Source organism: Janthinobacterium sp. FW305-129, assembly GCF_020858115.1.
Classification (GTDB): domain Bacteria; phylum Pseudomonadota; class Gammaproteobacteria; order Burkholderiales; family Burkholderiaceae_D; genus Janthinobacterium.
On sequence record NZ_JACYMM010000019.1, the window covers coordinates 1 to 57,671 of the forward strand.

The following is a 57,671-nucleotide window of genomic DNA, read 5'->3' on the forward strand; positions in this document are numbered from 1 at the left end:
TCTACCAGTTCCAGCAGCTCTGCGTCGTCGACCAGGTCGCACTTGTTCAGGAACACGATGATGTATGGAACGCCAACCTGGCGGGCCAGCAGGATGTGTTCGCGGGTCTGTGGCATTGGGCCGTCAGCTGCGGAGCACACCAGGATCGCGCCGTCCATCTGCGCAGCACCGGTAATCATGTTCTTGATGTAATCGGCGTGGCCTGGGCAGTCAACGTGTGCGTAGTGACGGGTTTCCGTTTCGTACTCAACGTGGGCGGTGTTAATCGTGATGCCGCGCGCTTTTTCTTCTGGAGCCGCATCGATCTGGTCGTATGCTTTGGCTTCGCCGCCGAATTTCTTCGACAGAACCGTTGCGATTGCAGCGGTCAGCGTGGTTTTACCGTGGTCGACGTGGCCGATGGTGCCGACGTTGACGTGCGGCTTGGTCCGTTCGAATTTACCTTTTGCCATTTTATTCTTCCTTAGAACAATGATTTAAATGTAGGGACCGGCATTCTCGTGAAAGCCGGCCCGGAACTTCTATTACTTAGCTTTCGAGCTTACGATTGCTTCAGTCACATGCTTAGGTGCTTCAGCATAGTGCTTGAATTCCATCGTGTAAGTCGCACGACCTTGGGTCGACGAACGCAACGACGTAGCGTAGCCGAACATTTCCGACAGAGGTACTTCGGCCTTGATGATCTTGCCGCCACCGCCAGCAATTTCATCCATGCCTTGCACCATGCCGCGACGCGACGACAGATCGCCCATCACCGTACCGGCGTAGTCTTCCGGCGTTTCCACTTCCACGGCCATCATCGGCTCCAGGATGACTGGCGATGCTTTGCGGCAGCCATCTTTGAATGCCATCGAAGCGGCCATGCGGAATGCATTTTCGTTCGAGTCAACATCATGGTACGAACCGAAGAACAGCGTGACTTTCACGTCAACGACTGGGTAGCCAGCCATCACGCCCGAAGTCAGCGTGTCGCGCACACCTTTTTCAACTGCAGGGATGTATTCGCGAGGAACGGTACCGCCCTTGATCGCGTCAACGAATTCGAAGCCCTTGCCCGGTTCTTGCGGCTCGATCTTCAGAACCACGTGACCGTATTGACCACGACCACCCGATTGCTTGACGAATTTGCCTTCCGACTCTTCGCACACTTTACGGATCGTTTCGCGGTAAGCCACTTGTGGCTTGCCGACGGTGGCTTCAACGTTGAATTCGCGCTTCATGCGGTCAACGATAATGTCCAGATGCAACTCGCCCATACCGGCGATGATGGTCTGGCCCGATTCTTCATCGGTACGCACGCGGAACGACGGATCTTCTGCTGCCAGACGGTTCAGCGCCAGGCCCATTTTTTCCTGGTCGGCCTTGGTTTTTGGCTCAACCGCTTGCGAAATCACCGGCTCAGGGAAGACCATGCGCTCCAGAACCACGCTTGCCTTGTCGTCGCAAAGCGTATCGCCCGTGGTGGTGTCTTTCAGACCCACAACGGCGGCGATGTCGCCAGCGCGCATTTCCTTGATTTCTTCGCGTTCGTTCGCCTGCATCTGCACGATACGGCCGATACGCTCTTTCTTCTGCTTCACGGAGTTCAATACCGAGTCGCCCGAATTCAGGGTACCCGAGTAGCAACGGATGAAGCACAACTGACCGACGAACGGATCGGTTGCGATCTTGAATGCCAGCGCCGAGAATTTCTCGTTGTCGTCAGCTGCGCGTTCGACCGGCTGCTCGTCCTCGTCCAGACCTGGGACAGGTGGAATGTCGATTGGCGATGGCAGGTACTCGATGACCGCGTCCAACATGGCTTGTACACCCTTGTTTTTAAAGGCGGTACCGCACAACATTGGAACGATTTCGCTGGCGATGGTACGCTGACGCAGGGCAGCCTTGATCTCTTCTTCCGAGAGGTCGCCTTCTTCCAGGTACTTGTTCATCAGGTCTTCCGACGCTTCAGCAGCGGCTTCAACCATGTTCTCGCGCCACTTGGCAGCTTCAGCGGCCAGGTTCGCAGGAATTTCGCCGTATTCAAACTTCATACCTTGCGAAGCGTCGTCCCAGATAACGGCTTTCATCTTGACCAGATCGATAACACCGGTAAAGAGGTCTTCAGCGCCGATAGGCATCTGAATAGGTACTGGGTTGGCTTTCAGGCGCGAACGCATCTGATCGTAGACCTTGAAGAAGTTGGCGCCGGTACGGTCCATCTTGTTCACGAAGGCCAGACGTGGCACTTTGTATTTGTTAGCCTGACGCCATACCGTTTCCGATTGTGGCTGCACGCCGCCGACTGCACAGTAAACCATGCAGGCGCCATCCAACACGCGCATCGAACGTTCCACTTCAATGGTGAAGTCAACGTGGCCTGGGGTGTCGATGATGTTGATGTGGTGAGCTGGAAAGTTGTTAGCCATGCCTTTCCAGAAGCACGTAACAGCAGCCGAGGTAATCGTGATACCGCGCTCTTGCTCTTGTGCCATCCAGTCGGTGGTGGCAGCGCCATCATGGACTTCGCCCAGCTTGTGGTTCACGCCTGTGTAGAACAGGACGCGCTCGGTCGTGGTCGTCTTACCTGCATCGATGTGAGCGGAGATACCGATATTACGATAGCGCTCAATGGGGGTCTTGCGGGCCATAATTAATCCTAAATGAATGGACAAAACCGAGCAGCATTTTTTTGCAAAAATGAGCCCGGCCTCGAACAACAGATGCTTGACAGCCGCCTTGCGGTAGCTGGCTTTATATTAGAAGCGGAAATGCGAGAACGCTTTGTTCGCTTCAGCCATACGATGGACTTCGTCGCGTTTTTTCATCGCGCCGCCGCGGCTTTCAGCCGCTTCCATCAGCTCACCGCCGAGGCGTTGTGGCATCGATTTTTCGCTGCGCTTGTTAGCAGCTTCACGCAACCAACGCATGGACAGAGCCATACGACGGACTGGGCGAACTTCGACCGGCACCTGGTAGTTTGCACCACCGACGCGACGGGATTTCACCTCAACCAGCGGCTTGGCGTTGTTGATTGCGGTAGCAAAAACTTCGAGTGGATCTTTACCCGATTTTGCTGCGATGTGCTCGAAAGCACCGTAGATGATGTTTTCTGCAACCGATTTCTTACCGGACAGCATCAGCACGTTTACAAATTTAGCGACATCAGTGTTGCCGAATTTTGGATCTGGCAAAATTTCGCGCTTGGGTACTTCACGACGACGTGGCATATCAATTCCTTTCAATCTTCAGTTGAGCGCGCGTTCTTCGCACACTCGCGGACGACCATCATAGCCTTCCACTTACTCGACCAGATGCGGTCGACTACATTCACTTAGCTAGTTGCCACTGAGCGAAACTTGGGTTTGCTGCGTACAACTTATTACTTCTTGCCTGCTTTAGCGCGCTTGGTACCGTACTTCGAACGCGATTGCTTACGGTCTTTAACGCCTTGGGTATCCAGGGCACCGCGAACCATGTGGTAACGCACACCCGGCAAATCCTTGACGCGGCCGCCGCGCAACAGCACAACACTATGCTCTTGCAGGTTATGGCCTTCACCGCCAATGTACGAAATGACTTCGAAACCATTGGTCAGGCGAACTTTAGCGACTTTACGCAGAGCCGAGTTAGGCTTCTTTGGAGTCGTGGTGTAAACACGTGTGCAGACGCCACGTTTTTGCGGGCTGTTTTCCAGCGCCGGCGATTTGCTCTTCACGGTCAAAGCGACGCGTGGATTGCGAATCAATTGATTGATGGTTGGCATCGTTATAAATCCAACAAAAAACTACGATTAATAACCCGGGCAAGATGCCCGGCGACTAAAACCTCGTCCCGCTTTCATCTCCTGCGCACCGGAGGCGCCCGCAGCCACTCGATAAGGAGCGGCCATGAAATGCCAAGCAATACGTAAACGATGAGCAGAATAAAATCGAGAACTCGCTAGTTTAGACCTTGTGTTACAGGGGGTCAATCAGTTTACCGCTTTTTGCTATAAAAAAAGGCAAAAAAACGGCACTTTTGTGGCATTTTGACTAATCTTTAGCCGCTCCGCGCGGATGCCGCCGCCGCATGGCGCTTAATGATTTGACACTCTTTCCCTGCGACCAAGTAGCGGACGCACGCATTCTTGTATGACCGCAAGACAACAAAAGGATTGATAATAGCGGACATTTTTCGCTGCCCTTCCCTATGCGCTCCTTGCTTCGCCCCGCCAATCTGTTCCTGCTCCTGACGTATGCCTTGCTGACGGCCGTGCCCTTCATCCCCGCACTGCTGGGACGCGCGCTCGAGCATCCCTGGCAAATGCTCACCTTCGAGCTGCTGGCCTGGCTGGCCGTCTGGAGCGTATTCAAGCGCCCCGCCTACTTCCACTGGCTGCTGGTGCCCGCCTTCCTCGCCCTGCCGACGGAAATCTACCTGTTCATCTTCTATGGCCAGGGCATTTCCACGCACCACCTGGGCATCATCTTCGAAACCAGCCCCAAGGAAGCGATGGAATTCCTCGGGCAAAAGGTATGGCTGATGGGCGCCGTCATGCTCGGTGTGATCGCCTGGTGCGCCCTGAGTTGGTATGCGGCCACGCGCACGCGCGACCTCGACTGGCGCGGCAAGACGCGCCCGGCCGCCTTCGTGCTGCTGATCCTGCTGGGCGGCTTCTGGTGGTATGGCTACGAATTCGGCTTCGAGGCCAAGGCCGTGCACAGCGCCCCGGTATCGGCCAAGGCCAGCGGCAAGGCGGGCGCCTCCGGCTTCGGCGACGCCAGTTCGGCCGACGACGACACGGCCGAAGAAGACGAGGAAAGCAGCAAGCCGGAGAACGCCAGCATCGCCGGTGCCGACGAGACGGGCCTGAACTGGCCCAGCCTGCCCCACTGGGCGCGCCTGCCCTACGCCTTCGATACCATCAGCAATTCCTGGCCCTTCGGCCTGGCCGCGCGCGGCTTCGATTTCTACAAGGAACGTCGGTACCTGGCCGAGCTGGGACAGAAAAGCAGCAGCTTCCGTTTCGGCGCGCACCAGCAACAGCCCGATCCCCATCCGGAAGTGGTGGTGATGGTGATCGGCGAATCGTCGCGCTACGACCGCTGGAGCCTGAACGGCTACGAACGCGACACCAATCCCCTGCTGAAACAGGAAAGCAACCTGGTGCCGCTGGCCGACGTCATCACGGCCGTTTCCGCCACGCGCCTGTCCGTGCCCGTCATCATCTCGCGCAAGCCGGCCACGCAAAGCCTCAAGGATGGCTTCTCGGAAAAATCCTTCCTCACGGCCTACAAGGAAGCGGGCTTCAAGACCTACTGGCTGTCGAACCAGATTTCGTTCGGCCAGTTCGACACGCCCGTGTCCGTATTTGCCAAGGAAGCGGACGTGGTGCAATTCCTGAACCTGGGCGGCTTTACCAACAACTCGAACTTCGACCAGATCCTGTTCGACCCGTTCAGGAACGCGCTGGCCGACCCGGCGCCGAAAAAGCTCATCGTGCTGCACACACTGGGCAGCCACTGGAACTACAGCCAGCGCTATCCGAAGGCGTTCGACAAGTGGCAGCCATCGTTGTTCGGCGTCGACAAGCCCGTCTACACGGACACGGCCATCAAACCGCAGCTGAACAACAGCTACGACAGCTCCATCCTGTACACGGACTGGTTCCTGTCGAACGTGATCGGCATGCTGAAGGACGATGGCCAGCGCACGGCCCTGCGCAGCTCGCTCGTCTACGTGGCCGACCACGGCCAGACCCTGTACGACGGCACCTGCCGCCTGGCCTTCCACGGCCACAACACGCAGTTCGAATTCCACGTGCCCGCCTTCGTCTGGTATTCAGCGCAATTCCAGCAGCACTATCCGGACAAGGTGACGCAGCTGCAGCGCCATCAGAAGGCGCGCCTGTCGACGGAAAACATGTTCCACACCCTGCTTGACCTGGGCGACATCCGCTTTGCCGGCGAACAACCCGAATGGAGCATCGCCAGCCCCCGCTTCAAGCAGCACAAGCGCTACGTCGACAGCTACGGCTGGACCAACTACGACAACGCCATCATCCGCGGCGATTGCCGCGAAGTAATCGACAAGAGCACGCCGGAAAAACAGGAAAAATAAGGGCGCCCTCAGGCTCGTTCCAGCACGCCGCTACAATCGGCCGGTTGCGCCATGTGCGTGCTGAGCCAGTCGAAGACGCGCCCGGCCTTGTCCGCGATGCCGGCGTCAAAACCGCGCTGCGCCAGTAGGGCGATGCCGTTGGTGGCTTGCAACACGCCGGGCGCCAGCAGCAACGCGCCCCGGTCATCGCGGCGCACGCACCACGGCGCCAGGCAGTCTTCCAGCAAGGGTCCCAGCACCAGGTTATGCGACGAGACGATCACCAGGTGGCGCGCGGCCAGCGTATGCAGCACGGCGGCAGCCGCCGCCACGGATTCGAGGTGGTTCGTGCCGCGGAAAATCTCGTCGATCAGGAACAGCGCCGGCGCCCCCTCCTCGGCCAACGCCAGCAATTCGCGCGCGCGGCGCAATTCGGCGATGTACAGACTTTCGCCGCCATCGAGCGAGTCCTCGTTCTGCATGCTCGCATACACGGCCAGGCGCGGCACATCGGCGCTGTGCGCATGGCAAAAGCCAAAGGCCCGCGCGCAGACCAGGTTCAAGCCTATGCAACGCAGCAAGGTGCTCTTGCCGATACCGTTCTGTCCGGAGATGAAGCCCCCCTTGCCCTGCACGCCGAACGACAGCGGCGCGGCGTTCGCCAGCAGTGGATGCCGCATGCCCTGCAAGGCCAGGGAGCGCGGCGCCGCGGTGCCCGCCCAGCAAAACACGGGAAGCGCGCGCAGGTGCCGCGCCAGCGCCAGGTCCGCTTCCAGCTGCGCCACCTGGGTGAAGCTGTCGCGCAGAAAGGGCAGCTGCTGCGCCACCAACTGGCGCGTGCGGAAATAGCGCTTGATGTTTTTCAGCAGGAGCCAGTCGCCATATTCGACCAGTACCGTATCGATGAAGGGCACGTAGTGCAGCAGCGAGCGCTCGATGGCGCGCGTCAGCCTGGCCGCCTGCGCGCCGCCGGCGGCCCATGGCAAGGCTGCCGGTCCATCAAGCCGCGCCAGCGCGGCACGGGTTTTCAGCAGGAGGCGCAAGGTATCGAGCGTGCGCTCCCATTGCTTGGCGCTTTCGTAAAAACGCACCTGTACGGCCATCAGCGCGACACAGGCGGCCAGCACGCCAAACAGCGCCGGCCAGCCCACCAGCCAGGCGGCGGCGATGGCCAGCAACAGGGCCAGCGGCACCAGCCATAGCCAGGCGCTCCACCATGGCGCCGGTGCCAGCGCCGCGCCGAACAGGGTCTCGCTCACCTCTGTATCGGCCTGGCGCAAGGGCAGGCAGGCGCGCTCCAGGCTGGCCACTTGTGCCGGGTCGTCCAGCAATCGCCGGACGCGCGCGACAGAGGCGGGATCGGCCTGGCCGCCGCTCAGACGCCGGTGCAGCTCCTGCTGGCCGAAGATGCTGGTCTCGCGCGCCAGCTGCGCCGCATACTGGTCAAGCAGCAGCTCGTCCCAGGTCTGGCCATCGAGCGATGGCGCCTCACCCGTCAGCCGCTGCAGCATCGCCACGTCGCTGCGCGCGAAAGGATAATCGAGCGCCGGCTCGAAGGCGCTGGCAGGGAAAAGTTGCTGGAGGAACGGATGCATGGCGCCTGCGGAGGAGTCGATGAAGGGAATGCCACAGCAGATGCAGGCGATTGCCAATTTATCAAGTGCCGCCTGTGCCCGCGGACATGCCGGACGGCACGGACACAACGGACAACCGGACGCCCGAATTTTTTCCCTTTCAAATCAATGACTTAATCATTGGCATGGATCGTGCATTGGAAAAGTCATCCTTCACGAGACATGACCATGATCCGCGATACCTCCTCTCAAGACGCCGTACTGTCCGCCCCGCCGGGCCAGCGCCACAAGCAACGCGCCCTGCTGCTGGCCGGCGCCGTCATCGTCATCGGCGCCGCCGTCGCGGTCGTTGCCGGCTGGCGCAACAGCGAGCATTCCGTCAACGCCAGCCGCCTGCGCATCGCCGACGTCACGCGCGGCACCCTGATCCGCGACGCGGCCGTCACGGGCCGCGTGGTCGCCTCGATCAGCCCCACCCTATATTCGACCACGGTGGCCACCGTCACGCTGAAAGCAAAGGCGGGCGACACGGTGAAAAAGGGCGACATCCTGGCCGTGCTGGAGTCGCCTGATCTGTCCGACGCCCTCAAGCGCGAGCAGTCGAGCGTGCAGCAGCTGGAGGCGGAAGTGGCGCGCCAGCAGATCCTGGCCAAGAAGCAGAAACTGCTGGCGCGCCGTGAAGCCGACACGGCCGAGATCGAGCGCCTGTCCGCGCAGCGCACGCTCGAACGCTATGAAAGTGTGGCGCAGGTGGGCATCATCGCCAAGATCGATTACCAGAAGGCGAAGGATGCCTTGAATTCCGCCGATATCCGCAGCAAGCACGCGTCGCAGGCGGCGGGCCTGGAAAGCGAAGACGTGACCCTGGCGCTGAAGACCAAGGTCAACGAACTGGAACGCCAGCGCCTCGTCCGCGACAACGCCCAGCGCAGGGTCGACGAGCTGACCGTGCGCGCGCCCGTCAACGGCTTCATCGGCACCCTGTCGGTGGCCAACCGCAGCGTGGTGCAAGCCAATACCGCGCTGATGACCCTGGTCGACCTGTCGCAGCTGGAAGTCGAGCTTGAAGTGCCGGAAACCTATGTGGCCGACATGGGCCTGGGCATGCGCGCCGAGATCGAAACGGGCGTCGTCCGGGCGACCGGCAGGCTGTCGGCGCTGTCGCCCGAAGTGGTGAAGAACCAAGTGCTGGCCCGCGTGCGTTTCGACGGCGCGCAGCCGGCCGGCCTGCGCCAGAACCAGCGCGTGGCGGCGCGCCTGCTGATCGATGAAAAACCGGGTGTACTGATGCTGGCGCGCGGCTCCTTCGTCGAAGCCGAAGGCGGCCGTTTCGCCTACGTCGTACGCGATGGCGTGGCGATGCGCACGCCGATCAAACTGGGCGCAACCAGCGTAGCGGTCGTGGAAATCCTCGACGGCTTGAAGCTGGGCGACAAGGTGGTCGTCGCCGGCACGGAAAACTTCGAGAACGCGGCCCGCGTCTCGCTCAACTGAATCTCACTCATCTCACCCCACAAGAGGCCCCGCCATGCTGCGCATGCACAACCTGAGCAAAGTCTACCGCACCCACATGATCGAAACCCACGCGCTGCGCGGCTTCGACATCCACGTACAACAAGGTGAATTCGTCACCGTCACAGGGCCGTCCGGCTCGGGCAAGACGAGCTTTCTGAACATCGCCGGCCTGCTCGAGGAATTCACCGACGGCGAATACATCCTCGACGGCGTCAACGTCAGGGGCATGGACGACAATGCCCGCTCGCGCCTGCGCAATGAAAAGCTGGGCTTCATCTTCCAGGGTTTTAATCTGATCCCCGACCTGTCGCTGTTCGACAATGTCGACGTGCCGCTGCGCTACCGGGGTTTCAACCGCGCCGAACGCAAGGAGCGCATTGAGGAGGCGCTGGCCAAGGTGGGCCTGGCCTCCCGCATGAAACACTATCCGGCTGAATTGTCGGGCGGCCAGCAGCAGCGCGTGGCGATCGCACGCGCGCTGGCAGGATCCCCCAAGCTGCTGCTGGCCGATGAACCGACGGGCAACCTGGACACGCAGATGGCGCGCGGCGTGATGGAACTGCTGGAAGAAATCAATGCGCAGGGCACCACCATCCTGATGGTCACGCACGATCCGGAACTGGCGCTGCGCAGCCAGCGCAATGTGCACATCATCGACGGCCAGGTGTCGGACCTGGTGCAGCACCGCGCCTCGCTGTCGGCCAGGCCGCAGCACGCCGTGACCGCGTAAGGAGAGACCATGTTCCGCTACTATTTCACGCTGGGCCTGCGCAGCCTGCGCCGCAACCGCGCCCTGACCGCGCTGATGGTACTGACCCTGGCCGTCGGCGTGGCCGCCAGCGTGTCCACCGTCACCATCCTGCACGCCATGTCGGGCGATCCGCTGCCGCACAAGAGCGACCGCCTGTTCGTGCCGATAATCGACATCCTGCCCTTGAAAGGCTATGTCCCCGGTGATAAGCCCAACTTTTCGCAGTCGCAGATAAGCTATATCGACGCGCGCAATTTCATGCGCAGCAAAATCGGCGTGCGCCGCACCGTCATGTACGGCGTGGCCGGCCCGGTCGAACCATTGCGTAAGGATATCGGCGTCTTCAATGCGCAGGGTATGGCGCCCACGCGCGACTTCTTTGCCATGTTCGAGCCGCCGTTCCTGTACGGCCAGCCATGGAGCGAAGCCGACGACGCCAGCGGCGCCGACGTGATCGTGCTGAGCCGCGCGCTGTCCGAAAAGCTGGTCGGCAGCACCAATCCGGTCGGCCAGCGCGTGACGGTGCTTGGCCGGCCCTACATGGTGACGGGCGTGCTGGCCACCTGGGATGTGGTGCCACGCGCCCATCACATCATCGGCAGCAAGGGCGCATTCGGCCCGGAGGATGAATTCTTCATCCCGTTTGCCAGCGCCATCCGCCACGAAACCGAGCACGATGGCGGCATGAGCTGCAACGGCGACAATAACGCACCCGGCTACCAGGGCAGGCTCGCTTCGGGCTGCACCTGGCTGCAGTTCTGGTTCGAAATGGCCAGCAGCGGCGAGCGTGGCCAGTTGCAGCAGTACCTGGATGCCTATGCGGGCGAGCAGCGCAAGCTGGGACGCATGAAACGCAACGCCCCGAACCGCCTGTACGACCTGAACGAATGGATGAGCTTTTTGCAGGTAGTCGACAACGACAACAAGCTGGCGGCCTGGCTGGCGTTCGGCTTTTTGCTGCTGTGCCTGGTCAATACCATCGGTCTCTTGCTGGCAAAATTCTCAGTGCGTGCCAGTGAGGTGGGTATCCGCCGCGCGCTGGGTGCCACCCGGCGCGACATCTTCAGCCAGTTCCTGATCGAGACCACGGTGATCGGTCTGGCCGGCGGCGTGCTGGGCTTGCTGTTGGCGTTTGGCGCGCTGGCCGTGGTCAGCAAGCAATCGGAAGACCTGGGCACCGTCGCGCACATGGACATACCGATGCTGCTGCTGACGTTTTCGATGTCGGTGCTGGCCGCCCTGCTCGCCGGTCTGCTGCCCACCTGGCGCGCCTGCCAGGTGACGCCGGCGATCCAGCTCAAATCCCAATGAAACCCTTTTCCCCAACATGAGGTCCAGCATGGAAATCCGTCCCATCCTGTCGGCGCTGATGCGCAGCAAAACCGGCGCCATCCTGGTGGCGGTGCAGGTCGCGATCAGCCTGGCCATCCTGGCCAACGCCCTGTATATCGTCAACGTACGCCAGGCCGTCGCCGCGCGGCCCAGCGGCGTGGCAGCTGAAAGCGACGTTTTTTACGTCAATATCCAGAACCTCAACCGAGGCAGCCATGAGCGCCAGCTGGCCGAACAGAAGCGCCAGGCGGCTCTTCTGCGCGCAATGCCGGGCGTGATGTCGGTGGCGCAAACGTCTCAGGCGGTGCTGTCACGCTCCGGTCACATCACCAGCATGTCGGCCAAGCGCAGCCAGGCCTCGGCCAGCGCCGAAGTGTCCACCTATGTCAGTCCCGATTCGCTGATCAGAACGTATGGCTTGCAATTGGTCGAAGGGCGCGATTTTCGGCCCGACGAGGTGCCCGAGATCAACGAAGACGTCGATGAAAGTTCTCCCAAGGTGCTGATACTGACGCGGGCGGCGGCGCAAAAGATCTGGCCCGGCGAGGCCAGCTTTGTTGGCAAGACGCTGTACCAGGGCACCGGCTCGGACGACCCGGAACTGCGCGTGGTGGGCGTCGTCGAGCGGCTGCAGACCCAGGGAGCGCAAACCAAGCCGCGCGGCGAATACTCGGCCCTGCTGCCGGCGCGCCTGACGGGCGGGCGCGGCCTGCTGATGTACGCCGTGCGGGCAGAACCTGGCCAGCGTGACCGCCTGATGCAGGAGGCGGAACAGGCCATCCGCACTTCCAGCACGGACCGGCTGCTGGTAACCACCGACACCCTGGAACAGCATCGCAAGGCACGCTACCGGGCCGACCAGGGCCTGTCCTGGATGCTGATCAGCGTCTCGACCCTGCTGCTGCTGGTGACGGCCAGCGGCATCGTCGGCATTGCCAGCCTGTGGGTGACGCAGCGCAGGAAGCAGATCGGCGTGCGGCGCGCGCTGGGCGCCCGCCGCATCGACATCCTGCGCTATTTTTTGACGGAGAATTTCATGATCACCAGCGTCGGCGTGGCGTGCGGCGTGCTGCTGGCACTGGGCTTGAACCAGCTGCTGGTAAGCCAGCTGGAAATGGCGCGCCTGCCGCCCGCGTATCTGCTGGCCGGTGCGCTCGTGTTCTGGCTGCTGGGCGTGGGCGCCGTGTACGGCCCGGCATGGCGCGCGGCCAGTATTTCGCCCGCCACTGCCACCCGCAGTACCTGAGCCGGCACCTGAGTGATATGCTGCGCGCATGCCTACCGTACTGATTATTGACGACAATGCCGCCGTGGCCATCGCGCTCGACGTGCTGTTCTCCCTGCACGAAATCGACGCCGTGCGCGCCGCCTCGCCCGAGGAGGGCCTGCGCCTGCTCGAGCGCCACGCCATCGACCTGGTGGTGCAGGACATGAACTTCACGGCCGACACCACCTCGGGCGAGGAAGGCGGCGCGCTGTTCCATGCCATCCGCGCGCGCTACCCGGACCTGCCCGTGATCCTGCTGACGGCATGGACCCAGCTCGACGCGGCGGTCGACCTGATCAAGTCCGGCGCGGCCGACTACCTGGCCAAGCCATGGGATGACCGGCGCCTGATCGCTTCCGTGCAGAACCTGCTGGAACTGGGGCAGGCCAACCGCGCGCTACGCCAGCGCGTGGTGGCAGAGCAGCGCCAGCGCCACGTCCTGGAACACGATTTCGACTTGCGCGGCATGGTGTGGCAAGACCCGGCCACGGAACGAGTCGTGCACCTGGCGTGCCAGGTGGCGCGGGCCGACGTGCCCGTGCTCATTTCGGGGCCGAACGGCAGCGGCAAGGAGCGCATCGCCGCCATCGTGCAAGCCAATTCCCAGGTTGCCGGCGGTCCCTTCGTGGTGCTCAATTGCGGCGCCGTTCCCGTGGAGCTGATCGAAGCGGAACTGTTCGGCGCCGAGGCGGGCGCCTACACCGGCATCACCCGCGCGCGCGACGGCAAGTTCGACGCGGCCGACGGCGGCACCTTGTTCCTCGACGAGATCGGCAACCTGCCGCTGGCCGGACAAATGAAACTGCTGCGCGTGCTGGAAACGGGACGCTTCGAGCGCCTCGGTTCGAACCGCGAGCGGCAAGTGAAAGTGCGCGTCATCAGCGCCAGCAACGCCGACCTGCCCGCGATGATCAAGGCCGGCACGTTTCGCGAAGACCTGTTCTACCGCCTGAACGTGATCGAACTGCGCCTGCCGCCGCTGGCCCAGCGCCCGGCCGACATCCTGGTGCTGGCGCGCCACTTCCTGGGCAGCGAAAACACGCTGGACGCCCAGGCCCAGGCTACCTTGCTGGCGCACGGCTGGCCAGGCAATGTGCGCGAACTGAAAAACGTCATGCAGCGCGCCAGCCTGCTGGCGGCAGGTAAGGTGATCCGCGCGGAGGAACTCGGCTTGCCGCTGGCGACGGCGCCGCGCACGCTACAGGATGGCGCCGGCACGGAACCGGACCGCGACAGCGTCACCGCCGCCCTGGCGCGCGCGCACGGCGTGGTGGCGCAGGCGGCGCAGGAACTGGGGCTGTCGCGCCAGGCACTGTACCGGCGCATGGAGCGCCTGGGCATTGCGCGCGGCTGATGGCCTACCGTCGCATGCGCCTCTCCCTGCTCACGCGCTGGACGGCGCTGATCGTCACCTTGCTGGTGCTGGGCATCATCATCGCCCTGCTGCTCGCGCATTTTTTGCCAGGCCAGCCGCTGCTGGTGCTGGCGGCTACGCTGCTGTGCGTGCTGCCGGTGGCCGTCATTACCATCCGCGCGCAACTGCAGGCGATGCTGTCGCTGTTTCGCGCCTTGAGCGGCACGGTGGCCAGCTACCAGGACGGCGACTTCGGCTTCAGCTTGCGCTGGCCGCAGAACGATGAACTGGCCGACCTGGTGGCGGCCCACAATGCGCTCGGCGACGTGCTGCGCAAGCAGCGCCTGGACCTGGTGCAGCGCGAACTGCTGCTCGACACCATGGTGCAGAACACGCCGGTGGCCATGCTGCTGGTGGCCGAAGGCAGCGCCATCGTCTACGCCAATCTGGCCGCGCGCCAGCTGCTGCACCACGGCCGCCGGCTCGAGGGACACCACCTGGCCGACATCGTGCGCGAGGCGGCACCGGCCCTGGCCGAAGCGCTCGCGCGCCGCAACGACGGTTTGTTTACCAGCGGCGAAGGGGAACAGGAAGAGGTGTATCACCTGGCGCGGCGCAGCTTCAGCCTGAACGGGCGCAAGCACGAGCTGCTGCTGCTGCGCCAGCTGACGCTGGAGCTGCGGCGCCAGGAAGTGCAGACCTGGAAAAAAGTCATCCGCGTCATCAGTCATGAGCTCAACAACTCGCTGGCGCCACTGGCCTCGCTGGCCCATTCCGGCGCCGAGCTGGTGCGCCGCGGCCAGACGGAACGCCTGCCGCAAATCCTCGCCACCATCGAAGAGCGCACGCGCCATCTGGAAACTTTCATCCTCGGCTATGCGCGCTTTGCCAAGCTGCCCGCGCCGCGCCTGGCGCCATGCGAATGGCAGCCCTTCCTCGCCAGCCTGGCCTCGCAAGCGGCCTTCACGCTCGACGGCCCGCCGCCCGCGCAGGCGGCCGTGTTCGATGCGGCGCAAATGCAGCAGGCGCTGCTGAACCTGCTCAAGAATGCGCTGGAATCAGGCTCGCGGGAGGAACATATCGGCCTGCACCTCAGCCAGGCACAAGGGCAGTTGCGCATCGAAGTGCGCGACCGAGGTCCGGGCATGAGCGGCGCCGTGCTGGAAAACGCGCTGGTGCCGTTTTATTCCACCAAGCGCAGCGGCACGGGACTGGGCCTGGCCCTGGCGCGCGAAATCGCCGAAGCGCATGGCGGACGCATCACCCTGGCCAACCGCGAGGGTGGCGGCCTGGCGGTGACACTGATTCTTCCCTTGCTGGACAGAAATTAGTTACTGGCGCAACGATTTTTCCATCACATACTGCGCAATTATTTTTCGGTATTATATTGATAATTAGAGTTTTTAATATTGCAACATCACGAGCACTATGCCCGTGTGTTAGGAATAAGCTATTTAAGTTTGCACAATGATATAAAAATAGCTCATTGACAATGAAATATCCTGGCGATAATTTATCTGAGCGGTACGGTTTTTTTGAAACATTAATCGTTTTTTCGCGGGGATAAACATGAAACTGAAATCACTCATCGCAGTAGCACTCTTGAGCGCGGCTTCCATCGGCGTAGCGCAGGCAACAGCGTACAACGTGGACCTGACCAACACCACCGGCAACCTGTGGACGGGCGGCTTCAACGCCACGCCCAATCCGCTCGGCGACTTTACCGATACCTTCACCTTCACACCCGATGCGACTTTCGGCTCGACCGCGCAAGCCTTCCTGGCCAACCTGTCGGTCACGGGCAGCGACGCTTCCGCCATCAACTTCAGCGGAGCCAACCTGAACGGCATCGCCCTGACGGGCTTTGGCGGCCCCACCGTCTTTGGCTATGCCCAGGGCGAAATACTGGCGCAAACCAGTCTGCTGTTCAACGGTCCCATGGTTCTCACTGTCATGGGCAGCAGCAATGGCGGCAGCTATGGCGGCACCTTCAACCTGAACCTGGCCCCGGTTCCCGAACCGGAAACGTATGGCATGCTGCTGGCTGGCCTGGGCGTACTGGGCTTCCTGGCGCGACGCCGCAAGCAATCTTGAGCTCCCCTCCCAAAAGACGCTGCGGCGTCTTTTTTTCAGCCGGCTGCTAAACTGCCGCCATGACGACCGACTTTACCTCCACCAGCCACACCGCTTTCAGCCACCCTGGACACCCGCCAGCCACCACCACCGAGCACCGCGGCATCCGCTACCTGCACCTGGGTACCAAGTGGGTGCAAGGCGCCATGCGCCTGGATAAACCCGATGCCATCGAACTCGAATACGTGCAGATGATGATGATGTGGATGCTGTTCAAGACGCAGCCAAAACGCATCGTGCAACTGGGCCTGGGCAGTGCCGCGCTGACCAAATTCAGCTACCGCCGCTTTCCCGACGCCACGGTCACGGCCATCGAACTCAATCCAAACGTGATCGCCATCTGCGGCGCCCAGTTTGCACTGCCGCCGAACGATGCGCGCCTGGACGTGCGCGAAATGAATGCGCTCGACTTCGTGCTCGACCCCGCCAACCACGGCACGGTCGATGCGCTGCAAGTGGATCTGTACGACGAGGATGCGCGCGGCCCCGTGCTCGACACGCCCGAGTTCTACCAGGCTTGCTATGACTGCCTGACGGACGACGGCATCATGTGCACGAATGTCTTCGGCGACTTCCCCAACTACGACAAGAACTTGCAGGCGATGGAACTGGTGTTCGACGCCGTCGTCTGGGTGCCGGAAATGGAAGATGAAAACATCGTCGTGCTGGCCTTCAAAAAATCGCCATCGCTCGACTTCAGCGATTTATATGAACGCGCCGCTACCATCAAGAAACAGTTCAACCTGCCCGCCAAGAACTGGGTCAACGGCTTGAAGCAGTGGATGCAGGACCAACATTAAACCCCATCAGGCGCGGCGCCCGTGCGATCTCATTCAGGAACCTCTTCCCATCTTCCTTCGGCGCGATAAAATCCCAGCTTCCTGTCGCCCTTGAAGCGCGCGGCCGTCATCAGGCCAGCGAGCTGGCTGGAAATCAACAGGTCGCCCGATTGCGCATCCCTGGCGATCTGCCTGGGCGCCATTGCATCGTCGCGGAAAAACCTGCTCGTGAAGTAGATGATGTTGCCCTTGTCATCCTTTTCCGCGACTGAACGCTCGAGGTCCACCGCCTGTATATGTTGCGTCGCATTCACGATGTAAAACGGCTGCTCCACCGCTTCACCGCCCGCCATGATGCAGGCGGGGGCGAGCAATTGCATGTCCTGGCCGGCGGCGCCGGCGAGGAACTCAGCCAGGCGGGCCGAGACCAGCGGCACCTCGCCGGGCAGCCACAGACAGTCATATTTCAATAGCCGCTCCCTGGGACAGACAAAATGCACGGGTGGCTTGTCCATGCCGGGCGGGAAAGGCGCCCCCTGCAGCAGGTTCAGGTAGTCGAAGTTCGAGCCAGCCGTCTCATACGACCCACGTTCCTTGTCGTAGGAACCGGTGAGTTTGTCATTGTAATAAATCGGGGCTTTCCAGCTCAGTATCATGGGCAGTCCTCTTCCGCGGCTTGGCAAAAGCCTATTGTGCCAACTTCGCCTGTCCAGCCGCGCCAGCTTGCGCAAGCACTGCGCCCAGGCGGCGCGCCAGGCCATCCATGTTCTCGGCCGGCACCTGCGCATAACCGAGCAGAAAACCGTTCCAGCCCGCCCCGTCCCCCGTGCCGTGCGCCGACAGCGCCAGCGCCACGATGCCGTCCTGCGCGGCGCGGCGGCTCAGTGCCAGGTCATCCCATGCGCTATCGTGAAAACGCAGCGCCAGGTGCATGCCGGCCGTGCCGCCATGGATGGCCGCGCCCGCGCACGCATGGCGCTGCAGGGCCTCGCTCAAGGCGTCGCGGCGCTGCCGATACAGCCTGCGCATGCGGCGCACGTGGCGCGCAAACAGGCCGCTGCGCAGGAACTCGGCCAGCGCTAGCTGTTCGGCCACGCGCCCCCGTGCGGCGCCCTGTGCCTGCATCTGCGCGAAGGCCCTGGCCAGCGCCGCCGGCACGACGATAAAGGCCAGGCGCAAAGCGGGAAACATGGTCTTGCTGAAGGTGCCCAGATACACGACGGGCGCGTCGGCCACCAGTCCCTGCATGGCAGCCAGGGGCGGCCCGCCATGGCGAAATTCGCTGTCGTAATCGTCTTCGATGATCAGGGCACCCGCCGCGCGCGCGTGTTCGAGCAGCGCCATGCGGCGCGCGGGACTGAGCACGCTGCCCGTCGGATACTGGTGCGACGGCGTGGTATAGATCAGGCGCGGCGGCGTATCGCGCCAGTCTTGATCCGTCGGCGCGATGCCTTCCATGTCGACGGCGATGCCCGTCACCTGCAAGCCGGCGCCACGGCCCGCCGCCAGCGCGCCGCCATAGCCGGGATGCTCGATCCACAAGGTATCGCCCTGGTCGGCAAAGGCGCGCAGGCAGACATCGAGACTGCTTTGCGTACCGTCCGTGATGAACACCTGGCCCGCATCGCAGACGACACCGCGCGCGGCGCGCAAATGCTCGGCGATGGCCATGCGCAGCTGCGGCTCGCCGGCAGGGTCGCCATAATTGAGCTGGCGCGGCGTCAGCGCGCGCCACGCCCGGTCCAGCATGCGCCGCCACTGCGCCAGCGGAAATTCATCGAGCGCCGGCACGCCGGGCGCGAATGCCCCCATGGCGTCGGCGGGAAACACCAGCGCCGCATTCACATCCTGTCCCGCCACCCCGCGCAAATGCCGGGCGCGGCGCGACAGGCCATCCTCGTTGCCTTCGGTCGGCGGCGCCAACGCCGCACCAGCGCTGCCAGCGACGACGGTGCCGCGCCGGTCCGGCAAAACAAACCCTTCGCTGGCCAGCTGCTCGTAGGCGTACAACACGGTATTGCGCGCCACGCCCAGTTCGGCGGCCAGCACGCGCGTGGCGGCCAGCCGCGTGCCGGGCGCCAGCTGGCCGCCGCGGATCGCCGCGCGCAGGCATTCATGCAGCAGGCGCTGGCGCGGCCAGCCCCGCTCGCGGTGCGTGCGCTCGAACGCGCCCAGCAGCAAAGCAAAATCCATGCGCCTCCTTTGTGGCTCCAAATTATTCATCAGGTCTGGATCTTTTTTCAGGGCCAGATGCCGATTATAGTGCGGCCTGCTTCTTCAACCAACCGGACTTCCGCCATGACCGCTACCGCCCTGCCTCCCAGCCCCCGTACCCGCGTGCGCCGCGTCGCCGAACTGGCCAGCTACGAGCAAGCCACCGTGCACGCCATCCTCGATGCCGCCTACCTGTGCCATATCGCCTTCCACGACGACAAGGGCAGCCATTGCATCCCGACCGCCTGCTGGCGCATTGACGGCCACCTGTACATCCATGGCTCGAACGGCAGCCGCATGCTCAAGCGCCTGCAGGATAGCGACGTCTGCGTGACGGTGACCCATCTCGACGCTCTGGTGCTGGCGCGCTCCGCCTTCAACCACACGATGAACTACCGCTCGGCGATGATCTATGGGCAGTTCAAGAAAGTAAGCGATATCGGCCAGCAGCATGCGGCCATGGATGCGCTGATGGAAAAGCTGGCGCCGGGACGCCTGGCGCACGTGCGCGGCGGCAGCGCCAAGGAATACGCGGCCACCACAGTGCTGCGCATCGCGCTCGAGGAATGCGCCGTCAAGCAGCGCAAAGGGGGCCCGCTGGACGACGCTGGCGACATGGCGCATGCCGTCTGGACGGGCGAACTGCCGTTTACGCACGGCCGTGGCGCGGCCATCGCCGATGCGCTCAACACCAGCGACCTGCCCGCGTATGCCGCCGCCTGGAGCACGGAATCCGCTTGACCGTCCGGCGTGCTTGCCCGATGATCGGCATTGATGGCGATCGCCACCAATTCACCAACCGATCCAATCACGCATGGAGCATATGATGATGAAGCGAGTATCCCTGGCCGCGGCCCTGACGGCAATGCTGGCCTGCGGCGGCAGCGGCGCGGCGCTGGCAGCCGACACGGGCGATGCGGCCCTGAAGGCGGCCATTGCCGGCAGTGCGCGCACGCCGGCCAACGTCACGCGCGATGGCGCCCGCCACCCGTATGAAACGCTGACGTTCTTCGGCATCAAGCCGAGCATGACGGTGGTGGAACTGGCGCCGGGCGGCGGCTGGTACACGGAGATCCTCGCGCCCTACCTGCGCGAGCATGGCAAGCTGATCGCGGCCGGCAACGACCCGCAGTCCGCCAGCGAAGGCGCACGCCGTGGCGCGGCGCGCTTCCAGCAAAAACTCGACGCCAACCCGGCCGCTTTCGGCAAGGTGGAAATCGGCGCCTTCGCCCCGCCCACCACCTACCGCATCGCGCCCAAGGGCACGGCCGACATGGTGCTTACCTTCCGCAATATCCACAACTGGATACCAATCGGCGACGAAGGCATGCAAATCCTGTTCAAGCAAGTGTATGACAGCCTGAAACCGGGCGGCGTGTTCGGCGTCGTCGAGCACCGCCTGCCGGCCAGCAAGGTGCAGGATGCCACGGCCAGCAGCGGCTACATGCACGAAGCGTACGTGATCAAGCTGGCCGAAGGCGCAGGCTTCAAGCTGGCGGCCAAATCGGAGATCAACGCCAATCCGAAAGACCATGCCGACCATCAGGGCGGCGTCTGGGCCCTGCCGCCCACCTACGCCAACAAGGACGTGGAACGCGACAAGTACACGGCCATCGGCGAGAGCGACCGCATGACCTTGAAGTTCGTCAAGCATTGAAAAAATGGCGGCGGGCCGATACGGCGCGCCGCCAGCGCTGCTTCAAACGCTATCCTAGATAAACAAGCCATACACCGCGCAATAGCGCGACACGAACGTACACTGCTTCCCGATACCGGCTTCGGTGCACTCAATCAAAGCCTGCACGCATTCACCGTAGGTAGGCTGCGCGTATGCGGTGTTCAAGGCGCCGGCAAAAACGATGGCAGTACAGAACAGAAAAACGGCTTTTTTTGCATTGATCATTTTTATTCAGTTTCTGAAAAAGTTGAGCCAATCTAAAAGCTATTGAACTGGAAGATCACAATAGCGCGTGCAAGCAGGTAGCGACACGCTCAGACGTGGATACCGTACACGCCGCACAGGCGACGCACCAGCGCGCAGTCGTTTTCATTACCATCGGCGAGACAGGAATCACGTGCCTCTTCACACGTTTCACGCGAAGGCAAGGCATATGCGCTCGAACTGATGGCACCGGCGAAACCGACAGCGGCACAGAAGACAAATACGGCTTTCTTGAAATTGATCATTTTTATCCCGTTAGCAAAAAAAGTTCATCGTTATAAAAAACCAGGGCAGAACGCCAGCCGCCAACCTCCATCTATCGATAGACGTATAGCGCATAAAAATAGTAGCACCAAAGAAAGTTACCAAATACGCAAACAAGAAAACAAGATAACGTTTCTTGTTTGGCCAGTTTCAAACAATAAAAACCGGCCTGCCGCCATTCTGCCGCGCACTTGCATGGTAAGCGGCGAAAAAAAACCGCAGGCGACGCTGCGGTTTTTGTAGCCAGGCTTATTTCTTCACGTCCTTCGGCTTCACCGGCACCAGGCTCAAGTCCTGAAAGTCGTAGCTGAAGTCCGTCTCGGCCGACACGGGCACCATTTTTACCCTGTCGATGCTGCCATCGGGATTGAGCGAAAACGTCACGTAGGCGTCGGCATTGAAGTTGCGCTCTTTCCAGCGCACGATGAAGGTGTCGTGCTGCCAGTGTTCCAGCTCGCCCGTCAGGTCCGGCGTGCGCGTAAAACTGAGGATATGTTTTTTCCCTTCCGGCTTGATCACGACCTTGCCGTACCAGGCGTCTTCATACTCGCCGTCATACGCCGCCAGCGGCAGCGACGGCTGCGATTTCGCCGCGCGCGCGCTCGACGCCTTGCCCTGCTTTTTCACTTCTTCCGCATGCTGGTCCTGCTCCACCTTGGCCACCAGCGCCAGCCAGTCCGACGGCGCCACCTGCAGGTAATGGTCGAGGATGCGCCATTGCAGCGCCGTCATCGAACCGCCATTTTCCGCATTGGTGAGGATGGCCACGCCCAGTTTCGCTTCCGGCACCATCACCACGCGCGAATAAAATCCCTGCAGCGCGCCGCCGTGCATGGCGACCTTCATGCCCTTGTAGTCGCGCAGCTGGAAGCCCAGGCCATATGCGCTGAAGTTCGGTTTCGTCGCGGCCAGCGCCGGCTTCGGCTCGGCAATCTTGATCGGCGTCTGCGCCGTCCACATCTCGCGGCCCTGCTTTTCACTGAACAGGCGCGCTTCCTTGCCATCCTTGCCCTGCACGCCGGCGATCTTGCCGCCATCGAGCAGCACCATCATCCACTTGGCGATGTCTTCCGCATTCGTGTTGATGCCGACGGCGCCCACGGCGTTCGGCACGGGCATCGACTTGACGGCGGCGATCTTGCCGTCGATCTTGCTGTGCGCACTGGCGACGTCGGGCTTGCCCGCATTCTCGGCCAGGCTGGTGGTGGTGCCCGTCATGCCCAGCGGTGCCAGGATGCGTTCGTGCATGGCCTCGCCCCAGCTTTTCCCCGCCTTATCGGCGATGATCTTGCCGGCCACGATGTACAGCAGGTTATCGTAGGCATAGCTGTTGCGAAAACTCGTGGCCGGACGGATGTAGCGCAGCTTCTCGATGATCTCGTCGGTGCTGAACGTGGTGGTGGGCCACCACAGCAAGTCGCCGGCGCCCAGCCCCAGACCGCTGCGGTGCGTCAGCAAATCGCGGATGGTCATGGCGCCCGTCACGTAGGAATCATGCATCTGGAAGCCGGGCAGGTGCTTCGTAACCGGATCGTCCCAGGCCAGCTTGCCCTCGTCGACCAGCATGGCCAGCGCGGCGGCCGTGAAGCCCTTCGAATTCGATGCCACTTCGAACAGGGTCTGCGCATCGACGGCGGCCGGTTCGCCCAGCTTGCGCACGCCAAAGCCCCTGGCGGTGACGACCTTGCCATCCTTGACGATGGCAATCGCCATGCCGGGCACGTCGAACACTTTCAGGGCGGTGGCCACGTCGCGCTCAAGATCGAAGGCGGGCGCGGGCGCTGCGGCAACGACGGGTACTGCATCGGCTGCCAGCGCTGGCAAGGCGATGCTGGAAAACGCCAGCACGATGGCGGCGGCGAGACGGTTCATGGTATGCATGGTCAGGATGTCCAAAGAAGGTTCAATGCGCTTGCGCGGCCATCAATTTATCGACGCTTTCCTGCGTCACCGGGTGGTAGCGTTCGCGCGCCTGCGCATACACGTCCTTGGCCCAGGCATGGCCTTGCGGCGTCTTCATCAAGGCGCTGTACAGCGGCACGACGAACTTCTGGCGGCCCACGCTCAGCAGGAATGCCTGCAAGGGCTGGCGCACGTCGTAGCCGGCGTTCACGGAGGCCAGGTAGAAGCGGTAGGCCACTTCATTGTTGCCGCTCTTGCCCACGCCATACACCTGGTCCAGCTCACGCAATTGCGCCGCGCTGGCCTTGTTGTTGATGTCGTTCAGGAAGTGCATCGATTCGATGGCGATCCACTTGTCCATGCCCAGGTCTTTGGTCGCCAGTTCGCCCTTGAGCCAGGCGTCGCGGTGCTGGTCGAGCAGCGCCAGGCGCGGCGAGACGACGCGCTGCGCGCTGGCCGGCACGCCCGTGCCATACAGCCATTCCTCGAGCTCCGCTTGCGGCATGACGTCCGGATGCTGCGCCAGCAAGTTCTTGCGCAGGTAGGCGATGAACTGCTCCGTCGTCACGCTCTGGAACGCATGCTGGTCGAACCAGCCGCGCAGGAAGGGGTCGAACACGGCGCGGCCCGCGCGGCGCTCCATGGTGGCCAGGAACCAGGCGCCTTTCGGGTAGATGATGCCGTCGTCCGTGTACGTTTCCGCGGGATTGGCATCGGCATCGCGCGTGATCAGCGCCGTTTTCGCCGCCGGCAATTCGCGGATCGAGGCGGCCAGTTCTTCCTGGTCGACCTGCACGCCCATCTGCGCCACTTCGCTGCCATACAGCTGCTCGACGATGCGCGTCGTGACGTAGGTGGTGAAGCCTTCGTTGAGCCACATGTGCTTCCACGACGCGTTGGTGACCAGGTTGCCCGACCACGAGTGGGCCAGTTCATGCGCAATCAGGTCGACCAGGCTGCGGTCGCCCGCGATCATGGTCGGCGTGAGGAAGGTCAGGCGCGGGTTTTCCATGCCGCCGTAGGGGAACGATGGCGGCAGCACGATCATGTCGTAGCGCCCCCAGCCATACGGGCCATACAGCGCTTCGGCCGCCTGGATCATCTTTTCCGTATCGGCCAGCTCGTATTCGGCCGCCTTGATGCGCGGCGGTTCCGCATACACGGCGGAACGGGGGCCGAGCTTGCGCACTTCCAGCTCGCCGATGGCAATGGCCAGCAGGTACGATGGAATCGGCTGCGGCATCCTGAACTTCCAGCCGCCCTTGCCGGTCGCCTTTTCGTCGTTCTCGGCGCTCATCACGACGCGCATGCCGCTTGGTGCCTCGATGCGCGCGCTATACGTAAAGCGCACGGCCGGCGTATCCTGCGACGGCACCCACGAGCGGGCGTTGATGCTTTGCGACTGGCTGAACATGAAAGGCAGCTTGCCCGACATCGTCTGCTGCGGCGTGAGCCACTGCAGCGCGATGGCGTTCGGCGCCGTGTGATAGTAGACGCGCACTTTGCCCGGCTGGCCCGTGGTGGTGATACGCAGCGCCTGGCCCTTTTCTGGATCGGCCTTGTCCAGCCGGTACGGCGCCATCTGCCATGCGCCGCGCTTGTCCTGTACCTGCACTTTCGCGATCGACAGATCGCGCGTATCGAGCACCAGGGTGCGCGCCGCGGGATCGATCCAGTTCAAGGACAGCTCGGCATAGCCGGACAGGGTCTTTTGCTTGAAGTCGGCTTTCAGGTCCAGTTGCAGGTCGCGCGTGCGCACCTGGTCGTAGCGCGCGTAGCTGAGGGGATCGGCGTGCGCGGCCAGGGTCACCTGGCAAAGTAGCGCACAGCCCAGCGCGCGCAGGAAGGTCAAAGTTTGCATGGTCGTCTTTTGAATGATTTGCGAAAGCCCCGGTCCGTGTGCGCCGGGGCGTCGCGCAGAATAGCACTTCCGGCGCGGGCCGGCAGAAAAAAAGCGCCGGGATGGCCGGCGCTTTTTCCCTATTTTGTCTCGGCCTTGGCCTCGGGCGCCTTCAGCGGCGTATTCAAATCCTTCATCAGGTTGTTCTTGTCGCGGTCCAGCTTGAACAGCTCCAGGCGCGACGGCGTGATTTTTCTCGGCCAGGCGTTATTGCTGGTGTCGATATCGGCCGTCTCCCAGTACGGGTCCTGCACCAGGCCCACCATCGGCTCATCCGTGATGATCACCTTGCTGATCTTGTGCGGCGCGTAGCGCCACACTTCGGCCGGTACGCGCTCGATGATCTTCTTGCCGCTTTGCAGTTCGATTTCCAGGATCAGCGGCATCACCAGGCCGCCGAGATTCGAAAAATCGACCAGGTACAGATGCTTGCCCATGTTGCGCTGTTCCAGCAGCTTTTTCTCCCACGGCTCCAGTGTTTCCTGCTCTTCCGCATAGCTGTTGCGGTCCTTGTTGGTGACCGTGAAGTCGTCGTGCCGGTTATAGAAATCCTTCAGCGCCGGATCGATGTCGACCTTCTTCGGCAGCGCCTTGTTGCGCTGGTCCGAGATCGAGATGGGCTGCGCCGCCTTCTGCGCCTTCTTCCACGCCTTTTCCGTTTCCGGATTTTTCGTGCTCACGCCATATTCGCTGATGCCGTCGATGCTGATGTCGACCGCGTCGGTGGTATAAAACCAGCCGCGCCAGAACCAGTCCAGGTCCGTGCCGGAAGCGTCTTCCATGGTGCGGAAAAAGTCGGCGGGCGTCGGGCGCTTGAACTTCCAGCGCAAGGCGTACTGCTTGAAGGCGAAGTCGAACAGTTCGCGCCCGAGGATGGTCTCGCGCAGGATGTTGAGCGCCGTGGCCGGCTTGTCGTAGGCGTTCGCCGTGAACTGCAGCAGGGATTCGGAATTGGTCATGATGGGCACCTGGTTCTGGCTGCGCATGTAGTCGACGATCTTGCGCGGCTCGCCATTCCAGGACGGGAAATGCTCTTCCCACGCCTGCTCCGCCAGGTACTGCAGGAAGGAATTGAGGCCCTCGTCCATCCACGTCCACTGGCGCTCGTCCGAGTTGACGATCATGGGGAAATAATTGTGCCCCACTTCATGGATGATCACGCCGATCAAATCATATTTGGCCGTCTTCGAATACGTGAGTTCCCCCGTCTTCTTGTCCTTCACGGGACGCCCGCCATTGAACGCAATCATCGGATACTCCATGCCGCCCACGGCGCCGTTGACGGAAATCGCATTCGGATACGGATAGTCGAAACTGTACTTGTTGTACTGCTCGATCGCGTGCACGACGGCGCGCGTGCTGTACTGCTGCCACAGCGGATTGCCCTCGTTCGGATAGTAGGACATGGCCATCACGCGCTTGCCGCCGCTGTCCAGTCCCTGCGCATCCCAGATGAACTTGCGGCTCGAGGCCCACGCCACGTCGCGCACATTGGCCGCCTTGAAGTGCCAGGTTTTCATCCCCGTTGGCTTGCCTTTTTCCGCCGCCAGCGCCTCGGCGGGCGTGACCACCAGCAGCGGCGCAGCGCTGGTTTTTGCCCGCGCCAGGCGCTCGCGCTGCGCCGCGCTCAATACGGCGGCAGGATTCTGCAGCTCACCCGTGGCGGCCACCACGTGGTCGCCCGGCACCGTCAGGTACAGCTCGTAGTCGCCAAATTCCAGCGTGAATTCGCCGGAGCCGAGGAACTGCTTGTGCTGCCAGCCAACGGCGTCGTAATACGCAGCCATGCGGGGGAACCACTGCGCGATCTGGAAAATCGTGTTCTTGTCGTCTTCAAAATACTCGTAGCCGGAGCGCTCGACCAGCACCTTCTGGTCATTGATCCGATACGACCAGTCGATATTGAAGCTGATGCTCTGGCCAGGCGCCAGCGCCACCGGCAGATCGATGCGCAGCATGGTCTGGTTGACGACATGCGGCAGCGGCTTGCCGCTGGCCGCTTTCACGGCGGTGAGCTTGAAGCCGCCGTCAAATTCGCGGCCCGCATGGAGGGCGCGCAAGTCTTCGAATTTCAGCGCTTCCTCTTCAGTGCCACTGAGCCAGGCCTGGCGCGACGGCGCGCTCAAGACGCGGCGCTGGTCGGCATCCTGGCGCAAGCCATTCTGGTCCAGCTGCAGCCACAGATACGCGAGGCTGTCCGGCGAACGGTTGTGATAGGTGATCTGTTCGCTGGCCGTGATTTCGCGGCGCGCTTCGTCCAAGGTGGCGCGGATCACGTAATCGGCGCGCTGCTGCCAGTAGGCGTGGCCCGGCGCGCCGGACGCCGTGCGGTAGCTGTTCGGCGTGGGCAGCAATTCTTCCAGCTGGCGGAACTTGTCGTCGAAGGGCGCGGCGGCGCACAGGCCGGGCAAGGGAGCAAACAAGGTCAGGCACAAGGCAAGCAAGCGGACAAGGACCGGCATGGCGCATTCCATCTGGGAGTCGTGGACAGACTGCATTCTAAGTCGAGTCTGTTTGCAAATCGCTCATTGTTGTGGAAGTCCCACACACCAGCCAGTGCCATGCCCCGGCGGCACTGGCGCCGGCACGGGCATTGGCGTATGATGCGCCTCGAACATTGGGGAGTAGTCGTCCCGCGGTCCTGCCGCGGGAACCTGTATCAACATAATTGGCCCGCAGGCCATGGTGCAGGTGGTTGCAGAACTTGACGAGACCATTGATCCAGGGCGGCCGCATGGGCCGGAGTCGCCCGTGGATCATTGGTTAATTCGTCCGGCCCGCGTACCTCTTGCAATCTCATGGAAGCATTCCTCATCTCCACCGGCATGGTCGGTCTCGCTGAAATCGGCGACAAAACCCAACTCCTGGCCTTTCTGCTGGCCGCCAAATTCCGCAAGCCTTTGCCCATCGTGCTGGCCATTTTCGTCGCCACCGTCGCCAACCACGCGTTCGCCGCCGCCGTCGGCGCCTGGATCACCAGCATGCTGGGACCCGACGTGCTGCGCTGGGTGCTGGGCGTGTCGTTCCTGGCCATGGCCGCCTGGACCCTGATCCCCGACAAGCTCGATGAAGACGAGACGAAACTGGCCAGGTATGGCGTCTTCCTGACCACCCTGATCGCCTTCTTCATGGCGGAAATGGGAGACAAGACGCAGGTGGCGACCGTGGCGCTGGCAGCGCGCTACCACGACATCGTTTCCGTCGTGCTGGGCACCACCTTCGGCATGATGCTGGCCAACGTGCCGGCCGTGTACCTGGGCGACAGGATCGCCAACCGCGTCCCGCTGCGCCTGGTGCATGGCATCGCCGCCTTGATCTTTGCCGTACTGGGCGTGGCCACCCTGCTGGGGGCGGGCGCGGCTCTGGGCTTCTGAGGCAACCTCAAATAATTTCTCATTTACAATGTTAATGTTCATAATTACAATGTCGGCGACATGAACACTGGCGCGCTGATCCCGAACGGCCAGCGCGCTTTTTTGAGGAATGTATGCATTTGAACGGAAAGATGGCGGCGCTGTGCCTGGCCGCCTGTACCTGCCTGCTCCCCGCCGCCACGGCGTCACCCATGAACCACCATGCGGCAACGCAATCTGCGCCCGAAGTACGCACACGCGACCTGTTGCTGCTGGGCGCCGGCCTGATCCTGCTGCTCGGACGGCGCCGTCCCGAACACGACACGTGGCAAGACTAGACCAGCAATAGCACCACATACTCGCGGCCCTCGTCGCGCAGGGCGATGCTGTTGCCTTCCTGCGCCACGCCATCGAGCGACAATCCTGCCGGCCGCCCTTGCGCCTGTTCCACCGTGATGGCATAGCTGCTGGCGCCGAAACGGTAATGCAGCTTGAACGTGCGCCATTCGGCCGGCATGGCCGGCGCCAGACGTAGCACGTTCGCTTCCCGCGTCAGACCGAGCAGGGATTCGACGATCAGCCGGTACAGCCAGCCCGACGACCCCGTGTACCAGCTCCAGCCACCGCGCCCCACGTGTGGCGCCACGGCATACACGTCGGCCGTCACCACGTACGGTTCCACCTTGTAGCGCGCCACCGCTTGCGCGTCGACGCCATGGCGCACGGGATTGATCATGCGCAGCAGCTCCCACGCCTTGTCGCCATCGCCCATGCGGGCGAACGCCATCGCCGTCCAGATGGCCGCATGCGTGTACTGCCCGCCGTTCTCGCGCACGCCCGGCACGTAGCCACGGATATAGCCAGGATTGAGGTCGGACTTGTCGAACGGCGGATCGAGCAGCTGGATCACCCCGGAGTCGCGGCGCACGAGGCGCGCATCGACCTGGCGCATGGCGCCGGCCACCCGCTCCTTGCTGGCAGCGCCCGACAGCACGCCCCAGCTTTGCGAAATGGAATCGATCTGGCATTCCTCGTTCGTGTGCGATCCCAATGGCGTGCCGTCGTCGAAATACGCGCGCCGGTACCACTCGCCATCCCACGCGTGTTCCTCGACATTGGCCGCCAGTTTCACGGCTTCGTCGCGGCAGAACTGGGCGAACGCGGCGTCGCCGCGCAGCACGGCCACTTCGGCGAAGCGCTGCAGCACTTCGTACAGGAAGAAGGCCAGCCACACGCTCTCGCCCTTGCCATGCTCGCCCACCTTGTCCATGCCGTCATTCCAGTCGCAGGAACCGATCAGCGGCAAGCCGTGCACGCCCATGCGCAAGCCGTGGCGGATGGCGCGCACGCAATGCTCGTACAGGTCGGCCGACTCGCCCGAGCGCACGGGCAGGTCGTAATACGAATCCTCTTCCGGCTTGACGGCCCGCCCTTCGATGAAGGGCGCCACTTCCGACAGTACGTTGACGTCGCCCGTGGCGATCACGTAACGGCAGACGGCCAGCGGCAGCCACAGATAATCGTCGGAGCAATGCGTGCGCACGCCCCGGTCCGACGGCGGATGCCACCAGTGCTGCACGTCGCCTTCGACAAACTGGTGCGCGGCGCACAGCAGCAAGTGGCCGCGCAGCAGCTGCGGCGCCGTGTGGATCATGGCCATCGCGTCTTGCAGCTGGTCGCGGAAACCGTAGGCGCCGCCCGACTGGTAATAGCCGCTGCGCGCCCACAAACGGCAGGCGATGGTCTGGTACATCAGCCAGCCATTGGCGATCACATCCAGCGACGGGTCGGGTGTTTCGATGCGCACGGCCCCCAGGGTGCTTTCCCAGTGCGCGCACACCGCGTCGAGCGCACTGCGGGCCGCATCCTTGCCCGCATGGCGCTGTACCATGGTGCTGGCGTCGGCATTGCGGCGCCCGCCCACGCCGAGCAGGAAAACGATTTCGCGCTCCTGTCCCGGCTGCAGTTCGAACGGCACCTGGATGGCGGCACACTGGTCCAGCCCCGTGCCCGCCTTGCCGGACAAACGCACGCGGCGCAACGCAGCCGGCTGCGCCAGGCTGCCGTTGCGGCCGATGAATTCATTGCGGTCGCAGGTAATGGAACGGATGCTGGCGTCCGTATTGAAAAAGCCGACGCGGCCGGAAAACTCCGTGTTGTAGTTATTGCGCGCAAACAGGGCGCCGCTGATCGTATCGACTTCGGTGGCCACGTGCATGCCGGACTTGGCGCGCAGGTCGGCCATCACCCATTCCACGTAACCGGTGACGGACAGGCGGCGCGGCACGCCGCTGTCGTTGCGCACCTTGATCACCGAGTATTTGACGGCCGCATCGAGCGCCACATAGGTGCACAATTCCGTGGCGATGCCGCCTTCGCTGTGTTCAAAAATGCTGTAGCCGAAACCGTGGCGCGTCACGTAGTCGCCGCTGCCGCGCGCGGGCAGGGACGAAGGCGACCAGAACTGGCCGGTTTGCTCGTCGCGCACATAAAACGCTTCGCCGGACAGGTCGGACACAGGGTCGTTCTGCCATGGCGTGAGGCGGAATTCATGCGCATTCTCGCTCCACGTATATGCCTGGCCAGCTTCCGACACCACCGTGCCGAACTGCGCATTGGCCAGCACGTTCGACCACGGCGCCGGCGTCTGCCTGCCTTCTGCCGTGGTAATCACGTATTCGCGCCCATCGGGCGTGAAACCGCCGAGGCCATTTTCCAGGATCAGCTCGCGCTGCGGCGCCCGGTGCGGCACGCCGCCATGCTCGCGCGCCGGGTCCTGCAGCAACGGCGGCATGCGCAGCACGGGGCTCGGCGGACGCTTGACCTGCTCGGCCAGGGTGCCGCGCAAATCGCTGATGATGGCGCGCGCCACCGATTGCAGCAAGATGCGGTCTTCGTTGGCGATCTGCTCGGCCAGGCGCACGAAGATGCCGCCCGGGCGGTCGATCGCCTGCGCATCGATGCCCGAGGCGATCAAGCCCATGATCTGGTCGTGCAACAGTTGGCGGTAGCCCGACTGCTCTTCGTACCAGATCACCAGGTCGACCACCAACCCTTTCAGGCGCCAGTAGGCATGCGCCTGCACCATCTGGCGCGCCAGTTCGATATTGGCCACATCGCGTATCTGCAGCAGCACGATGGGCAGGTCGCCGGAAATCGCATACGCCCACAGGCCCGACTGGCCGCGCTGGTTCTTGATCAGGATGCTGGCTTCGGCGCGCAGGGACGCATTCGGATAAATCACGGCATTGGCCAGGCGCGCATACAACTGCGCATCGGCTTCGCTGGCATTCAACTGGCGCAGCACCACCTGGCTGTGCGTCCAGGCCAGTTCGAAGACGCGGTCGGCCAGATGGCGGTCCTGGTATTTATCGATCAGGTGCAGGGCCGCCTCGCGCTGCTCCACCATGCCGGTCACGCTGTCGATGGTGACGGCCTGGTCGGGTTCGAGCGTGATGACGTAGCGGATGGCCACGATGGGGTCGAGCACGGAACCGTGCCCGCCACCGAGCGGACCGTCTTCCTGCAGCGCCTGCGGCAGCTGCGCCGTGTTGCCACGGCCGATGAAGCGCGCGCGGTCCGTCTCGAACGACACGGCATACTGGTCGATATCGTGCACCGTCATCACATGCAGCAGCCACGGCATCTGCTCATCTTTTGAGCGGGGCCGGCGCGTGCATAAAATCGCATTTTCAGGCGCGAGGATTTCCGTCTGCACGAACAGCTTGCTGAACGCGGGATGGGCCGCGTCGGCGGCCGCCGGCGCCATCACCACTTCGGCAAAACTGGTGATCTCGATACGCCGCTGGCGGTTCGAATTATTGCTGATGCGGGTGCGCCGGATTTCGATGTCGTCCTCGGGCGAGACGACGATTTCCGTGTACAGGTCGAGGCCATGGTCGGCGCGGCGGAACTCGGCCCGGCCTTCCGAAAAGATCACTTCATATTTCTTCGGTTCGGCCAGGGTCGGCTGGTATGTGGTGGACCAGACTTCACCGTCGTCGAGGTCGCGCAGGTAGCAGAAATTGCCCCAGTTATCGCGCGTGCTGTCCTCGCGCCAGCGCGTCACGGACAGGTCTTTCCAGCGGCTGTAGCTGCCACCCGCATTGCTCACCATGACGTGGTAGCGGCCATTCGACAGCAGCTGCGTTTCGGGTACGGCACTGTTGGCCTGCGTGAGGATGCGCATCGGCATGGCCTGCTCGGGCGCGCCGCTGCGCAGCACCGCCAGTTCGGCCGTGTTCGAGTAAAACGCACCGGCCTGCGGCGTGCGTTCCTGCAGCACCAGCAAGGCCGATTGCAGCAGCGGATCGGACTCGAAGCGGCGCTGCATCGGGCGGTCATGCAGCAGGTAACTGAGAGCCAGAAAGCCCATACCCTGATGGTGCACCATGAACGAGCGGATAACGGCGCTGCTCTGCCCGCGCGGCAAACGCGCCGTGGTGAAATCGACGGCTTCGAAAAAGCCGTAGCGGCCCATGTAGCCGGCCGCCTGCATGCGCTGCAGGTTCTGGCACGACGCTTCCGGCTGCACCATCAGCCCCATCATGCTGGCATACGGCGCCACCACCAGATCGTCGGCCAAGCCACGCTTGAGGCCCAGGCCGGGCACGCCAAAGGCGCGGTACTGGTAATTCAGGCTGGCGTCGACGGTGTTGTAGCCGGATTCGGAAATCCCCCACGGCACGTCGCGCTGGCGTCCGTAATCGATCTGCGCCTCGATGACGGAATGGTAGGTCTGGTCGAGCAGGGTGTTCGGGTAGTTCGGCATCACCAGGAGCGGCATCAGGTACTCGAACATCGAGCCGCTCCACGACAGCAGCACGGGTTGGCCGGCCACCATGCACAACTGGCGGCCCAGGGCAAACCAGTGCTCCTGCGGCAGCTGCCCCTGGGCGATGGCGATGAAGCTGGCCAGGCGCACTTCGGAAGCGAGCAAATCGTAGTAGCTGGGGTCCAGGCGCCGTTCGCTGACGTTGTAGCCGATGGCCAGCAGTTTGGTCGAAGGGTTGTACAGGAAGCCGTATTCGATTTGCGCAAAGTCGCGCGCCTGGCCCGCCGCGTGGGCGATGTCGCGCATGTGGCGGCCCGCCTGTTCGCGTCCCTGTACCAGCAAGGCGGCCAGCCCGGAAGGCAGGCCTTGCGGCGCTTCCAGGTTGGCCAGTTCACGCAGGGTCGGCACGCGCAGCCATGCCGCATCGATGCCGGCCTGCGCCGCCCACGGCGCCAGCTGCAGCAACTCGGCCAGCGCCGCGCGGCACTGGCGCGCCAGCGCGCCCGCCCACATGGACAGCTCGCCATCCTCGCTCTGCAGGGTCAGCGACAGCAGCGCGTCGGCCGCACCATTCGCGGCGGCGAGATAAGCATGCCATTCGGCCAGGGTGGCGGGCGCGGCCTGCGCCTGCAACAGGCCCATGCTCTCGCGCATGGCCTTGCCCTCGCCTTCGGCGGCAATGAACTCCTGCAGCACCTGCGCCGTCGTGCGGATGCCTTGCACCACCTGCGCGCCGATGATCGGGGCGTCATACAGTTCCACCAGTCCCGGCTGCAAGGTCAGCAAGTGGCCGGCCAGGTTGCCGCTGTCGACCGTCGAAATGTACATCGGCTGCAGCGCCTTGAGCGTTTGCGTGTCGTACCAGTTATAGAAATGGCCCTGGAAGCGTTCCAGCTCGCCCATGCTGTGCAGGGTAGCGCGGCTGCGCTCGATCAGCTGGCCCAGGGTCACATACCCGAAATCGTAGGCCGTCAGGTTGGCCAGCAATGCCAGGCCGATATTCGTCGGCGAGGTGCGGTGCGCCACCACCAGGTTCGGGTGCTCCTGCATGTTATCGGGCGGCAGCCAGTGGTCGTCCGGCCCGACGAAGGTATCGAAATACGCCCAGGTCTTGCGCGCCACACCATGCAAAAAACGCCCCTGTTCGGCAGACAGGCGCGCCACGGCCCGCTCGATGGGGCGGCTGATCCACCACGCGATGGCAGGTGCGGCCAGCCAGAGCAGCAGCACCACGGCGGCGGCGGGCAACGCTTCCGGGCGCCAGTGCAGCAAGGCGGCAAAGGTGACCAGCGCCAGCGCGGGCGAGCACCACATGGCGCGCCAGCTGTCTGCCTGCGAGCCGGAAGACGTATGCAGGTTCGAAGCACGCCAGTCGAGCAAATGCTTGTGCGACACGCCCAGACGCCACAGGGTGCGGGCGATGGCATCGAGGCTGATCCACGCTTCGTACGGCAGGAAGACGAGGGTCAGCATGGCATGCGAGAACTGCACGCTGCAGCGCCGCTCGAACGCGGCCAGATGCTGGCCCCACAGGGTGTCGCGCGGTTTGCGCAGCAGATCGTACAGGGCCGAAAAAACGGGCGGCAGGAAGATGATGGCCAGCACCGCCACGCTCCAGAAAACCACGTGCGGCAAGAAGCCCCACACCAGCAGCAGCGACAGGGTGGTGGCCGGCGCCACGATGCTGCGGCGCAGGTTGTCGAACAGCTTCCAGCGCGACAGCATCGACAGGGGATTGCGTTCGCGCTTGCCGGCGCGGCCCGGCACACGGCCCAGCAGCCAGCCGATCAGCTGCCAGTCGCCGCGGATCCAGCGCTGGCGGCGGCTGACGTCGGCGTCGTAGCGGGCCGGATATTCCTCGTACAATTGCGAGTCGCTGAGCAAACCGGCGCGCAGGTAGCAGCCTTCGAGCAGGTCGTGGCTGAGGATTTTATTGTCGGGCAAGCGCTGGCCCAGCACGCGCTCGAACATGTCGAGGTCATAGATGCCCTTGCCGATGAACGAGCCTTCATAAAACACGTCCTGGTACAGGTCGGAGACGGTGCGCGTGTACGGGTCGATGCCCGGCTCGCCGCCGCACAGCAGCTCGTAGCGCGAGGCGTTCGCGCTGGGCAGCGCCACGGCCACGCGCGGCTGCAAAATGCCGTAGCCGGCCACCACGCGCGTGCCGGCCGCGTCCAGCACGGGACGGTTCAAGGGGTGCATCATGGTGGCGATGAATTCGCGCGCCGCGTCGCGCGGCAGCTGCGTATCGGTGTCGAGCGTGATCACGTATTTGATCGTGCGCAGGCCGCGCAACTCGCCTTCCACCAGCGAGAATCTGTCGCGCGCGCCGCCGCGCAGGAAGGCGTGCAGGTCGGACAATTTGCCGCGCTTGCGCTCCTGCCCCATCCACGCATTCTGCTGCGAATTCCACAGGCGCGGACGGTGCAGCAGCAGGAACGGCCCCGCATGGCCCAGCTCTTCCGGGTCGGCCGGGTCGCCGTTATCCTTGAATTCGGCGCCTTCCACGCGGTATTTCTCATTCAAGCCACGGATAGTTTCCTGCGCCTGGCGCAGCAGGGCCTCGTCGCCGGGCATCGTTTGCGCATCGGCATCGACAAAATCCGTCAGCAGGCAAAAACGCAGGTTCGGGTCGCGGTTGGCGAGGTAACGCACTTCCAGCGCCTCGCATAGGGTCGCCACGTTTTCCGGGCTGTAGATCAGCGTCGGCACCACGACGATGCCGCGCGCATCGGACGGAATGCCGGACTGGTAATCCATGCGCGGCAGCGGATGCGGCGACGTCATCAGGGTTGCCAGCCAGTTCACCACGGCGACGGCCAGTTGGCTGCTGCCCAGCAGCGCCAGCGCGCCCAGTGCCGCGAGGGGCCAGCCCTGCACGCCATGGCGCACGGCGCGCTCGAGCAGCAAGGCGCTCGTCGCCAGGGTCAGAAACGAGATCGCGCCCAGGTAGACGGCCAGCGGCGCGGCGCGCGCCGTATGCTGCAGCGCCTCGATGAAGGGCAGCTTCGCGCCGGCCTGCTTTTCCAGCACCAGCACGCCGCGCCCCACCAGGTAAAAGCCGATATGGCCGCGGCGCGCGTCATTGCCGTTGCCGTGCGTGTGCGCCAGCTGCACCACCATCTCGGCCACGTCCACTTCGCTGCGCGCGCTGCGCCTGGCGATGCGTTCGATGGCGTGGCGGTAGCTGTCGCGCGTGGCGAAATCCATCAAGCCATAGGTGCCGGCCGGGTCCAGGCGCAGGGTTTGCTCGACCACGCTCATGGTCTCGACGAATTCCTGCCAATCCATGGTGCCGAGAAAACGCAGGCTGCCGATGCTGTTGGCGATCGATACCTGGTCGGCCGCCTGCTGCCCGATTTCGGACTGGATCTGCTGCTCGATGGTGAGGCCCGACTCGGCCAGCTTGTGCGTCAGCCACGACAGCGCCAGGGTCAGCGAAGAACTCTGTCCCTGCAGGCGGCGCGACAATTCGGCCACGAAGGCGCTGGTCATCGGCGGATTCGAGCGCGCCATGTCGGCCACCAGCAGGATCAAGCCGCTGGGATTGCGCTCGGCGATGTCCGTCATCTGGTCGGCCCAGGTATTGGCCAGGTCGCGCTGCATGCGGTCGTCGGCCACGCGCACGGCGACGCGGCGCAGGTTTTCGATCAGGGCCAAGCGCAGCATGATGGGCACGGCCCACAATTCGCCCAGGGTCAAGGTGGCCACGTCCTGGTAAGCCTCGACGAAGTGGCACAGGTTTTCCAGGTCGACCCTGCCATCGCCGTGCGAGATGATTTCCAGCGCGATCTTGTACACGCGCGGACAACCCGCGTCCACGCCGGAACTCAACCGTGGCAATTCCTTGCTGTAGTTCTTCGGCAGGTGGCGCCGCGTGGTGCGGATTTGCTCTTCGATCAGGTAAAAATTATCCAGCAGCCATTCCGAGGCGGGCGTAACCTGCCGTCCGCTTTTCACCGTGGCCGTTAACTCGTTGACGGTGGCCGTGATCAGGGCCGCATTGTCGGCCAGGCGCGCCAACAGGCGGTCGCGGCCATGGTGCTTGCCCACCGCATGGCCAGCGGCCACGTGCTTGCCGTGGGCGGCCATCTGCATGGCGCTGAACAACTCGGAACGCAGGGGCAAGGCATCGTCGCGCGCGGCGTCAAACGTATCTTGTGCCAGGGAATGATCGCGGAAGATTTCCTTGAATTTGGAAACATGTTCCTTGATCTGTTGCGTGACTACTGCTGTGTACTCTTTCAACTTGGGCCTCGCTAGGTGCGCGCAGGCAGCCAGCGGCCACTGTCACGCTGGCCCAGTCTGGAAGAACACGATCGGACACTGGCGAAGACGGAAAGCGAAGCGCCGGAGCGTTGCGACGAATCTCAGGGTATAGGGAGATTTTCTGAACTTCATCGTAGGGGGGCGACGCGGGCAAGACCGTGCGCTAGCGTACATAGCTGACGCTTTGGCGACATGTCGGCCAAGAAATGAGCCGGCTGGCAGGTATAAAAATGTCGCAAGGAAACGAATGTATTGCCCCGCACCAATGATGATACAAGGCAAGATTTCAAGGATGAAACTTTATCTCGGCTCAGGCCGCAATATCCAGCGGGCGGTGCGGCGCGTCCGCCATCGCCATGCCGCCGCTGAGTTGCCACGCCGCGCCATGACCCAGGCGGCGCAGGCAGGCCGCGGCGCGCGCACTGCGGTTGCCGCTGCGGCAGAAAAACACCAGCGGACGCTGTGGCTCCCGCAGCCACGCGCCGACCTGTCCCGCCAGGCGGCTCAGCGGTACGCTGTGCACGGCGCAGCCCTCGAACACGGTTCCGGCGCAAGCCGCATGTTCATACGCCTCGCGCACGTCGACGAGGATGGCGTCCGGATGCTGGCGCAGAAAGGCCGGCAAGCCAGCCGCATCCAGTTGCAGTTCGACGGCGGGAGTCACGCCATCGCGCACGGCGCGCACGGTACTGCAGACGCTGTTGTCATCGCTTGATGCACACAGCACGGTGTCCGGCGTCACGAGGCCGGTCTCCAGCAAGGCCGCAATGGCGTGCGGCGCCAGTGCGCCGACAAAGGCGAAGCGCTGCTCCAGCAGATACACATGGGTGTCGCCGCACTCGATGCGGCGCAGGCGCTGCTGGCCCAGCGGCAGTTCGCCATCGATATCGACGCGGCCCACTTGCTCGATCTCCAGTTCCTGCAGCAGCGCCAGGCGCGCGGCGCCATGGTCGCCAGGAGCCGCCGTGTGCACGATGGCGCGCAGGGCCAGGTGCTGGCAGCGGATGAAGGCGGCCAGGCGCGGCACGAGCGCAGCGGCAGGATCGATGACGACGCAACTGGCGCTGGCGGCGTCGCTGAGCAGCCAGGTGCACTGGCCGTCGACGCTCAGCTGGATTATGCCGTCCTGCGCGCCGTCCTGCGGCGATGGCGCCAGCGCCGACGGCAGCAGACAGCTGCTGCGCAGCGCTTCGCCGCAGTGCTCGATGCGCGCGCAGGCGGCGCTAACCGTCGCCGCATCGATCAGCGGGCCGAACGACAAGCGGATGGCGGAACTCGCGCGCCATTGCGGCACGTGCATCGCTTCCAGCACATAGCTGGGCAGCGCCTTGGCGGCGGAACAGGCGCTGCCCGAGCTGACGCGCACGCGCGCCGCGTCGAACAGGTCCAGCAGCTCTTTCGAGGACAGGCCCGGCACGGAAAAGTTGAGCGTCGTCGGCAGCGACAGGTCCAACGGCATATTGAACACGATGCCGGGGAAAGCGCGTTCCAGGCTGGCCACCAGCTGCTCGCGGAAAGCGCCCAGGTCGGCGTGGCTGCGGAAGGTCTTGCCATCGTCCAGCGCGGCCAGCACGGCGCCCAGCGCGGCGATGCCGGCCATGTTTTCCGTGCCCGAGCGCAGGCCCGCTTCCTGGCCGCCGCCCATCATCAGTGGAGTAAACGGCGCGCCGGCGCGCACGTACAGCATGCCGATGCCCTTCGGCGCATACAGCTTGTGGCCGGAGAATGGCGCGTAATCGATGCGCGTGGCGGCCAGGTTCAGTTTCAGCTTGCCCAGCGCCTGCACGCAATCGACCATCCAGTAGGCATCGGCACCGCGCTCCTGCAGCAGCTGCGCGATGGCCGACAAATCGCTGATGACGCCCGTTTCATTGTTGGCCGCCATCGTGCACAGCATGGCCGTGTCGCCGATCAGCGCATCGAGCGCCTGCAAGTCGTGGCGCCCCTGCGCATCGACGGGCAGCTTGCGCACTTCCAGGTTCAGGCCCAAGAGCCGGTTCCAGTGCGCCAGGCTTTCCGGCACGGCCTTGTGCTCGGTCGCGCCATACAGCAGCAAGCTGCCGATGTGCTTGCCAGCAGCACGCCGTTCGCGCAGCGCACACAGGGCCGACAGCACTGCCGTCTGGATGCCCTCGGTGGCGCCGCTATTGAACATCAGGCGGCCGTCGCCCACGCCCAGCAGGCCGCCGGCGCGCCGGCGCACGCCATCCATCATGGCCTTGGCCTGCAATCCCGTGGCGTGGGTGCTGCTGGGATTGCCATAGCCCTGCTCCATCGCTTGCCGGGCGGCGGCAACGGCGGCAGGCAGCACGCAAGTGGTGGCGTTGCTGTCGAGGTAAATTTCTTTCATGATGGCAGTCCGAGTATTGGATAAAAAGGGCGCAGTTAAAAGGGCACCGCACAAGCGGCTGGAACACATCGATAGTTTACCGGCCCACCCCCGTGAAGATATGCCAAAAGACACTGCAAAAACGGTACTATGCAGCATGTTCATGCCATAAAAACCGGAATACCAAAATGAATTCACCAAACGTCTCGCTCGACAAATTCGACTGCGCCATCCTCGCCGCCCTGCAGCAGGACGGTACCCTGTCGATCGCCTCCCTCAGCGAGAAAATAGGGTTGTCCAGCACGCCGTGCTGGAAACGCGTGAAACGGCTGGAGGAAGAGGGGTATATCGAAAGCCGCGTGGCCATCGTCAACCGGCAAAAAGTGGGGCTGCCCGTGACCGTCTTCGTCAGCGTGCGCACGGGCCAGCATGACGAAAAATGGCTGCGCCGCTTCGCCGCCGCCGTGATCGTCTTGCCCGAGGTACAGGAATTTCACCGCATGAGCGGCGACATCGACTATCTGCTGAAAGTCGTCACCACCGATATCAAGGGATATGACACCTTCTATAAAAAGCTCATCAAGGCCGTGCAGCTGACGGGCGTGTCGTCCGCTTTTTCCATGGAACAAATCAAGTGCAGCACGGAATTGCCGCTGGAATTGATCGCCCACGGCTTACCTGCCTGAACGTTTTTCCACCCCGTGCCGGTGTACATGAAAAGCACGCATGTTAACACCTTACAATCGTTGCCATACAGCAACACAACCACATTAAATACGGCATACCTCCACTATATTGCCCTTATCCGTCGCTATACTGCGCACTTGCCCGTGCCTTTCTAGCAACCTCTGCCGGTCGCGCGGGCCCATTCCCAGGGTCGTCCATGCATCTGCTTCGCCACCTCTCCATTCAAAAGAAACTGATGTTCAGCATGGGTTTGTGCCTGCTGCTTTTCATGGGCATTTCATCGTTCCTCAGCGTGCGCATGAGCAGCGATTACGTGCGCGAGCGCGTCGTCGGCCAGGAACTGCCGGCCCAGGTGGGAGAAATCCGCAACGATGTGCTGCGCCAGATCAGCCAACCGTTATCGGTGGTGCAAACGATGGCCAATGATGTCTTTCTGCAGGACTGGGAAGACGCGGACCTGGCGGACAGCGGCTTGCCCACTTTTCAGCGCTACGCGAAGATGATCAAGGAAAAAAACAAGGCGGCCGTCGTCAGCTGGAGTTCGCAAACCGCGTCCAGATACATGACCGACGCGGGCCTGATCCGCACGCTGGACAAGCAACAGCCAGCCGATCACTGGTTTTTCAGCATGCTCGACGAAAACAAACAGCACACGATCAATCTGGACCGCGATCCAGCCTCGGGCAGCTTCATGCTGTTCCTGAATGCGCGGGGCCAGACGGCCGGTGGCAAGGCCGTCATTGCAGGCATGGGCTTGAGCGTCGATGCCATGGCCGAGACCATCCGCAGCTACAAGGTCGGCCAGACCGGCCATGTCTACCTGGTGCGTGCCGATGGCAGCCTGCTGATCCACCGCGACCCAGCCTTGGCCGACGGCAAGCATCAGGTGAGGGACTTGCCCGGCTTCAATGAAGCACTGAGCAAGACTCTGCTGACAGGCAACAAATACACGTATGCCAGCTATGCGGCGCCCAGCGGCAAGCAGCTTGTGGCCGCCTCATTCGTGCCGGAATTGAATTTGTACGTGATGGCCGAAGTGCCGGAAGCGGAAGTGCTGGGCAATGTCACGCGCTCGGCCCTGCTTGCCGCCCTGATCGCCGGACTGGTCGGTGGCGGCATCGCCTTGCTCATCATTTATGTCATCAGCCGCGCCATCGCCGCCCCCGTCGCACGGGCGGCCGACATGCTCAGCGAGATTGCCAGCGGGAACGGCGACCTGAGCCGCCGCATGCCCGTCGAATCGGAAGACGAGGTCGGTGCGCTGGCCGCCGCCTTCAACCGTTTCGTCGCGTCGCTGAACGTGACGATACGCGAAGTTCGCGACAGTACCGAGGCCATTGCCGGTGCATCGAGCCAGATCGCGTCTGGCAACCTGGACCTGTCGGCGCGTACGGAAGCCCAGGCATCGAGCCTGGAAGAAACGGCGGCGGCCATGGAAGAACTGACGTCGACCGTGAAACAGAACGCGGACAACGCGCGCCAGGCGAATCAGCTGGTGGTGTCAGCCTCGAGCCACGCCGTCAAGGGGGGCGACGTGGTCGGTCAAGTAGTGCAGACGATGAGCGAGATTACGGAAAGTTCGCGCAAGATCGCGGACATTATCGGCGTGATCGACGGCATTGCCTTTCAAACCAATATTCTCGCCCTGAACGCGGCGGTCGAGGCGGCCCGCGCGGGAGAGCAGGGCCGCGGCTTTGCCGTGGTAGCCACAGAAGTGCGCAACCTGGCACAACGGTCAAGCCAGGCGGCCAAGGAAATCAAGGACTTGATCGTCGACTCGGGCAGCAAGGTGGAAGCCGGCAGCAAGCTGGTCGACTCGGCCGGCGCCACCATGCAGGACATCGTCGTCTCTGTTCAAAGAGTCGCCGACCTGATGGGAGAAATCGCCTCAGCCAGCCAGGAGCAGAGCCAGGGCATCGCGCAAGTCAATGCCACGGTCACGCAGATGGATGACGCAACCCAGCAAAATGCGGCACTCGTGGAAGAAGCGGCGGCCGCCGCGCAATCCTTGCAGGATCAGGCCGGCAAACTGGCGCTGGTGGTCAGCGTATTCACACTGGACGAGTCAGGCCACGCGGCCGCACCGCGCCCGGCGCCAGCGGCCCCTGGCAAGCCAGCCCGGCCCATGGTCAGGCTTGCGGCCAAACCTGCGGCGCCGGCCAAGCCCGCCCCTGCCCCCAGTCGCAAGGCAGCGGCCGGCACTGAGTGGGAAGAATTCTAAGGCAATTAAATGGCAGGCGACTTGACGCTGGCCGCTTGCTTGAAGAAATCATAAATGCCGCTCTCGCTCATGCGGCGCGCATTCGCCAGTTCGCCGCCCTTGGTGGCGTACAGCACCTGGTTGTTGTCGCTCGATACGAGCACGGCGGCCGGAATGCCTTTCTTGAGCGGATTGCCATAGGCTTGCGCCACATCCAGGTTATGGTCGAAGTTACCCACGTCAACCTTGACGACCTTGAACTGCTGTTGCATCAGCTCGGCGTTCTTGCCTTCCTTCAATGCCTTGTCGAGCGCGCGGCAATCCTCGCACCAGTTGGCGCCAAAGATCAGCAAGACAGGCACGTGCGCCGCCTTGGCCTCGGCCAGCGCGCGGGCCACGTCGGCCTTGGCGTCGGCCGCCGCGTTGTAGGGCAGATGCGGCGTGGCGACCGGGTTGACTGGCGTTGGGGCGGCGGCAATGGCGGTACCGGCAAGCAGCAGGCTGGCAAAGAGAAGGGAAACGAAACGGGAAAGGCGCATGCGGGGCTCCTGAATGAAATCGTGAAGCCAGCTGAACAGCTGCCAGCGGGCGTGATTGTCTAGAATATGCCTGCTTGTAGGAAATATCCACCATTTAATTGCACTGTGCTTATGCGGAAAACATATAAGCACGTATCAGAGCACCACCCAGGAGAAGCCGCTTGAGCATGCCAGATACCCTGCCCCCAACGCTGTCCGGCGCCGCGCGCATGCTGCGCAGCGGCTATCCCGGCGGCATGCCAGACACGGCGTATTTCGCCGTGCTGGCCATGCTGTATGAACACTTTTCCGACCGTAACCTGGCCGAGCTGATGGCCGCCGTCACGGGCAAAGATGCGGCGACGGTCCTCAATGACATCTATGCCTGCGCCAGCAGCCAGCCGGCGCCGTCCACCATCGCAGCCGCCAGGGCGCTGCTGACGCGGCACGGCTTGCAAGCGGTCTGCGCCGACGATTAATACCCGCAGGCAGCGAAATGGAACGCATGGGATAATGTCGGGCTCACACTGAGCAACGCGGCCCGAACGCGCCCTCCTCCATGACGACTTCTTTCCTGGCACGCTGGTTGCCACAACCGAACAACGGTAGCCGCCGCGAACAATTGCGCGCCTGCGCGGGAGCCATCTGCGGCTTGCTGCTGACGGGCCTGATCTGCCATTTCCTGCTGGCTCCCGACAGCGCCAGCGTCTACCTGATCGCGCCCATGGGCGCCTCGGCCGTACTGCTGTTCTGCCTGCCGGCCAGCCCGCTGGCGCAACCGTGGTCCGTGGTGGGCGGCAATGTCGTCTCCGGCCTTGTCGGCATGGCCTGCGTCAAATGGTTCGGATCCAGCGTGGGCGTGGCGGCGCTGGCCGCCTGCCTGGCCATCGGCGCCATGTTTGCCCTGCGCTGTCTGCATCCGCCGGGCGGCGCCGTGGCGCTCACCACCGTCGTCGGCGGCGCCAGCGTGCATGCGGCCGGCTTTGAATTCGTCTTCATCACCGTGCTGTTCAATTCCGCCGTGCTGGTCGCTTGCGCCGTGCTGTACAACAACCTGACGGGACGCCGCTACCCGCACGTCCAGCAACTGGTGGCGCCGCATCCGCACGCCACCAGGGATGACGTGCCCAGCAACCGCCTGGGCTTTTCACCGGACGACCTCGATGCCGTCTTGCGCCAGCACAGCGAAGTGCTCGACATCAGCCGCGACGATTTGCAGGCGATCTTCCTGCAAACGGAAATGCGCGCCTACCAGCGCCGCTTCGGCGTCGTCACCTGTGCCGACATCATGTCGAAGGATGTGCTCAGCGTGGAGTTCGGCACGCCGCTCGATGTTGCCTGGCGCACCATGCGCGAGCACGATGTAGGCGCCCTGCCCGTTGTCAACCGGGCGCGCCGCGTCATCGGCATCATCACGCAGACGGATTTCCTGCGCCATGGCGGCCTCGACGATTATCAGGGCATGCGCCAGCGCCTGCGCGGCTTGCTGCAGCGCAGCGGCCTGTCCCACAGCGACAAGCCGGAGGTGGTGGGACAGCTGATGACGGCGTCGCCGCATACGGCCCGCCTGGGCACGCCCATCATCGACCTCGTGCCCCTGATGGCCGACGCCGGCTATCACCACATTCCCGTCCTAGACGATGAACAGCGCCTGGCCGGCATCATCAGCCAGTCCGACCTGATGGCGGCCCTGTACGAAAGCCGCTTTGCCGAGGCCGCCGCATGACGCCCTTCCAGGCACTGCTGAGCGGCCCCGAGGGCGGCCCGGCGGGCACGCCCGTCAGCGCGCACTTCTTCGGCAGCCAACTGGCCATCGACGCGCCCGGCCACGGTGTCGAAGTAGCCCAGCTGGTCGTCAGCGTGGGCGGTGTCGATGGACCGGAACTGTTCCTGAACTGGCTCGACGGCCAAGGCCGGCAAGCCTCGCTCAAACCGCTGACAGCGGACGACATCGCCATCGTATTAAAAGAAGCACCGCCGACGCTGCAGCCGCAATTGCAGCGCCTGTGGGGCGAACGCCAGCGCAATCGGCGGCAAGTGTCGGGCTGGCTGGCCGGTTTGACGGGCGCGGCCATCGTCGCGGCGGCCCTGCTGTGGTGGCAAGGTGGCAACGCCATCGGTGCGCTGGCGGGACTGATACCATTGTCGACAGAGAAGCAGCTAGGTGAGCTGGCCCTGTCGCAAGTGCGCGCGCAAGGCGGCATCGCCGAAAATGGTGCGGCGCAGCAGACGGTGCAGGACATCGGCGGCAAGCTGACGACCGGTTCGCGCTACCAGTACCGCTGGCTGGTCAAGAACGATGACACGGTCAACGCGTTTGCCATGCCGGGCGGCATCATCGTCGTGCATACGGGCTTGCTGCGCCAGGCGGGGGATCCGGGCGAACTGGCGGGCGTGCTCGCGCATGAAGTGCAGCATGTGGAACAGCGTCATTCGCTGCGGCAAATGATCAGCAGCCTGGGCTGGGGCGCCCTGGTGGGCCTGACCATCGGCGACATCAGCGCCGTGGCCGCCATGCTGGCGCACCAGGCCGGCACCCTGTATTTCAGCCGCGACATGGAAGAGGAGGCGGATCGTCTGGGTTTGCTTGCCTTGCAGCGCGCGCAAATCCGTCCCGACGGCATGCTGCGCTTTTTCCAGAAGCTCGATGACAAGGAGCAGGCCAAGGTGCCCGGATGGATTTCCTCGCACCCGCAAACGGCGGCACGCGCGCAACAGCTCCGCAGCCTGATCGCCGCCACGCCCTGCCCCGCCTGCCTGCCCTTGACCAGCAGCCACTGGCAAGCCATGAAAGCGGCCCTGCCGCCTACGGAAAAATAGCAACGTTTCTCCCGCACAATTTATCCAAGCACGCTGGGCAATGGCGTATGCTTACGCCCCGGCTGCTCCTTCGCGACCGGCCACCCCGACCCGCAACGCCCCCGTTCATTCCCTCCTTACAAAGGACATCGCGCATGAAGCATCGTTTTGCCGCCGGCACCCTCGGCACCCTGGCCATTTCCCTGTTGCTCGCCCATGCGCCCATGGCGCAAGCGGCCCAGCCTGCTGCCCAGGCGGCCGCTGCACCAGCCGTCAGTGCGCCCAAGGCGAAGCAGCAGCTGCAAGTGCTGGCCGACCAGTACTACGATGCGCTGGCCCGTTTCGAGCCGATCAACGCCACCGAGAGCGGCGACAACCGTTTTGACGACCAGATCGGTTCAGCTATCGTGCCCGCCGCGCGCGCCAAACAATTTGCGCTGTACCGCCAGCACCAAAAGACCCTGCGCAGCATTGCCCGCGCGCAGCTGTCGCACCAGGACCAGATCAACTACGATATCCTCGACTATGAACTGGCGACGGCCCTGAGCTTCGAGCGCTTCCCCGAATACCTGCTGCCACTCAACCAGATGGACAGCATGCCCGTCACCCTGGCCAATTATGCGGGCGGCGAAGCATCGCAGCCTTTGACCACGGTCAAGGAGTATGACGCTTACCTGAGCCGTATCAGCCAGTTGCCGGGCTGGATAGACCAGGCCATCGCCAACATGCAAGTCGGCATGCAAAAGGGCATCGTGCTGCCGAAGGCGCTGACGGAATCGGCCCTGCCGCAATTCAAGAAGCTCGTCAGCGCCACGCCGCAGGACAGCGTGTATTACACGCCCATCAAGAACTTGCCCGCCGGCTTTTCGGCGGCCGACAAGGCACGCCTGACGCAAACCTACACCGCCATCATCGCAACTAAGCTGATGCCGGCCCTGCAGCGCCTGGCCACCTTCATGGAACGCGATTACCTGCCGGCCAGCCGCACGAGCAGCGGCTGGAGCGCCCTGCCTGATGGCGCGGCCTGGTACCAGGCGCGCGTGGCCGGCAGTACCACCACGGACTTGAAGCCAGAGCAGATCCATGCCATCGGCTTGCGCGAAGTGGCGCGCATCCAGGAACAATATGCGATCGTCGGCCCGAAGATGGGCTACAACGGCCCGGCCGCCGGCTTGCCCGTGTGGGTGTCGCAGCAGGAGAAATTCCGCCCGTTCAAGACGGAACAGGAAGTGCTCGACGTCTACCGCAAGCTGAACGTGCTGCTCGACAGCAAATTGCCCGCCCTGTTCACCCTGGTGCCGAAAGCGCCGCTGGACTTGCGCCTGGAACCTGAACTGAGCCGCGACACGGCCGCCGACCACTACACGGCACCGGCCGCCGACGGTTCGCGCCCTGGCGTATTCTGGTCCGTCGTCACGGATCCGAAACTGTATGGCGATACGGGCATGACCACCCTGTTCCTGCACGAAGGCAAGCCGGGCCACCATTTCCACCTGGCGCTGGTGCAAGAGATGGCTTTGCCAAACTTCCGCCGTTTCGGCGGCAACAATGCCTTCACGGAAGGCTGGGCCCTGTATGCGGAAACGCTGGGCAAGGAAATGGGCCTGTTCGACGATCCGGCCCAGTATTTCGGCCATTTGAACGACGAGATGCTGCGCGCCGTGCGCCTGGTGGTCGACACGGGCTTGCACACCAAGGGCTGGACGCGCGAGCAGACCATCAAGTACATGCGCGACACCCTCGGCTATGACGCCGTGGCGAAAAGCGAAACGGAACGCTACATGGCGTGGCCAGGCCAGGCCCTGGGCTACAAGATCGGCTCGCTGAAAATCGTCGAACTGCGCCAGCGCGCCCAGCAGGCGTTGGGCGACAAGTTCAGCTTGCCGAAATTCCACGAAGTGGTACTCGGCGACGGCACCCTGCCCCTGAAACTGCTGGAAGCCAAGGTCGATCGCTGGATCGCGCAGCAGAAGTAAACGGCGGCGCCTGAAAACAAAACGGCAGCTCCTGAACGGGCTGCCGTTTTTTTGCCGCTGGCGTTGCCGGCTACACCAGCAGCGCCGCGCTCATCGACCGCACTTCCTCAGCCGATTCGGCCAGGATGCTTTGCAAGGTCTCGTTATCGATAATGAAATCGATGACGGAATCGGAGGGCGTGAGCATTTCCACGTATGTCGCCTGCAACGGCGACGGTACGGGCGACAATTGCTTGGCCAACAACAAGGTATCGAGCAGGGAATCGGGCGGGATGGACAGCAAGCCATCGCGCAAGCCTTCGATGGCTTCGCTGACGGCTTGCGGAATCAGCAGCTTCTTCATGACTTCGCGCGAAATGATTTCCTCGGCCGATTCCATCCAGTGATCGGCATCGTCATCGAGCAAACCGGGAAACTCATCGGCGCGCGACAAAAGATAAAAACCACCCACCTCATGCACGATACCGGCGAACAGCGCCGTATCGGCATCGATGTGCGTCACGCGGCGGGCCAGCACGTGCGCCAGCGCCGCCACGTGGGCAGTGTGCTCCCACAGCTGCGTCGCCTTCTGGCGCAGGATGGGATCGATGATCTTGCTGCCGAACTGGCGCACCACCATGGCCGCCACCAGCGCGTACAGGTTACGGTAACCCATGCGCATGACGGCCGCGCGCACGCTGGTCACGGGCGCCGCATCGCCGCGGCTGTACACGGCCGAATTGGCCAAGGCCACGGTGCGCGCCGCCAGCAGGGGTTCGGCCAGTACCAGTTTGATCGCATGGTCGATATGGCAGTCTGGCTCCGCCAATGCTAATTGCAATTGCAACGCGGAATTAACACTCGTGGGGAAGCTTAATTCTCCCCGCACTGCCTGGGAAACAATTAAACCGAAAGCCTGCAGTTTATTCATCATACGATCAATCCGCCTCAGATATTTTTCTAGCCATCAATTTCATGTATCTGAAATCGAATGCCAGACCCGGCCTTTAGAATATAGATGGCATGCCATTCGCCTGCATTGAAGAATCTGGCAATGCCAGCGCATGCAATAGCGATTCATCACCGATGACAAACAACTTCGGCTGCTGTAATACCTGCAGCAGAAATGGCTGGCCTTCCCGCAACCGCCGGCGATAATCGGCCAGCGTATAGAGATTGGGATTGATTTTACGCCTTAAGGTTCGCTCGGCCGGGGCCAATCCCGTTAACAGGTCGCCATAGTTGGCTTCTTCGCCCACCAGCAACAAATCGATGGCGCTGCCAGGCAGGTCCTGTCCCTTCGCCGTGGCGCCCGACACGAATGCCAGGTGCAACTGGGCGCGCAAGGGCGCCAGGGTGCCACTGAGGACGCCGACGATGCCAAAGGTTTTCTGCACCAGTCCGCTCAATTCCGGATACACGAGGCTTTCCTTGTTGGGCCAGAAGCGCCGCACATTGCCGATCCGCTCCGACGTGATCAGGCCGGACTCATGCAGCCGGCGCAGTTCCCGCTGCGCCGACGCGCTGCCCAGCCCCGTCAAGCGCATGATCTCGTTCAAGTGAAAGCCTTCATTCACGCGGACAAAGAGCAAGCCCAGCAGTTTCTGCTGGGCGGGAGTAAACAGGGCTTGGGCTATCATGCGCCAGATCTTAGCATGAATAAACTGATAATTAGCGTTGTACGTCCATGGCGGGTATTTGCGCAACACGTGTGCGGCCGCGGACCCGTGCGGGCCATGCCGGCTGTAGCCGGTATGGCAGGACAGGCCACGGCACGATTCGCAATGGTGCCGATGAGGGAGATCAATGTGAGTGCTTACTACAAGGTGGACAAGGCAACAGTAAAATACGCGGGAAAGAATGAATGTATTTGAATATATTCGACAATAACGGTATCCAGATGTTTGATGGATTAACTATATATACCTTGATTCATTTTAATTTTTTCCTGCAAACCGATCATAATCAAATCAAGTCCCGCATTAAAACGATCGTCGATTTCCGCATTAAAAATGGCATCCATAGAAGCGAGCACGTGTGGATAACGGTCGGCCGCCATGGCGGCGAAATCGGCACGCCGGTTCGATAAGGCATTCATGGCAGCGCTTCCCGGTCCCGTGCCTTGCGCTTCCATGACAAAACCGAGCACATAATATAGCAGCGTAAATGCGCTCCAGCTGGCCAGTTTCTCCGATGCCCCAGCTGCACGCATGGGGCCGATTAAAGCTTCGGCGACGCGAAACACGTTTTCCGATATCACATAGGTGCCGCCAAAGACGCGCACGCCATCGCGGCGGGCGGATAAAGCCGCGCGCATTTGCGCCGCCACCTGGCGCAGCCGCGATTCCCAGCCAGCATCCCCATCGACGTTCCTTGCCACGTCTTCGATCAGCACGTCGGCCATGCCATCGAGCAAAGCCTGCTTGTTCGCAAAATGCCAGTACAACGAAGCGGCCTTGATGCTCATCGCGTCGGCCAGGCGACGCATGGTCAAGCCCTCGATACCCACTTCGTCCAGCAGCTCGAGCGCCCTGGCCACCACGGCGTCGCGTTGAATTTTCATTTCTTTTTCCTTGAAACTCTAACGCCGTTAGTTTACCATTTTACACAGACTAACAACGTTAGATTGAGAGTGACATGCACAATAGCGATATCGAAGTCATCATCGTGGGAGCCGGCCCCGTCGGCCTGACCCTGGCCTGCGAATTGCGCCTGGCCGGCATCCGCGTGGCCGTCCTGGAGCGGCGGCCGCAACGCAGCGCGCATTCGCGCGCGCTGACCATCCATGGACGCACCTTGGAAATGCTGGGCTTGCGGGGTCTGGACCGGCGCTTTGTCGCGCTGGGCACGTCCTTTTCCAGCGGCCATTATGCGGGCCTCGATACCCGGCTCGACTTTTCCGGCTTCGACACGCCCCATCCCTACACCTTGTTCCTGCCACAAAGCACGACGGAGCGCCTGCTGGAAGAGCAATTGCTGGAAGATGGCGTGGCGATTGTTCGCGGCGCGCTCGTTGAGCAGACACAGCAGGATGCTGATGGCGTCACGGTGGCCGGCACGCTCGACGGCGCACCGTTTTGCCTGCGTGCCCGTTACCTGGTCGGCGCCGATGGCGGTCGCAGCCTCGTGCGCCAGCAGGCGGGCATCGCCTTCGACGGCGTCGCGGCCAGCTGCAGCATGCTCATGGGCGATGTACAGCTGCGTCATCCGCCCGCCTCACCCATGCTGTCTCTGACGAACGCAGCGGGCAGCCTGATGATCGTGCCGCTGGGGCATGGCCGCCACCGCGTCATCACCATGAATGCGCGCCACCCCCAAGCCGTGGCAGCGGAAACGGCCACCATGGAGGAATTGTCGCAGGCCAGCACGGCCATCGCGGACTACGATTTCGGCCTGCATGACGCCAGTTGGTTGTCGCGCTTCAGCGACGAAACACGGCTGGCGCGGCGCTACCGCCAGGGCCGCGTCTTCCTGGCCGGCGATGCCGCCCACATCCACATGCCGGCTGGTGGCCAGGGCATGAACGTGGGTATGCAGGACGCGATGAACCTGGGCTGGAAGCTGGCAGGCGTGCTCAAGGGCTATGCACCGGACAGCCTGCTCGACAGCTACCATGCGGAGCGCCATCCCGTTGGCGTGTCCTTGCAGCACAATACGCTCGCGCAAACAGCCATGCTGACGCGTTTTGACGAACGCACCCTGGCCCTGCGCGCCAGCATCAGCGACATGCTGGCGCAGCCGGACGTGAACCGTTCGCTGGCCAGCGAGTTGTCCGGCTTTGGCGTGCGCTATCCCGTCCCGCTGGCCTCTGACGCCAGCACCGGCAACGCAGACTGGAGCGGCCAGCGCGTGCCCGACTGGCTGCTGCGCCTGGCCGACGGCACGGCCGTCGGTATCCATGAACTGCTGCACGCAGGAAAATGGCTGCAGCTGGCCGTTGGCGATGTCGCCCACGCGGCACAGCCGTATCGTTTCGATGTGGCCTGGCTTACTTCGTTGACGATCAAACCCGGCTGCCCGCAACTGGCCGGCATCAAAAGCCTGCTGATCCGGCCCGACGGCTACGCGGACCACGCGGTCTGATTGACTTATCTCAAGACAAAAAAAAACGGCACCCGAAGGTGCCGTTTTTGTCAGCTGGCAGCGTAGATTACGCTTCGTCGCCGTGGTGTTGCTGGGTCTCGATATCCTGCAGCGCTTCGGCAGCTTCGCCGGCCATCGAGGCTTTCTCGGCCAGCAGCAGTGCTTGACGCTCTTCCACTTCCCACGCTTCTTTCTCTTTGCGTGCGCGGTGGAAGGCCAGGCCCGTACCGCCAGGAATCAGGCGGCCGACGATGACGTTCTCTTTCAGGCCGCGCAGACCATCGCGCTTGCCCATGATCGCCGCTTCGGTCAGCACGCGGGTGGTTTCCTGGAACGATGCGGCCGAGATGAACGAATCGGTCGACAGCGATGCCTTGGTAATACCCAGCAAGACGTTCTCGTAGGTCGCAGGAATCTTGTTCTCCGACGTTACGCGATCGTTCTCGTCCAGCAGTTCCGAACGCTCTACCTGCTCGCCAACGATGTAGTTGGTGTCGCCGGCATTGACGATCTGCACGCGGCGCAGCATCTGGCGCACGATGACTTCGATGTGCTTGTCATTGATCTTCACGCCTTGCAGACGGTACACGTCCTGCACTTCGTCGACGATGTAACGTGCCAGCGCTTCGATACCCAGCAGGCGCAGGATGTCTTGCGGATCGGCCGGGCCGTCCACGATCATCTCGCCCTTGTTCACGACCTGGCCGTCATGCACCAGCACTTGTTTGTCCTTGGTGATCAAGAACTCATGCTTGTTGCCGTCCATGTCCGTGATTTCCAGACGTTGCTTGCCCTTGGTTTCTTTACCGAACGCAACCGTACCCGTGACTTCCGCCAGCATACCGGCATCTTTCGGCGAGCGCGCCTCGAACAGTTCAGCAACGCGTGGCAGACCACCGGTAATATCGCGCGTTTTTTGCGATTCGGTCGGGATACGTGCCAGCACTTCACCAACCGATACCTGTTGACCGTCCTTGACCATGATCAACGCGCCGACCTGGAAGCCGATCGCCACCGAGTGTTCGGTGCCGGCGATCTTGACTTCTTCGTTCGCGTCGTTGATCAGCTTGACTTGCGGACGCAGGGTCTTGGTCAGCGAACCGCGACGTTTCGCATCGATCGCCACCAGGGTGGACAGACCGGTCACTTCGTCGACCTGACGGGCCACGGTGACGCCTTCTTCGACGTTCTCGAAACGCACTTGACCGGCGTATTCGGTAATGATCGGACGGGTCAGCGGATCCCACGTTGCCAGGGCCGTACCAGCCTTGATGACCATGCCGTCCTTGACGATCAGGGTCGCGCCGTACGGTACTTTATGACGCTCACGCTCACGGCCATGGTCGTCGGTGATCAGCACTTCGCCGGAACGGGAAATGACGATTTGCGCGCCCTTGCCGTTCGTCACGTAACGCATGGTTGCCGTGAAGCGGATGGTACCGTTCGACTTGGCTTCCACCGACGATGCCACTGCCGCACGCGATGCCGCACCACCAATGTGGAACGTACGCATGGTCAGCTGGGTACCCGGTTCACCAATCGACTGCGCTGCCACCACACCGACGGCTTCGCCGGCGTTGACCAGCATGCCGCGGCCCAGGTCGCGGCCATAGCACTTGGCGCACAGGCCGAAGCGCGTGTCGCAAGTCAGTGGCGTGCGGACCTTGACTTCATCGATGGACAGACGCTCGATCTCTTCGACCATGTCTTCATCCATCAGGGTGCCGGCGTCATACAGGGTTTCCTGGGTTTCAGGGTTGACGACGTCATGCACCACGACGCGGCCGAGGATACGGTCGCGCAACGGTTCGATGACTTCACCACCTTCGACCAGGGCCTTCATGACGGTACCGTTCATGGTGCCGCAATCGTCCTCGATCACCACCAAGTCTTGCGTCACGTCGACCAGACGACGCGTCAGGTAACCGGAGTTCGCCGTTTTCAGCGCCGTATCGGCCAGACCTTTACGCGCACCGTGGGTCGAAATGAAGTACTGCAACACGTTCAGACCTTCGCGGAAGTTCGCGGTAATCGGCGTTTCGATAATCGAACCATCCGGTTTCGCCATCAGACCACGCATACCGGCCAACTGGCGAATCTGGGCTGCGGAACCGCGCGCGCCGGAGTCGGCCATCATGTAAATGGCGTTGAACGATTCTTGCGTCGACTGGGTGCCGTCGCGGCGCACTACGTCTTCGACTTTCAGCTGGTCCATCATGGCCTTGCCGACTTCATCCGAGGTCTTGCCCCAGATATCGACGACCTTGTTGTAACGCTCGCCGGCGGTCACGAGACCCGAGGCGTATTGCTGTTCGATCTGCTTGACTTCCGATTCGGCCGTCGCGATCAGGGTGACTTTTTGCGGCGGTACCAGCATGTCGTCGACACAGATCGAGATACCGGCGCGTGTCGCCAGGCGGAAACCCGATTGCATCAGTTTGTCTGCGAACACCACGGTGGCGCGCAGGCCGCACTTGCGGAACGACGTGTTGATCAGCTTGGAAATTTCTTTCTTTTTCAGCGCGCGGTTCAGGACCGAGAACGGCAGGCCTTTTGGCAGAATTTCCGACAGGATCGCACGACCGATCGTCGTTTCGTAACGCGTGACCGTTTTTTCGAATTCGCCCGTTTCGGCGTTTTTCGGGTATTCGGTAATACGCACGGTGACGCGGGTCGTCAGTTCGACTTCCTTGTTGTCGTAGGCGCGGATCACTTCCGACACGTCAGGGAACATCATCCCTTCGTTCTTCGCATTGATCGCTTCGCGGGTCGCGTAGTAAAGACCCAGCACGATATCCTGGGAAGGAACGATCGATGGTTCGCCGTTCGATGGGAACAGGATGTTGTTCGATGCCAGCATCAGGGTGCGTGCTTCCATCTGCGCTTCGATCGACAGAGGAACGTGAACCGCCATTTGGTCACCGTCAAAGTCGGCGTTGAATGCGGCGCAGACGAGCGGGTGCAGCTGGATGGCCTTGCCTTCAATCAGGACTGGCTCGAATGCCTGGATACCCAGGCGGTGCAGCGTAGGTGCGCGGTTCAACATGATCGGATGTTCACGGATCACGTCTTCCAGGATGTCCCATACGACCGGTTCCTGGATCTCGACCAGCTTTTTCGCTGCCTTGATCGTGGTTGCCAGACCCATCAGTTCCAGTTTATTGAAAATGAATGGCTTGAACAGTTCCAGCGCCATCAGTTTCGGCAAGCCGCACTGATGCAGTTTCAATTGCGGGCCCACGACGATGACCGAACGACCGGAGTAATCGACGCGTTTGCCCAGCAAGTTTTGACGGAAACGGCCGCCCTTGCCCTTGATCATCTCTGCCAAGGACTTCAACGGACGCTTGTTGGCGCCGGTCATCGCTTTGCCGCGACGGCCGTTGTCCAGCAGCGAATCGACCGCTTCTTGCAGCATGCGCTTTTCGTTGCGCGTGATGATCTCTGGAGCGCGCAGCTCCATCAGGCGTTTCAGACGGTTGTTACGGTTGATGACGCGGCGATACAGATCGTTCAGATCCGAGGTCGCGAAACGGCCACCGTCCAGCGGTACCAGCGGACGCAGTTCCGGCGGCAGCACCGGCAGCACTTCCATGATCATCCAGTCAGGCTTGATGCCCGAACGTTGGAACGCCTCTAACACCTTAAGGCGTTTGGCGTATTTCTTGATCTTGGCTTCGGATTTCGATTCCTTCAGTTCCACGCGCAGGGTTTCGGCATCGCGGTGGATGTCGATCGAGCGCAGCAGTTCACGGATACCTTCGGCGCCCATGAAGGCGGTAAAGTCGTCGCCGTACTCTTCGTACTTGGCGGCGTAGTCGTCTTCCGACATGATCTGGCACTTCTTCAGCGGGGTCATGCCTGGATCGGTCACGACGTATGCTTCAAAGTACAGCACGCGTTCGATGTCCCGCAGGGTCATGTCCAGGACCATGCCCAGACGCGACGGCAGCGACTTCAGGAACCAGATGTGCGCGGTAGGCGAAGCCAGTTCGATGTGGCCCATGCGCTCGCGGCGCACCTTGGCCAAGGTGACTTCGACGCCGCACTTTTCGCAGATCACGCCGCGGTGTTTCAGGCGCTTGTACTTGCCGCACAGGCATTCGTAATCCTTGATCGGGCCAAAGATCTTGGCGCAGAACAGGCCGTCGCGCTCAGGCTTGAAGGTACGGTAGTTGATGGTTTCCGGCTTCTTGACTTCGCCGTAGGACCACGAACGGATTTTCTCAGGCGAAGCGAGACCGATCTTGATTGCATCGAAGGTCTCGTTGGTCTGTACTTGCTTGAATAGATCGAGCAGTGCTTTCATGTATCACTCCAGAGGTGATTAAATTTCTATATTCCTGAGACTACATTGCCCGGCGTGGTTTCCCAGCCGGGCTTTGTGTTTCCCAAACCAAATGACAGGGTGCTGTCGTTTAGTTGCGTTCGAGGTCGATATCGATACCCAGCGAACGGATTTCCTTGACCAGCACGTTGAACGATTCCGGCATGCCGGCGTCGATCACGTGGTCGCCCTTGACGAGGTTCTCGTACACTTTGGTACGGCCATTCACGTCATCGGACTTGACGGTCAACATCTCTTGCAAGACATACGACGCGCCATACGCTTCCAGTGCCCAGACTTCCATCTCACCGAAACGCTGACCACCGAACTGGGCTTTACCACCCAGCGGCTGTTGCGTCACCAGCGAGTAAGGACCGGTCGAACGCGCATGCATCTTGTCATCGACCAAGTGATGCAGTTTCAGCATGTGCATGACGCCGACAGTAACCTTGCGCTCGAACGCTTCACCGGTGCGACCGTCATACATGGTCACCTGGTTTTTCGACGCGGTCATGCCCAGGTTCTTGGCGATGTCGTCCGGATACGCCAGGTCCAGCATGCGGCGGATCTCTTCTTCATTCGCGCCATCGAACACTGGCGTGGCGAACGGAACACCTTTTTTCAGGTTTTCCGCCAGCTTCATGATTTCTTCGTCGTCGAAGTTGTCCAGCTCTTCCGCGCGGCCGTTGTCGTTGTAGATCGTCGTCAGGTACTTGCGCACTTGTTCGACCTTGGTTTGCGCCTTCAACATTTCGCCGATGCGGATACCCAGACCCTTGGCAGCCCAGCCCAAGTGCGTCTCGAGAATCTGACCAACGTTCATCCGCGAAGGAACGCCCAGCGGGTTCAGCACAACGTCGGCTGGCGTGCCGTCGGCCATGTATGGCATGTCTTCCACAGGAACAATACGGGAAACCACACCCTTGTTACCGTGGCGACCTGCCATCTTGTCGCCCGACTGCAGGCGGCGTTTCACGGCCAGGTACACCTTGACCATTTTTTGCACGCCTGGTTGCAGCTCATCGCCTTGCGTCAGTTTCTTGCGCTTCTCTTCGAAGGCCAAGTCGAACTGGTGACGCTTCTCGTTGATCGATTCCTTGATCGCTTCCAGCGCTACCGCGGCATCGTCGTCCGCAGGGCGGATGTCGAACCAGTGGTATTTGTCCAGATCGGCCAGGTATTCCTTGGTGATCTTGGCGCCTTTGGCCAGCTTTTTCGGGCCGCCGTTGACGACTTTGCCGATCAGCATTTTTTCCAGACGCTGGAAGGCATCGCCTTCCACGATACGCATCTGGTCATTCAAGTCCAGACGGAAGCGCTTCAGTTCGTCATCGATAATTTGCTGGGCACGCTTGTCGCGCACGATGCCTTCACGGGTGAAGACTTG

Annotated in this window: 40 protein-coding genes and 1 riboswitch (1 of these 41 running past the window's edge); of the genes, 21 read left to right on the forward strand and 19 right to left on the reverse strand. The window is 62.5% G+C overall.

The window, feature by feature from the left end:
• The 4 genes from IGS61_RS26550 to rpsL form a co-directional block, all read right to left on the reverse strand.
• The coding region (locus tag IGS61_RS26550; protein ID WP_230540312.1) for a GTP-binding protein at nt 1–452 on the reverse strand (452 nt) is incomplete at its 3' end.
• 72 nt (nt 453–524) lie between these two features.
• A complete protein-coding gene (gene fusA / locus IGS61_RS26555; RefSeq protein WP_230542322.1) occupies nt 525–2,630 on the reverse strand; it encodes an elongation factor G in 2,106 nt (701 codons plus the stop codon).
• A 108-nt stretch (nt 2,631–2,738) separates the two neighbouring features.
• Nucleotides 2,739–3,209, reverse strand: a complete 471-nt coding sequence (rpsG, locus tag IGS61_RS26560; RefSeq protein WP_010394377.1) for a 30S ribosomal protein S7 — start codon at nt 3,207–3,209, stop codon at nt 2,739–2,741.
• Nucleotides 3,210–3,361: 152 nt separating this feature from the next.
• On the reverse strand, nt 3,362–3,745 hold the full coding sequence (gene rpsL / locus IGS61_RS26565) for a 30S ribosomal protein S12 (protein WP_010394376.1): 384 nt from the start codon (nt 3,743–3,745) through the stop codon (nt 3,362–3,364).
• A gap of 425 nt (nt 3,746–4,170) precedes the next feature.
• Between rpsL and IGS61_RS26570 the strand changes: the two genes are divergently transcribed.
• Nucleotides 4,171–6,081, forward strand: a complete 1,911-nt coding sequence (locus tag IGS61_RS26570; RefSeq protein ID WP_230542323.1) for a phosphoethanolamine transferase — start codon at nt 4,171–4,173, stop codon at nt 6,079–6,081.
• A gap of 8 nt (nt 6,082–6,089) precedes the next feature.
• On the opposite strand, the gene IGS61_RS26575 is transcribed toward IGS61_RS26570, so the two are convergent.
• Nucleotides 6,090–7,655, reverse strand: a complete 1,566-nt coding sequence (locus IGS61_RS26575; protein ID WP_230542324.1) for a MutS-related protein — start codon at nt 7,653–7,655, stop codon at nt 6,090–6,092.
• Nucleotides 7,656–7,862: 207 nt separating this feature from the next.
• Here IGS61_RS26575 and IGS61_RS26580 point away from each other — a divergent pair, with 207 nt between their 5' ends.
• The 8 genes from IGS61_RS26580 (at nt 7,863) to IGS61_RS26615 (ending at nt 16,786) form a co-directional block, all read left to right on the forward strand.
• Nucleotides 7,863–9,128 (forward strand): efflux RND transporter periplasmic adaptor subunit, encoded by a 1,266-nt coding sequence (locus tag IGS61_RS26580; protein ID WP_230542325.1) that lies wholly within the window; start codon nt 7,863–7,865, stop codon nt 9,126–9,128.
• 34 nt (nt 9,129–9,162) lie between these two features.
• Nucleotides 9,163–9,879, forward strand: coding sequence for an ABC transporter ATP-binding protein (locus IGS61_RS26585; protein ID WP_230542326.1), 717 nt, complete (start codon nt 9,163–9,165; stop codon nt 9,877–9,879).
• A 9-nt stretch (nt 9,880–9,888) separates the two neighbouring features.
• Nucleotides 9,889–11,211, forward strand: a complete 1,323-nt coding sequence (locus tag IGS61_RS26590) for an ABC transporter permease (protein WP_230542327.1) — start codon at nt 9,889–9,891, stop codon at nt 11,209–11,211.
• Nucleotides 11,212–11,239: 28 nt separating this feature from the next.
• Nucleotides 11,240–12,478: an ABC transporter permease gene (locus IGS61_RS26595; protein WP_230542328.1), complete on the forward strand. Its 1,239-nt coding sequence runs from the start codon at nt 11,240–11,242 to the stop codon at nt 12,476–12,478.
• Nucleotides 12,479–12,506: 28 nt separating this feature from the next.
• On the forward strand, nt 12,507–13,853 hold the full coding sequence (locus IGS61_RS26600) for a sigma-54-dependent transcriptional regulator (RefSeq protein ID WP_230542329.1): 1,347 nt from the start codon (nt 12,507–12,509) through the stop codon (nt 13,851–13,853).
• Between the two features lie 14 nt (nt 13,854–13,867).
• Nucleotides 13,868–15,184, forward strand: a complete 1,317-nt coding sequence (locus IGS61_RS26605; protein ID WP_230542330.1) for a sensor histidine kinase — start codon at nt 13,868–13,870, stop codon at nt 15,182–15,184.
• 238 nt (nt 15,185–15,422) lie between these two features.
• Nucleotides 15,423–15,947 (forward strand): FxDxF family PEP-CTERM protein, encoded by a 525-nt coding sequence (locus IGS61_RS26610; protein WP_230542331.1) that lies wholly within the window; start codon nt 15,423–15,425, stop codon nt 15,945–15,947.
• 59 nt (nt 15,948–16,006) lie between these two features.
• Nucleotides 16,007–16,786: a spermidine synthase gene (locus IGS61_RS26615; protein WP_230542332.1), complete on the forward strand. Its 780-nt coding sequence runs from the start codon at nt 16,007–16,009 to the stop codon at nt 16,784–16,786.
• 29 nt (nt 16,787–16,815) lie between these two features.
• On the opposite strand, the gene IGS61_RS26620 is transcribed toward IGS61_RS26615, so the two are convergent.
• Together IGS61_RS26620 and pdxR are read right to left on the reverse strand one after the other, a co-directional pair.
• Nucleotides 16,816–17,421 carry an imm11 family protein gene (locus IGS61_RS26620; RefSeq protein WP_230542333.1) on the reverse strand — a complete coding sequence of 202 codons (606 nt, stop codon included), beginning with the start codon at nt 17,419–17,421 and terminating at the stop codon, nt 16,816–16,818.
• A 31-nt stretch (nt 17,422–17,452) separates the two neighbouring features.
• Nucleotides 17,453–18,958, reverse strand: coding sequence for a MocR-like pyridoxine biosynthesis transcription factor PdxR (pdxR, locus tag IGS61_RS26625; protein ID WP_230542334.1), 1,506 nt, complete (start codon nt 18,956–18,958; stop codon nt 17,453–17,455).
• A gap of 105 nt (nt 18,959–19,063) precedes the next feature.
• Between pdxR and IGS61_RS26630 the strand changes: the two genes are divergently transcribed.
• Nucleotides 19,064–19,720 carry a pyridoxamine 5'-phosphate oxidase family protein gene (locus IGS61_RS26630; RefSeq protein ID WP_230542335.1) on the forward strand — a complete coding sequence of 219 codons (657 nt, stop codon included), beginning with the start codon at nt 19,064–19,066 and terminating at the stop codon, nt 19,718–19,720.
• An 88-nt stretch (nt 19,721–19,808) separates the two neighbouring features.
• Nucleotides 19,809–20,636 carry a class I SAM-dependent methyltransferase gene (locus tag IGS61_RS26635; protein ID WP_230542336.1) on the forward strand — a complete coding sequence of 276 codons (828 nt, stop codon included), beginning with the start codon at nt 19,809–19,811 and terminating at the stop codon, nt 20,634–20,636.
• Nucleotides 20,637–20,690: 54 nt separating this feature from the next.
• Here the strand turns inward: IGS61_RS26635 and IGS61_RS26640 are convergent, their stop codons facing one another.
• Nucleotides 20,691–20,882, reverse strand: coding sequence for a hypothetical protein (locus IGS61_RS26640; protein WP_230542337.1), 192 nt, complete (start codon nt 20,880–20,882; stop codon nt 20,691–20,693).
• Nucleotides 20,883–21,104: 222 nt separating this feature from the next.
• Here IGS61_RS26640 and IGS61_RS26645 point away from each other — a divergent pair, with 222 nt between their 5' ends.
• The gene (locus tag IGS61_RS26645) at nt 21,105–21,428 is read left to right on the forward strand and encodes a hypothetical protein (protein ID WP_230542338.1); all 324 of its coding nucleotides are present in this window, start codon (nt 21,105–21,107) and stop codon (nt 21,426–21,428) included.
• A 6-nt stretch (nt 21,429–21,434) separates the two neighbouring features.
• Here IGS61_RS26645 and IGS61_RS26650 read toward each other — a convergent pair whose 3' ends face one another.
• The 3 genes from IGS61_RS26650 to IGS61_RS26660 all read right to left on the reverse strand — a co-directional run bounded on the left by IGS61_RS26650 (nt 21,435) and on the right by IGS61_RS26660 (nt 27,449).
• On the reverse strand, nt 21,435–23,066 hold the full coding sequence (locus IGS61_RS26650; protein WP_230542339.1) for a serine hydrolase: 1,632 nt from the start codon (nt 23,064–23,066) through the stop codon (nt 21,435–21,437).
• A 22-nt stretch (nt 23,067–23,088) separates the two neighbouring features.
• Nucleotides 23,089–24,948 (reverse strand): M1 family metallopeptidase, encoded by a 1,860-nt coding sequence (locus IGS61_RS26655; RefSeq protein ID WP_230542340.1) that lies wholly within the window; start codon nt 24,946–24,948, stop codon nt 23,089–23,091.
• A gap of 119 nt (nt 24,949–25,067) precedes the next feature.
• On the reverse strand, nt 25,068–27,449 hold the full coding sequence (locus IGS61_RS26660) for a M1 family aminopeptidase (protein WP_230542341.1): 2,382 nt from the start codon (nt 27,447–27,449) through the stop codon (nt 25,068–25,070).
• A 145-nt stretch (nt 27,450–27,594) separates the two neighbouring features.
• A riboswitch (yybP-ykoY riboswitch) is annotated at nt 27,595–27,764 on the forward strand.
• Between the two features lie 21 nt (nt 27,765–27,785).
• Between IGS61_RS26660 and IGS61_RS26665 the strand changes: the two genes are divergently transcribed.
• On the forward strand, nt 27,786–28,361 hold the full coding sequence (locus tag IGS61_RS26665; RefSeq protein ID WP_230542342.1) for a TMEM165/GDT1 family protein: 576 nt from the start codon (nt 27,786–27,788) through the stop codon (nt 28,359–28,361).
• 113 nt (nt 28,362–28,474) lie between these two features.
• A complete protein-coding gene (locus IGS61_RS26670) occupies nt 28,475–28,678 on the forward strand; it encodes a hypothetical protein (RefSeq protein ID WP_230542343.1) in 204 nt (67 codons plus the stop codon).
• Here IGS61_RS26670 and IGS61_RS26675 read toward each other — a convergent pair.
• Together IGS61_RS26675 and IGS61_RS26680 are read right to left on the reverse strand one after the other, a co-directional pair.
• Entirely contained in the window at nt 28,675–37,302 is an 8,628-nt protein-coding gene (locus IGS61_RS26675) for a GH36-type glycosyl hydrolase domain-containing protein (protein ID WP_442908108.1), read from the reverse strand. The two genes, IGS61_RS26670 and IGS61_RS26675, sit on opposite strands and share 4 nt — an antisense overlap.
• A 394-nt stretch (nt 37,303–37,696) precedes the next feature.
• Nucleotides 37,697–39,736: an aminotransferase class V-fold PLP-dependent enzyme gene (locus IGS61_RS26680; protein WP_230542344.1), complete on the reverse strand. Its 2,040-nt coding sequence runs from the start codon at nt 39,734–39,736 to the stop codon at nt 37,697–37,699.
• Between the two features lie 167 nt (nt 39,737–39,903).
• Between IGS61_RS26680 and IGS61_RS26685 the strand changes: the two genes are divergently transcribed.
• Both IGS61_RS26685 and IGS61_RS26690 read left to right on the forward strand, forming a co-directional pair.
• Complete coding sequence (locus tag IGS61_RS26685) at nt 39,904–40,401, forward strand: Lrp/AsnC family transcriptional regulator (RefSeq protein ID WP_230542345.1); 498 nt, start codon at nt 39,904–39,906, stop codon at nt 40,399–40,401.
• 197 nt (nt 40,402–40,598) lie between these two features.
• On the forward strand, nt 40,599–42,623 hold the full coding sequence (locus tag IGS61_RS26690; protein ID WP_230542346.1) for a methyl-accepting chemotaxis protein: 2,025 nt from the start codon (nt 40,599–40,601) through the stop codon (nt 42,621–42,623).
• 5 nt (nt 42,624–42,628) lie between these two features.
• Here IGS61_RS26690 and IGS61_RS26695 read toward each other — a convergent pair whose 3' ends face one another.
• Nucleotides 42,629–43,141, reverse strand: a complete 513-nt coding sequence (locus tag IGS61_RS26695; protein ID WP_230542347.1) for a thioredoxin family protein — start codon at nt 43,139–43,141, stop codon at nt 42,629–42,631.
• 167 nt (nt 43,142–43,308) lie between these two features.
• Here IGS61_RS26695 and IGS61_RS26700 point away from each other — a divergent pair, with 167 nt between their 5' ends.
• The 4 genes from IGS61_RS26700 (at nt 43,309) to IGS61_RS26715 (ending at nt 47,895) form a co-directional block, all read left to right on the forward strand.
• Nucleotides 43,309–43,599, forward strand: a complete 291-nt coding sequence (locus IGS61_RS26700; protein ID WP_230542356.1) for a DUF3349 domain-containing protein — start codon at nt 43,309–43,311, stop codon at nt 43,597–43,599.
• Between the two features lie 80 nt (nt 43,600–43,679).
• The gene (locus tag IGS61_RS26705; RefSeq protein ID WP_230542348.1) at nt 43,680–44,846 is read left to right on the forward strand and encodes an HPP family protein; all 1,167 of its coding nucleotides are present in this window, start codon (nt 43,680–43,682) and stop codon (nt 44,844–44,846) included.
• Nucleotides 44,843–45,940 (forward strand): M48 family metallopeptidase, encoded by a 1,098-nt coding sequence (locus IGS61_RS26710; RefSeq protein WP_230542349.1) that lies wholly within the window; start codon nt 44,843–44,845, stop codon nt 45,938–45,940. The genes IGS61_RS26705 and IGS61_RS26710 overlap by 4 nt, the downstream gene beginning before the upstream one ends.
• A gap of 134 nt (nt 45,941–46,074) precedes the next feature.
• Nucleotides 46,075–47,895: a DUF885 domain-containing protein gene (locus IGS61_RS26715; protein WP_230542350.1), complete on the forward strand. Its 1,821-nt coding sequence runs from the start codon at nt 46,075–46,077 to the stop codon at nt 47,893–47,895.
• A 70-nt stretch (nt 47,896–47,965) separates the two neighbouring features.
• On the opposite strand, the gene IGS61_RS26720 is transcribed toward IGS61_RS26715, so the two are convergent.
• The 3 genes from IGS61_RS26720 to IGS61_RS26730 form a co-directional block, all read right to left on the reverse strand.
• Complete coding sequence (locus IGS61_RS26720; RefSeq protein WP_230542357.1) at nt 47,966–48,805, reverse strand: HDOD domain-containing protein; 840 nt, start codon at nt 48,803–48,805, stop codon at nt 47,966–47,968.
• Between the two features lie 76 nt (nt 48,806–48,881).
• Nucleotides 48,882–49,583 carry an ArsR family transcriptional regulator gene (locus IGS61_RS26725; protein WP_230542351.1) on the reverse strand — a complete coding sequence of 234 codons (702 nt, stop codon included), beginning with the start codon at nt 49,581–49,583 and terminating at the stop codon, nt 48,882–48,884.
• A 203-nt stretch (nt 49,584–49,786) separates the two neighbouring features.
• The gene (locus tag IGS61_RS26730) at nt 49,787–50,437 is read right to left on the reverse strand and encodes a TetR/AcrR family transcriptional regulator C-terminal domain-containing protein (RefSeq protein WP_268994090.1); all 651 of its coding nucleotides are present in this window, start codon (nt 50,435–50,437) and stop codon (nt 49,787–49,789) included.
• Between the two features lie 74 nt (nt 50,438–50,511).
• On the opposite strand from IGS61_RS26730, the gene IGS61_RS26735 reads away from it, so the two are divergent.
• Nucleotides 50,512–51,957: an FAD-dependent oxidoreductase gene (locus IGS61_RS26735; protein WP_230542353.1), complete on the forward strand. Its 1,446-nt coding sequence runs from the start codon at nt 50,512–50,514 to the stop codon at nt 51,955–51,957.
• Nucleotides 51,958–52,024: 67 nt separating this feature from the next.
• Here IGS61_RS26735 and rpoC read toward each other — a convergent pair whose 3' ends face one another.
• Nucleotides 52,025–56,266 carry a DNA-directed RNA polymerase subunit beta' gene (gene rpoC / locus IGS61_RS26740; protein WP_230542354.1) on the reverse strand — a complete coding sequence of 1,414 codons (4,242 nt, stop codon included), beginning with the start codon at nt 56,264–56,266 and terminating at the stop codon, nt 52,025–52,027.
• Between the two features lie 109 nt (nt 56,267–56,375).
• Nucleotides 56,376–57,671, reverse strand: partial view of a DNA-directed RNA polymerase subunit beta gene (rpoB, locus tag IGS61_RS26745; RefSeq protein ID WP_152254465.1) — the 3' portion only. It continues 2,811 nt past the right edge of the window; the window shows 1,296 of its 4,107 coding nt (coding positions 2,812–4,107); the start codon falls outside the window, past its right edge — the gene reads right to left on this strand; the stop codon is at nt 56,376–56,378.

What these genes read in the sequence shown, in the direction of transcription:
- IGS61_RS26630 (WP_230542335.1), top strand. Translation starts at nt 19,064, where the DNA reads ATGACCGCTACCGCCCTGCCTCCCAGCCCCCGTACCCGCGTGCGCCGC.
- IGS61_RS26730 (WP_268994090.1), bottom strand. Translation starts at nt 50,437, where the DNA reads ATGAAAATTCAACGCGACGCCGTGGTGGCCAGGGCGCTCGAGCTGCTG.
- IGS61_RS26570 (WP_230542323.1), top strand. Translation starts at nt 4,171, where the DNA reads ATGCGCTCCTTGCTTCGCCCCGCCAATCTGTTCCTGCTCCTGACGTAT.
- IGS61_RS26615 (WP_230542332.1), top strand. Translation starts at nt 16,007, where the DNA reads ATGACGACCGACTTTACCTCCACCAGCCACACCGCTTTCAGCCACCCT.
- IGS61_RS26590 (WP_230542327.1), top strand. Translation starts at nt 9,889, where the DNA reads ATGTTCCGCTACTATTTCACGCTGGGCCTGCGCAGCCTGCGCCGCAAC.
- IGS61_RS26585 (WP_230542326.1), top strand. Translation starts at nt 9,163, where the DNA reads ATGCTGCGCATGCACAACCTGAGCAAAGTCTACCGCACCCACATGATC.
- IGS61_RS26650 (WP_230542339.1), bottom strand. Translation starts at nt 23,066, where the DNA reads ATGCATACCATGAACCGTCTCGCCGCCGCCATCGTGCTGGCGTTTTCC.
- IGS61_RS26605 (WP_230542330.1), top strand. Translation starts at nt 13,868, where the DNA reads ATGCGCCTCTCCCTGCTCACGCGCTGGACGGCGCTGATCGTCACCTTG.
- IGS61_RS26700 (WP_230542356.1), top strand. Translation starts at nt 43,309, where the DNA reads ATGCCAGATACCCTGCCCCCAACGCTGTCCGGCGCCGCGCGCATGCTG.
- IGS61_RS26660 (WP_230542341.1), bottom strand. Translation starts at nt 27,449, where the DNA reads ATGCCGGTCCTTGTCCGCTTGCTTGCCTTGTGCCTGACCTTGTTTGCT.
- rpoC (WP_230542354.1), bottom strand. Translation starts at nt 56,266, where the DNA reads ATGAAAGCACTGCTCGATCTATTCAAGCAAGTACAGACCAACGAGACC.
- IGS61_RS26710 (WP_230542349.1), top strand. Translation starts at nt 44,843, where the DNA reads ATGACGCCCTTCCAGGCACTGCTGAGCGGCCCCGAGGGCGGCCCGGCG.
- IGS61_RS26610 (WP_230542331.1), top strand. Translation starts at nt 15,423, where the DNA reads ATGAAACTGAAATCACTCATCGCAGTAGCACTCTTGAGCGCGGCTTCC.
- IGS61_RS26670 (WP_230542343.1), top strand. Translation starts at nt 28,475, where the DNA reads ATGCATTTGAACGGAAAGATGGCGGCGCTGTGCCTGGCCGCCTGTACC.
- IGS61_RS26685 (WP_230542345.1), top strand. Translation starts at nt 39,904, where the DNA reads ATGAATTCACCAAACGTCTCGCTCGACAAATTCGACTGCGCCATCCTC.
- IGS61_RS26655 (WP_230542340.1), bottom strand. Translation starts at nt 24,948, where the DNA reads ATGCAAACTTTGACCTTCCTGCGCGCGCTGGGCTGTGCGCTACTTTGC.
- IGS61_RS26665 (WP_230542342.1), top strand. Translation starts at nt 27,786, where the DNA reads ATGGAAGCATTCCTCATCTCCACCGGCATGGTCGGTCTCGCTGAAATC.
- rpsG (WP_010394377.1), bottom strand. Translation starts at nt 3,209, where the DNA reads ATGCCACGTCGTCGTGAAGTACCCAAGCGCGAAATTTTGCCAGATCCA.
- IGS61_RS26705 (WP_230542348.1), top strand. Translation starts at nt 43,680, where the DNA reads ATGACGACTTCTTTCCTGGCACGCTGGTTGCCACAACCGAACAACGGT.
- IGS61_RS26580 (WP_230542325.1), top strand. Translation starts at nt 7,863, where the DNA reads ATGATCCGCGATACCTCCTCTCAAGACGCCGTACTGTCCGCCCCGCCG.
- IGS61_RS26640 (WP_230542337.1), bottom strand. Translation starts at nt 20,882, where the DNA reads ATGATCAATGCAAAAAAAGCCGTTTTTCTGTTCTGTACTGCCATCGTT.
- rpsL (WP_010394376.1), bottom strand. Translation starts at nt 3,745, where the DNA reads ATGCCAACCATCAATCAATTGATTCGCAATCCACGCGTCGCTTTGACC.
- IGS61_RS26645 (WP_230542338.1), top strand. Translation starts at nt 21,105, where the DNA reads ATGGCACCGGCGAAACCGACAGCGGCACAGAAGACAAATACGGCTTTC.
- IGS61_RS26595 (WP_230542328.1), top strand. Translation starts at nt 11,240, where the DNA reads ATGGAAATCCGTCCCATCCTGTCGGCGCTGATGCGCAGCAAAACCGGC.
- IGS61_RS26720 (WP_230542357.1), bottom strand. Translation starts at nt 48,805, where the DNA reads ATGAATAAACTGCAGGCTTTCGGTTTAATTGTTTCCCAGGCAGTGCGG.
- IGS61_RS26695 (WP_230542347.1), bottom strand. Translation starts at nt 43,141, where the DNA reads ATGCGCCTTTCCCGTTTCGTTTCCCTTCTCTTTGCCAGCCTGCTGCTT.
- IGS61_RS26620 (WP_230542333.1), bottom strand. Translation starts at nt 17,421, where the DNA reads ATGATACTGAGCTGGAAAGCCCCGATTTATTACAATGACAAACTCACC.
- IGS61_RS26575 (WP_230542324.1), bottom strand. Translation starts at nt 7,655, where the DNA reads ATGCATCCGTTCCTCCAGCAACTTTTCCCTGCCAGCGCCTTCGAGCCG.
- IGS61_RS26600 (WP_230542329.1), top strand. Translation starts at nt 12,507, where the DNA reads ATGCCTACCGTACTGATTATTGACGACAATGCCGCCGTGGCCATCGCG.
- fusA (WP_230542322.1), bottom strand. Translation starts at nt 2,630, where the DNA reads ATGGCCCGCAAGACCCCCATTGAGCGCTATCGTAATATCGGTATCTCC.
- pdxR (WP_230542334.1), bottom strand. Translation starts at nt 18,958, where the DNA reads ATGGATTTTGCTTTGCTGCTGGGCGCGTTCGAGCGCACGCACCGCGAG.
- IGS61_RS26690 (WP_230542346.1), top strand. Translation starts at nt 40,599, where the DNA reads ATGCATCTGCTTCGCCACCTCTCCATTCAAAAGAAACTGATGTTCAGC.
- IGS61_RS26715 (WP_230542350.1), top strand. Translation starts at nt 46,075, where the DNA reads ATGAAGCATCGTTTTGCCGCCGGCACCCTCGGCACCCTGGCCATTTCC.
- IGS61_RS26680 (WP_230542344.1), bottom strand. Translation starts at nt 39,736, where the DNA reads ATGAAAGAAATTTACCTCGACAGCAACGCCACCACTTGCGTGCTGCCT.
- IGS61_RS26735 (WP_230542353.1), top strand. Translation starts at nt 50,512, where the DNA reads ATGCACAATAGCGATATCGAAGTCATCATCGTGGGAGCCGGCCCCGTC.
- IGS61_RS26635 (WP_230542336.1), top strand. Translation starts at nt 19,809, where the DNA reads ATGAAGCGAGTATCCCTGGCCGCGGCCCTGACGGCAATGCTGGCCTGC.